This is a genomic window from Bacillus sp. Root131, from assembly GCF_001429475.1.
GTDB classification, from domain to species: domain Bacteria; phylum Bacillota; class Bacilli; order Bacillales; family Bacillaceae_G; genus Bacillus_A; species Bacillus_A thuringiensis_S.
This window is the reverse complement of sequence record NZ_LMJQ01000005.1, coordinates 57,672-113,658: the sequence shown is the minus strand read 5'-3', so window position 1 is coordinate 113,658 and position 55,987 is coordinate 57,672. Positions and strand designations below refer to the sequence as shown.

Here is a 55,987-nt window from a genome sequence, read left to right as displayed (position 1 = left end):
TCTACTTTATAATGACGTTATGTGTGTTTCATCTAGTTAATATTTGACACACTAAGAAAAATGAATGAAAGGAGATGAGATTTTTGCACGAAACAACGCAAGAACTCGCTAACTGGCAGTATTATTTTGCTATCGCAGTCTTTTTAATTACATATGCCATTATTATTTCTGAAAAAATTAATCGCGCTGTCATCGCACTTCTTGGTGCAGCACTCATGGTAATTGTGGGGGTCGTCGATTTACATAACGCCTTTACGAAACATATTGAATGGGGAACGATTACGCTACTCATCGGTATGATGATTTTGGTGAACATTACGAGTAAATCAGGTGTTTTCCAATACGTTGCCATTAAAGCAGCAAAAAGGGCACAAGGAAATCCAATTAAAATTTTAATTTCCCTTTCCCTACTTACTGCGCTTGGCTCCGCATTTTTAGATAACGTTACAACTGTACTTCTTGTTGTTCCAGTTACTTTATCTATTACGCGCATACTGCAAGTAAATCCTGTTCCTTATTTACTTTCTGAAATTATTTTTTCAAACATTGGGGGAACGGCAACATTAATTGGTGATCCACCTAACATTATGATTGGTTCTGCCAATAAACATTTAGACTTCAATGCTTTCCTATTGAATCTAGCACCAATCGTAATTATTATTATTGGAGTTACAGCAACAATACTTTACTTCATGTACCGCAAACAATTAATTGCCGATCCTGTACAAGTCAAAAAATTAATGAGCTTAGATGAAAAACAATACATTAAAGATCCAGTATTAATGAAAAAATCTTTAACGGTACTTGGACTTACAATTGTAGGTTTCATGACTCATTCTATTTTCCATATTGATGCGGCTATCATTGCCTTAACTGGTGCTACTGTACTTATGTTAATTGGTGTGAAAGAGCATGAAATTGAAGAAGTATTTGCAAGCGTAGAGTGGGTAACAATCTTCTTCTTCGCAGGGCTATTCGTACTTGTTGGAGGACTTATCGATATCGGTCTTATCAAAATGTTAGCTCAAAAAGTAATTGGTATAACAGGCGGAGATATTTCTTACGCATCCATCCTTATTTTATGGGTATCTGGTATCGCCTCTGCAACAATTGATAACATCCCATTTGTCGCAACAATGATTCCACTTATTAACGATATGGCAGTTGGGCTAGGCTTATCACCATCTGACGCACAAATCGATGTATTATGGTGGGCATTAGCACTAGGTGCTTGTCTCGGCGGAAACGGAACATTAATCGGAGCTTCTGCTAACGTAATCGTTGCAGGTATCGCGAGCCGCGAAGGACATAAATTTAGTTACATGGAATTCCTAAAAGTCGGTTTCCCAATTATGATCGTTTCATTAATCATTTCTCACATTTATATTTATTTACGCTACCTTATGTAGTAGAAAAAGCGCCCTGATAATCAGGGCGCTTTTTTACTTATATCTAAAATATATCGACTTATCAACAGAAACGAAAAATCTACTCTTTATATCTCACCGGTTCATTTCGAATAATAAATAAATGAATCGGTAAGAAAACCGAAAATGTGATTGTATGAATAATCGTAAACAATATAGAATTCGTTCCGTATCTATCTAAAATTGCGTAGATAAGATAAATAGACAGCACAATCGATACAGCTGTTGCTAATAAATATAGAATTGGTACGAAGTTAAAAATGAAACATGCGACATATATGCCGAATACTTTCCATCCCGCTTCTTCTTTTAAGAAATCCGGTAATTTGTCTTTTGCTAAATCACCCCATATCTTACTATTTAAAAAAGGAATAAACGCAAGAGCACCATCCGTTGCACCATCATTTTTCGCCATCGTATACAGTGCAAAAGCCGTTAATAAATACGCAATAATTGCCCAAATCAATACAACAAGAATAAACGCAAAACTAAGAGCAAAGAAACCTGCTAGTACGCCTTGATCCTCCATCTTATCCTCTCCTCTCTACTTTCAACATATTTCATTACATTGCAAGTTATGTTTTAAAATTTATCCAAACTCTTTGTATAATAAGAGAAGAAAGAGAATAAGAGAGGAGAAACACGTATGCATCCATTTGTAAAAGCATTACAAGAGCATTTTACAGCTCATCAAAATCCTGAAAAAGCAGAACCTATGACTCGTTATATGAAAAATCACTTCCCATTTCTAGGTATTCAAACACCGGAAAGGCGCCAATTATTAAAAGACGTCATTCAAATACATACTCTCCCAGATAAAAAAGACTTCCAAATTATTGTACGCGAGCTTTGGGACTTACCAGAACGTGAATTCCAAGCGGCCGCACTTGATATCATGCAAAAATATAAAAAGCATATAAACGAAACTCATATCCCCTTCTTAGAAGAACTTATCGTCACAAAATCTTGGTGGGACTCTGTCGATAGCATCGTCCCTACATTCTTAGGTACTATCTTTTTAAAACACCCAGAATTAATTTCTGCGTATATTCCAAAATGGATTGCATCAGATAACATATGGTTACAACGTGCCGCTATTTTATTCCAACTGAAATATAAACAAAAGATGGATGAAGAACTTCTTTTCTGGATTATTGGGCAACTACATTCTTCAAAAGAATTTTTCATTCAAAAAGCGATTGGCTGGGTCCTTCGTGAATATGCAAAAACAAATCCGGATGTAGTTTGGGAATACGTGCAAAACAATGAACTCGCTCCATTAAGTAAGCGTGAAGCAATTAAGCATATTAAACAAAATTACGGAATAAATAATGAAAAAATAGGCGAGACTCTATCATAGATAGACACGTTCCTCTATTGAGATTTAAAAAAGAACGTGTTAGAATATGTTCATTATTATTAATATAAGTAGCGATGACGGACTTATAAGTACTTGCATAAAAAGCGATTCAGGGATAGTGAAAGCCTGAAGCCGCAAGGAAACGGCAGTCCCGAGCAATACATGATAAAGTGGATGCACCTTTTGTGTATCAACTAGGGTGGAACCGCGGGCAAACGCTCGTCCCTAGGCAAATAAGCCTTGGGATGAGCGTTTTTTTATGTTCTTTTTAGCATATACTGCTCGTTTCCAAAGTATCAGAGTATATCATCGCCAATACGTTAACTTTCAAAAGGAGGATTTTCTTATGTATTCAATGGAACAAGTTGTAAACTTAGCGAAACATCGCGGTTTTGTTTTCCCTGGTTCTGAAATTTACGGTGGTCTTGCAAACACTTGGGATTACGGTCCACTTGGAATCGAATTAAAAAATAACGTTAAAAAAGCTTGGTGGAAAAAATTCATTCAAGAATCTCCACACAACGTTGGTTTAGACGCAGCTATTTTAATGAACCCTAAAACTTGGATCGCTTCTGGTCACGTTGGTAACTTCAACGATCCAATGATCGACTGTAAAAAATGTAAAGCTCGTCACCGTGCTGACAAATTAATTGAGGATGCTTTAGATGCAAAAGGCATTGAAATGGTTGTTGACGGTCTTACTTTCGACCAAATGGCTGACTTAATGAAAGAACATGAAGTAAAATGTCCTGATTGCGGTAGTGAAGAATTCACTGAAATCCGTCAGTTCAACTTAATGTTCAAAACATTCCAAGGTGTTACAGAGTCTAGCACAAACGAAATTTTCCTTCGTCCTGAAACAGCACAAGGTATTTTCGTAAACTTCAAAAACGTTCAACGCTCTATGCGTAAAAAGCTTCCATTTGGTATTGGCCAAATCGGTAAGAGTTTCCGTAACGAAATCACGCCTGGTAACTTCACATTCCGTACACGTGAATTCGAACAAATGGAACTTGAATTCTTCTGTAAGCCTGGTGAAGATTTAGAGTGGTTCGCATTCTGGCGTGAAACTTGTAAAAACTGGTTACTTTCACTTGGTATGACTGAAGAGAGCATGCGTCTTCGTGACCACGGTGAAGAAGAGTTATCTCACTACAGTAATGCAACAACTGACATTGAATTCAAATTCCCATTCGGTTGGGGCGAACTTTGGGGCGTTGCATCTCGTACAGACTTCGACTTAAAACGTCACATGGAACACTCAAACGAAGACTTTAACTATATCGATCCACAAACGAATGAGCGTTACGTACCATACTGCATCGAGCCATCTTTAGGCGCAGACCGCGTAACATTAGCATTCTTATGTGATGCATATGAAGAAGAACAATTAGAAAACGATTCTCGTACAGTTCTTCGTTTCCACCCTGCTTTAGCACCATACAAAGCAGCTATCTTACCATTATCTAAAAAGCTATCTGAAGGTGCTACTGAAGTATTTGCAGAATTAGCTAAAGACTTCATGGTAGACTTTGATGAAACTGGTTCTATCGGTAAACGTTACCGTCGTCAAGACGAAATCGGTACACCATTCTGTATCACATACGACTTCGACTCAGTTGAAGACAAAGCTGTTACAGTACGTGACCGTGACACAATGGAACAAGTTCGTATGCCAATTAGCGAACTAAAAGGTTTCTTAGAGAAGAAAATCCAGTTCTAATTATAAGAAAAAGAGGCTGCTCATAAGAGCGCCTCTTTTTTACTTTTCACGTTTTTCTTTAATTGCTACTGTACATCTTGATATACATAGTAAATCATCATTTTCATCAATAATGCGAACATCCCAAACCATTGTCGATTGTCCTCTATGTATCGGTGTCCCAATCGCTGTTACAATTCCATCTTTCTTTGAGCGAATGTGGTTTGCATTAATTTCTAATCCGAAACAAATACATTTTTCTTGATCAATTAAATTGTATGAACCAACACTTGCCACTGTTTCTGCTAATGCAACCGATGCACCACCATGTAAAAATCCAAACGGCTGATGCGTACGCTCATCAACAGGCATCGTAGCAACCACCTTTTCTTCTGTCATCTCTAACAACTCAATTCCAAGTGAATCCATTAAAGTTTTTGCCATATCGCTTCCTCCTTCTCTTACTTTAATTAAATGTATAATTTTACCTATTTATTTTCAAACTACTTATAACACTTATATAAGGAGGCTTCACCTAAATGAAACAGAAATTTTGTATATTACTGCTTATGTTCTCCTTGCTGACTATTGTACCAAATTGTGCAATAACAGCCAAAGCATCTAACCTGACAATCGATGTTAAGACTGTAACGCAAAAAGGTAAGAAACCTTATATAGAATATCAAATAAATAGGCCTTCTTTTCACAACTTTTCTGACTCTAAATTTCAAAATAAGCTCAATTTATATTACAAAAAATCCACTGACAAATTTAAAAACAAATTAGAAAAAGAAGCAAAAAAATATTATAAAGAGACAGAAGGATCTAGTACACCATTTCATCCGTACGTAGCAAATGTCGATTATAAAGTCTCATTAAACAAACCACCTTTTCTTAGCCTATATGTGAATTACTATCAATATACTGGCGGAGCACATGGTCTTTATACGTGGAAGGCAAATACATTTGATTTAAACGAAAAAAAGCTACTGCACTTAGACGATTTATTTCAACAAAAAGATAAATATAAAGATGTAATCCGTGCAGAGATTGTAAGACAAATTAAACAAAATGAAAGTATTTATTTTCCTGATGCAACTGAAAAGGTAATGAGTATGAAAAAGTTTCACTTCTTTTTAGAGCCAGACAATCTCGTCATTTATTTCCCTTTATATGAAATTGCTCCGTATTCAAGTGGAATTCCGCAATTTCGTATTCCATATACATTGCTAAGAGACTATTTAAAGCCTTCTTATCAAAATATTTTGATTGACAACAAGTAAATATTTTCGCTACGATAATGTTAACCTAAAAACAACAGGAGGTTAACATTATGAGGAGATTTCATGTTTTAGATTTAGCATTAGCTGCCATGTTCGTCGCTCTTATGGCCATTGGTGCAAATATTGTATCTTGGGCACCATTCCTGCAAGTAGCGGGCATCCCATTATCTATGCAACCATTTTTCGCAATTTTAGCAGGTCTTCTTCTTGGAAGTAGACTTGGTGCCTTATCCATGACTGTATATATGCTCGTTGGCGTAGCCGGCGCACCAATCTTTGCTAACTTCAAAGCTGGATTTGGAGCACTTTTAGATCCTACTGGTGGTTTTATTATCGCATTTATTATCGTTGCTTACGTATCGGGAAAACTAGTAGAACAAAAAGAAAGACCAACATTCATTACATTTGCTATTGCCTCTTTCACAGGAATTATTTTAACTTATATAATCGGTACTACTTACATGTACGGGGCAGTCAATCTCTTTATGGGCGGTAATATGAGTTATAAAGCTGCTTGGATGATTATGATGTGGTTCGCAGTAAAAGATATTGCATTTACAATTATCGGTGCTATTATCGCACCTCGCATATACTATGCTGTGCGTCGTTCTGCTTATCAGCATTCTCATTCGACGATTTCATAATAAAAAAAGAGTTATTTCAACAAGCTGAAATAACTCTTTTTTATATTAAGACTCTTGATTCGCTTGTTCTTCTAAAATTTTCTTCATCATCGCAACCATGTCATCACGTAATTCTGGGTGTTGCAGGGCCATTTCAATTGTCGTTTGAACGAATCCTAGCTTTTCACCTACATCGTAGCGCTTTCCTTCGAAATCGTAAGCAAATACACGTTGGATTTCATTTAAGCTTTGGATTGCATCTGTTAACTGAATTTCACCACCAGCACCGACATGTTGCTGTTCTAAGAACATAAAGATTTCAGGCGTTAAAATGTAACGGCCCATAATCGCTAAGTTTGAAGGTGCTGTACCTTGTGCTGGTTTCTCAACGAAATTGCGAACTTGGTAACGACGACCTTCTTGTTCTAATGGATCGATAATTCCGTAACGGTGTGTTTCTGTTTCTGGAACAGTTTGTACACCAATAACAGAAGAAAGTGTTTTTTCATACTCATCCATTAATTGACGTAAACATGGTTTCTCAGCTTGGACAATATCATCACCTAGTAACACTGCAAATGGCTCATCACCAATGAATTTACGTGCACACCAAACAGCATGTCCTAGTCCCTTCGGCTCTTTTTGACGGATGTAATGAATATCTACCATTTTTGAAGAAGCTTGTACTTTTTCAAGCAACTCATATTTTTTCTTCTCTAATAAGTTTTGTTCTAGTTCAAATGCGTTATCAAAATGATCTTCGATAGAGCGCTTTGTTTTACCAGTAACGATAATAATATCTTCGATTCCCGATTTCACTGCTTCTTCTACAATGTATTGAATCGTTGGTTTATCTACTATCGGTAACATTTCTTTCGGCATTGCTTTCGTTGCTGGTAAAAAACGTGTTCCTAATCCAGCTGCTGGGATTATCGCTTTTCTTACTTTTTTCATCACAAAATACCCTCTCTCCTGTCGGAATTAATAGCAATCATTTCCTACATAAAACAAAAGGGAGATTTCGCTCCCTTTTGTTCCTTACTACTTAAAATTACTTTGTATTATAAACGATTCATAATGTCTTCTTTAATAGTAAGTAACTTTTGTTCACTATTTTGTAAAGAACTATCTTGTACACCGAAGTAGAACTTAATCTTCGGTTCAGTTCCAGATGGACGTAGGCAGAACCATGAACCATCCTCTAATTGATATTTTAACACATTTGATTTCGGTAAGTGAATCTCTTCTTTATGTCCATCTTGTAAAGATGTAATGATGCTTGCTTTATAATCTTCAACTGCTACGACTGTTAAGCCTGCTACTTCTTTCGGAGGATTCTCACGGAACGTCGCCATCATCTCTTGGATTTGTTCCGCTCCATCTTTTCCTTTTAACGTTAACGATACAAGGTCTTCACGGAAGAAACCATACTTCTCAAATACTTCTAATAGACCATCATATAACGTTTTCCCTTGTGATTTGTAGTATGCAGCTACTTCACATGCAAATAGGACAGATTGTACTGCATCTTTATCACGGCAGAATGGACGGATTAAATAACCATAGCTTTCCTCATAACCGAATTGGAATTCGTATTGTCCGCTTTCTTCATACTGTCTAATTTTCTCACCGATAAATTTAAATCCAGTTAACGTATCAACTGTATCTAAACCGTATGCTTTTGCAATTGTACGGCCAATTTCAGACGTTACGATTGTTTTTAATACGACACCGTTCTCTGGAAGTATTCCGTTTTCTTTCTTTTGAGATAGTAAGTAATCAAGCATTAATGCACCTGTTTGGTTTCCTGTTAATACTTGGAACTCACCATTATGATTACGAACAGCTACACCTAGACGATCTGCGTCAGGATCAGTTGCGATTAATACATCTGCGCCTACCTTTTCACCGTCACGAATTGCATACTCAAACGCGGCGTGCTCTTCTGGGTTCGGTGATTTTACTGTAGAGAAGTTTGGATCTGGTAACTCTTGCTCTTTTACAACTGTTACATCTGTAAATCCAACTTCTTCTAAACCACGGCGTACAGAAATATTTGATGTTCCGTGTAATGGTGTAAAGACGATTTTTAAGTCTTTGCCGGCCTTTTCCACCATTTCTTTATTAATGATGACATTGTTCAATTCTGCAGCATATGCATCATCTACTTCTTGTCCAATAATATGTAATAAACCGTCAGCTTTTAATTGCTCTACATCAGCGACTTCAACTGTTAATTCATCTTCTATTGCATCTACGTAGCTAATTAACTCATCCGCTTCTTTTGGCGGCAACTGTCCACCATCTTCACCGTATACTTTGTATCCGTTATATTCAGGCGGATTATGGCTTGCCGTAAGAACGATTCCACTTACTGTATGTAAATGACGAACTGCGAAAGAAAGTACTGGCGTTGGACGTAAGCTTTCAAACACATATGTTGTGATACCACGTGCACCAAGTGTAGCAGCGACTTCCATTGCAAACTCAGGTGATTTATGACGAGAATCATAGGCTACAACAACACCTCGTTTTTTCGCTTCCTCACCTAACTTTTCAATAAAGCTTGCTAATCCTTTTGTTGCTTTACGAACTGTATATACGTTTAAACGGTTCGTACCAGCACCAAGTTCACCACGCATACCACCTGTGCCGAACTCTAGGTTTTTATAAAAGCTATCCTCGATTTTCTTCTCATCTTGGTTCATGTTTTCTAGCTGTTCTTTTAATTCTGCATCTAATTGTGCGTAAGAAAGCCAGCGACTAAATTCTTGTTTCCAATTCATTCTTCTCTCTCCTCTCGCTCGTCATACCTTTATTATATGAAAAAAACATGCCGTATCTCAATATTTTATAAAATCTAGCAGGATTTTACTAGGAATATTTGTATACACTATTGTTAAATACTCCACTAAAGGGAATGAGGATTATGCACGAATGGGGCTTGTCAGAAGAGCTCAAAATACAAACAAAGCAAATGATTGAAATTGCTGAAAGAGAACTATCGATTATGAGGAATGCAATCGATAAAGAAGATGAATGCATTTTATGCAAAATGGAAGATATTCATCATATGTTGGCAAATGTACAAACATTGGCAGCTACATACTATATTCAGGCATATTTATCACCTTATACGGAAAGTTCATCTTTTATTACAACAGCTATCCAACATTTAAGCGCCAGAAAACATGGTGCTCTTATCGTTGTGGAACGAAACGAGACGCTTGAAGCTTTCATTCAAACTGGAACGACATTAAACGCTCATTTAACTGCACCATTACTCGAATCAATATTTTATCCAGGTAACCCTCTTCATGACGGTGCCGTTCTCGTAAAAAATAATCATATTGTCTCAGCTGCTAATATTCTTCCTTTAACGAAAAGTACAGAAGTTGATCCTGAGCTGGGAACACGGCACAGAGCTGCAATTGGCTTATCAGAAAAGAGTGATGCACTTATATTAGTTGTCTCTGAAGAAACGGGCCGTACTTCTTTTGCCTTAAATGGGATTTTGTATACGATTTCTTTATAAAGTGAAACTTTAATCACCCCTCACCAATCAAGAGTTTACGAGCAGCTCGATCCACACTTAACTTCTTTGCTTCCGCTGAATTTTTGAGGTCAGGGTCTTACTGCCCGGCAAATAGCTGGATAAACAAACCTATAAAAAAGAAGACTGTTCCAAAATATTGGAACAGTCTTCACTTATACTCTTATTCTTCTCCGAAACGCTCCACAAGTGTTGCAAGTGTACGTACCATTGCACCAGTTGCTCCAGCTGGCCCTAAGTCGTGCGCGCCTTTTGTTTCTGATGTTCCAGCGATATCTAAGTGTACCCACGGTGTATCTTCAGCGAATTCGCCTAGGAATGTACCTGCCATAACCGCATGTCCTTCACGGCCTGGTGAGTTATTTAAATCAGCAAACTTACTGTTTCTCACACGTTCTTTATCACGATCAAAAATCGGTAGTTGCCAAATTGGCTCATCTGTTTCCATAGAAGCCTCTAGCACTTGCTCAAATAACTCTTCATTATTTGTCATTGCGCCTGTCGTATAGTTTCCAAGTGCAACAATTACACCGCCTGTTAATGTTGCAACATCAACAAGGTAGTTTGCACCAAGTTTTTTCGCATACGTAATACCATCAGCTAAAGCTAGACGACCTTCTGCATCCGTATTTAATACTTCAATTGTCTTTCCGCTCATAGATGTGATTACATCGTCTGGCTTAAATGCCGTACCACTTACAACGTTATCAGTTGAAGGAATAACAGCGATCACATTTTGTTCTGGGCGCAGTTCTCCGATAATTTCCATCGCACCTAATACAGCAGCTGCACCGCCCATATCACCTTTCATACCAACCATGCCTTCACGTGGTTTTAAAGAATAACCACCTGTATCGTATGTAATACCTTTTCCAACGAATCCAATGACATCCGTCCACTCTTCTTTTCCTTTATAAATAAGAGCGATCATTTTTGGTGGCTCTACACTACCTTGGTTTACTGCAAGTAATGCACCCATACCAAGATCTTCCATCTCTTCTTTCTCAAGAACTTTATAGTCCATATCATACTTCTCCGCTAACTCAACAGCATACTCAGCAAGCTTTGTCGCTGTTAATACGTTTGGCGGCATATTTACAAGTGTACGAGCCGAGTTTGTTGCACGTCCATGTACGTAGCCAACTGTTAATGCGGCTTCAATTTCTTGTGCATCTTCCGCTGTAATAGCCGTGAACTTCTCTAACTCTTCACGATCCTTTTTATCTGATTTATACGTTTGTAACTCATATGTACCAAGGCCTTGTACTTCTGCTGCAATATGAGCTACATCAATCGCATCTAATTTCTCTGTTACGAAAGAATCAAGTAAGATTGCTGCATCTTGTACTTTTGCTACTTGTAATGTTTTAAACGCTTTTCCAAGAGCCGCACGTAACGTTTCTGTCGTGTAAGACTCTTTCTTGCCTAAACCAACAAAGTAATAACGTTTCACATTTGTTTTTCCTAAGCTATGTACTTTCGAAATGGCCTTTTTCTTCGTAGATAATTCTTTCTCTTCTAGTAAAACTTGTAATTGTCCTTCAAACGCTTTGTCCAGTTCTTGTACAAAACTACTCATTTTCTCTTCTTCAAATAGAGCAACAATCACTACTTCATGACCTGCTAATTCTTTTTGTACTTGAAACATGTTCAGACCCCCTAAATTTCTCTACCACCATTATAACTTTATTTTCTATAAAATGCGACAATTCCAACTACAGTTATATGACGTGTAAAATCTCCTCTATTATGAAATAAGCCAAGAAAAAAAGTCTAGCGTAATTACAACTAGACTATCTTTGTTTTAAATATTGACCACGAAACACTTGCATCGTTTCGTCTTGATTTAACATCGTTAACTCTTCTTCTGTAAACTTACCATTTCCTACTTTTACTACATACACATTTACTTTTTTCTTACCCCATTGGCTATAAACATCTTTCACCGTATCATAATATAGATCAAGACGGTTTCCTTTTATTGCACCGCCCTTATCAGCTACTACACCATACCCGTAACCTGGCACGAAGAGAATCGTTCCAATCGGGAATACGCGTAAGTCCGCAGCAATTGTGGAATATAAATCCCTTTTCACTTTAACACCTGAATATGTAATACCATACTCTGGATGCCCTGGCCTCTTACCAGTTGACTCAATCCCCGATGTATAACCTGTTGCAGTCATTTCAATTGAACGATATTTAGACCAGTCGTTTGCCTGCTCTAAAGCATTTATCACTTCTTTACTCGGAGCAACATTTCTCTTAACTTCTGCTGCATGTACTTCTTTTGCACTCGTTCCCTCATATTTCTTTACAATCTCTAATAGAGAAACTCCTGTGAAAGCATTCCATGTTACGCATAATGCAATTGCAAGTAAACAAGTCATCATAATGCGAATACAATATCGTTTTAACATTTTTATATTCCACACTCCTTCATCGTTAATCATTCCCTATACGATGAAGGAATATGCAAAAAAAATAATCTCCAAATGAATTGGAGATTAAAACATTTGATATCCGCTTTTCCGAAGTTTCTTGATCACGACTCCTGCTAAAGCAGCCCCTACTAATCCAGTAGATAGAATAAATAAGTCTGCTTGTCCTAAGTGCGATACACTTGTCCCAAATGAAGAAAATGTTTCTTTCGGCTTTGAAAAATAATCCCACATACTCGCTTTATTAATAATAAGCATACAAACAATCGGATACACAATAACCATTACCCATGTAGCCCGCAAAATCATGTTGAGTAAAAATCCAATTCCAAAGAACAAAATAAAGAATAACATCATTGAAATAAGTAGTACCGGTATACTCACTCTTTTTCCCTCTCCTTCGCACGTGCCGTAAATACGTGATAAGCTGTATAACCAAATGATTCTCCTGGATTTAATGTTTTGTCCACTTCAAGATGTAGTTCTGATCTTCCTTCTAACAAATATTTAATAAGTACAGACGTATTCGGATCGTCCGCAATCTTATCTGGATGTAAGAACGCCACTTCAGACAATTCTTTCTCCTGTACAATAATATTTTCTCCTTCAGGCTCCAAAAGGAAAATAATCATATTATCACTAATTTCATCACGAATAACACCCGATCGAACACCAATGATCCCCTTCACATGAGCGACAATGCCTGTCTCTTCTAACACTTCGCGTTTCACAGCTTCATCAACTGTCTCACCTTCATTTACAAAACCAGCCGGTAAAGACCATTTCCCTTTTAATCCACTGTATTTCTTCTTAACGAATAGCCACCTGCCATCTTTTGTAGCTACTAGACCGCTAACAGCTAGCCATACCTTCCCTCGTTTCTCCATGATGTAATAACCTCCTCCATCATAACGGACAGAATATTCTTTCTTTTTTATATATTATACTATATTTTTAATATGAAAAAAGCAGAAACAGCGCTTAGCCGTTTCTGCTTTTTCTACTATATATTAAAAGAACTTTAATTTACCTTTTTTAAGAACTAATAAAGGTCCACCTAATAAGAACAGGTAGCGGTTATCGATTACTTTCTTCATGAAGGAAGCTTTCCAACCTGTTAACTTTTTACCCATAACAACACCCATTGCATCGTCATGACCTAAAGAACATACAGATCCTTTATTATCGAATGCGAATTTTTTCATTTCGCCCTTGCCACGAACTAATACAGTTAAGTTGTGTGCAATGTTGTAACCTTGTTGAATTGCAATTTGTGCTGTTGGTGGGTATGGACGGTTAATTTCTTCGTTAATAATTAACGCGGCATCACCAACCATGAATACCTCTTCGTATCCTGGAGCGTGCATGTACTCATCAACTTTTACACGTCCGCGCATTGCTTCAAAGCCAGACTCTTCTACAATACCATTACCACGAACACCTGCAGCCCAAACTACTGTTTCAGACTTAATTAATTCCGTATCATCGCCATTTGCAACGATAATTCCTTCTTCAGTTGCTTCTTTAATTGCTGTACCGATGCGGAATTCTACGCCTTTTTTCTCAAGTTGTTTTACAGCGTATTCTACTAATGCTGGATCGAAACCTGGAAGTGCTGTTGGAGCCGCTTCTACACAAATGATACGTGCTTTTTCACGTGGTACATTGTACTGTTTGCAAAGTTCAGGAACACGGTTTGCAAGCTCACCTATGTACTCGATACCAGTAAATCCAGCACCACCAACAACGATTGTTACTAACTCATCGCGCTTCTCATCTGCATATTTAGCGAAACTAGCTTCCATATGCTCACGAATTTCACGAGTTGCATTAATGTTAGCGATTGAGAATGCATGCTCTTTTAATCCTGTAATTCCGAATGTTTCTGATTCGAAACCAAGACCGATTACTAAGTAGTCATACTCTAACTCGCCGTCTTTTAAGATAATACGTTTTTCAGCAGCTTTAATTTCTACTACTGTGTCTTGTACAAAGTTCACTTTATTTGTATCAATAACGTCTTGAATATCTAGACAGATTTTTTCATCTTGTAATGTACCAGCTGCGCTCTCGTGTAACCAAGTCGCTTGGTAGTGATAGCTGTTGTTGTTTACTAACGTAATTTCAGCTTCATTTACAGATAATGCTTTTTGCAGACGAACAGTCGTAATCATCCCGCCATAACCTGCACCTAAAACTACGATTTTTGGAGTCTTCACCAAATCACAACCCTTTTCTTTATATAATAGTAATGAGAAATAATACCAAGTACTAAAAACTCTATTTGTCAAGAATGTGGAATTTATCACATTCTATATCATAACAAAACGCAGTCAAAAAATCGTACGAATTTTGTCATAGAAATTTAACATAATACTTCCCTATATTAGTCGGTTTTATTCCAGAATTCAAGCATCTGGCGAATTATCAATATTTTAAAATAACATAGCGTTTTCAAGGGTTTCTCAGCCTTTTTTTCATGTATTTTCCTTTCTGTATATTTTATACAATAAAAAAGAACCTATGCGAAAACTTACACACAATTCAGTCGTTTTCAGAAGTATTATGAACTCAAATATGCTATCATTTATTTGAAAGTGTCATCATTTGCAGGATTTTCGTGTACATATGAACAATATATGAAATCAATATCAAAATTCCATCTATAGGGGGAATGAAAGTGGCAGAAAATCAAAAAGTTTACGACATAACAATTATTGGTGGTGGTCCAACGGGACTGTTCACAGCATTTTATGGCGGTATGAGACAAGCAAGTGTAAAAATCATTGAAAGCTTACCTCAACTTGGAGGACAATTATCCGCACTCTACCCTGAAAAATACATTTATGATGTGGCTGGATTTCCAAAAGTGCGTGCACAAGAATTAGTCGATAACTTAAAAGAGCAAATGAAGAAATTTGATCCAACCGTTTGCTTAGAAGAAGCGGTTGATACGCTTGAAAAACAAGCTGATGGTATATTTAAACTTGTTACGAATAAACAAACTCACTATTCTAAATCAGTCATCATTACTGCCGGCAATGGTGCTTTCCAACCACGCCGCTTAGAATTAGAAGGTACAGCAAAATACGAAAAGAAAAACTTACATTATTTCGTTGATGATATGAATAAATTTGCTGGCAAGCGCGTCGTAGTATTTGGCGGTGGCGACTCCGCAGTAGACTGGACGATGATGTTAGAACCGATTGCTGAAAAAGTTACAATCGTTCATCGCCGTGATAAATTCCGTGCACATGAACATAGCGTCGAAAACTTAATGAATTCTCGTGCAGAAGTAAGTACACCGTATGTTCCAGTTGAACTCATTGGTGATGACAAAATTGAACAAGTCGTTCTTCAGCACGTAAAAACTGAAGAAAAAGTTATCATCGATGTTGATGACGTAATTGTAAACTACGGCTTCGTTTCTTCTCTTGGTCCAATTAAAAACTGGGGCTTAGATATACAAAAAAATAGCATCCTTGTGAATTCAAAAATGGAAACGAATATTCCTGGCATTTACGCTGCTGGTGACATTTGTACATATGAAGGAAAAGTAAAACTTATCGCTTGTGGATTTGGCGAAGCACCGACAGCAGTAAACAATGCAAAAGCTTACTTCGATCCAAATGCAAAACTTCAACCGATGCATAGCTCAAGTATGTTTTAATATAGCAATAAAAAGAACTCCTTTTACGCGAAGGAGTTTTTTATTATTGTGCTACCGTATCCTTCCAAAATATGTTACAATAAAACAGAACAAACGTTCTATTTAATAAGGGGGATATTTTAAAGATGAAAGAACCTATTATCGTAAAAAAAGAAGCTTTCCAAGCAATCGGCGTTTCGGTTACGACGACTAATGAAAAAGAAGCATCTACTGAAGGAAAAATTCCCGAGCTCTGGAACCGATACTTTCAAGAACAAATGATGCATCACATCCCAAATCAACAAACGAAAGAAACACTCGCTTTCTATTCAAACTACGAATCAGATGAAACTGGTACATATACATTTACAATCGGTATGCCCGTTTCTTCACTAAAAGAAGTTCCTGAAAATATGACAACTTTAACAATACCCGCCGCTACGTATGCGGTATTTACAACGAGAAAGGGACCAGTTGCTGAAGTCGTTTGCGAAGCTTGGGAATATATTTGGAAATGGTCGAAAGAAAATAAACGTGCTTTTACAACAGACTTTGAGCTTTATGATGAAAAAGCAACAGATCCAACCAACGTACAATTGGATATTTATATTGCATTAGCCTGAACGACAAAAAAGAAGATACCATTTGGTATCTTCTTTTTTGTCGTTAAATAGCCACTGTGCAAATTCATTATTATTGTCTACAATGAGAAAGTGCAGTATAGAAATATTAGAAACTGTATAAAGTGAAACTATAATCAGCGAGGGACATCTCTCATTGAGTATTAGCCCTCACCAATCGGGCGTTTACTGTTTTTTTAGTTTAAATTTGTCACATAGAAAGGAAGCAATATGGAGGAACTACAACAAAATAAAACTGCTTTAGAAGGAAGCGGAAAACCGTTATTAAAAAATACGAATTTCCTTTTTCTTTGGGCAGCTACTCTTTTTTCAAGCTTTGCTTTAGCCTTTTTTACTTTTTCACAAACGTGGTACATAGCAAAAACATTAAACCTTGAAGCTTCACTCGGTGTTGTTTTCGTAGCTCTTAGTGTTCCAAGGCTTATTTTTATGATTATCGGCGGCGCTGTAGCTGATAAATTCCCGAAAAAAAACATTATGTTTTACTCCAATATTATTCGAGCGATTCTTGTTGCAACCATTCTCACATGGTTTATCGTTGGTGATGTAACACTATATACATTTGCTTTATTCGCTTTATTCTTTGGACTTGCCGATGCTTTCTTCTGGTCAGCAGATGGATCTATCTTACCGGAATTGGTAGGAAAAAGCCGGTTAACACAAGCGAATTCACTTACACAAATGACGAACCAAGCATCGGTCATCTTAGGCCCTGTACTTGGCGGAATTCTTATCAAATTCACAAACTACGAGACAATATTTTCTATTACAATTTTATTACTGATTGTCGCGGCCATACTCGTTCAAAAAATACAATTTACGATGCCAGAACTAAAAGATACGGATAAAGGTATGTTCACTTCCATTAAAGAAGGAATCTTATATGTAAAGGAATCACCATTCCTTTCAACTTTCCTTATTTGTAGCGCCTTTTTAAACTTATTTTTGATCGGCCCGATGCAAGTTGGTTTCCCGCTTTTTGTTAAAAACGTGCTGCATGGTGATTCACTCCAGTTTAGTTACTTAGAAGCATCTGTAGGCGGCGGAATGGCAATCGGTGCTGTCATTGTCGGTTTAAGAAATATTAATCGTAGGCGCGGTCTTTTTTGTATTATCATGATGCTATTGTCTGGTGTATTCTTCTTAGCCATCAACTTTAGCACCGTACTTTGGCAAGCACTATTAGCCGGCATGTTTTATGGTATTACAATTGCAATGGCTATCGTTCCGCTTATGGCGATGATTCAATCGACAGTAAAAGAGGAAATGATGGGACGCGTAATGAGCTTACTTATGCTATCATCAATGGGCTTTATCCCGCTCTCTTATGCATTCACATCAATCGCACTTGCACTGGGAATTCCAATCGTAACCGTTATGAAAAGCGGTGCAATTGCTGTTATCGTCTTCGTACTATTTGTAGCGATTCGTGTTCCAGTTGTAAGAAAGTTCGACTAGCTACTTGGAGTCATGTATTATACGCATGGCTCCTTTTTAAATGGATCAAATAACGCTATCCCCTTACTTCTTCTCAGTGCTGCTCCCCATTCTAATCCAACCTCTAAAAATAAATCTCGCACTGTACTATATAAAAGTGCCTTCACATTTTTACGGATTTCCCCGTATTTATAAGCTCTCACGACACTCTTCACTCGCCAAATGAAATTTCCATACACTTCTTCATCAGCTAATATTTGCTCTAGTAAAACACCTTGCTCTAGCAATCCGCTCTTTTTATATGCAAGTTCTACCTTACTCCAAAATATATTAATCTTCTTCGGATTACTCGTCATCGGCAGAAGTGCGTATATAAAAGGCTTCGGTATATCATGACGGCAATACGTCTCATCAAGCTCGTACGTTATTTTTCTTTTCTCTTTTATTTGTGGAATGTTTTTAGAAAGAATTGTTTCCCTCTCGTTTTTTTGTTCCTTTCCGCTACAGCCAGCTGCATAATCCTCACTTTTACAAGCGGACATTTTCATACGGTCATCCATGCGGTCAATTGCAGATATAAGAAAAATATATAAATTCGCACTATACCCGCCGCGCTTATGTCTTTCTTTTGTTGCAACACGCTTTATAATTCCTAGTCCCTCTAACTTTGCAATTGAACGGCGTACTGTACGAATACTCTTTCCAACATTCTTCGCAATCGTCTCCATTAACGGACAGGCGACTCCTACTGTTTTTTGTTTCTCATTCACCGCATACTTTCCTAAAAAATGAATAATGATAGAATCAGTTTTATTCAATTGAAATCGGTAGCACTTCAAAACTTGTTTTTGATATGTATTAAACTCTTCTTTACTTCGAAATTCACTATATGGTTTCATTAAATTATATAAGCTTCCCATTTATATCACCTCATTTATAAGTAAGAGGCAGGAAGAGAATTTGGCGTGGAATTTAATATTTTTTTAATGGAGATGAAAATATGATCGTAATTAGCGCTTGTTTAGGTGGTATCGCTTGTCGATATGACGGAAATGACAATCTCGTTTCAAAAATAGAGGAGCTTCTGCAAAAAGAAGATACCGTCCTCATTTGTCCTGAAGTATTAGGGGGACTACCAACGCCTCGTCCTTCCGCTGAAATTATTGGCGGGAATGGCGACGACGTTTTGGACGGAAAAGCGAAAGTGATGACAAAAGATGGTGAAGATGTCACAGAAGCTTTCGTAAATGGCGCTTATAAAGCATTAGAACAAATTAAAAATTTACAACCAGAATATATTATTTTAAAGGAACGTAGTCCATCTTGTGGTAGTTCTACGATTTATACTGGAGAATTTAACGGTAATAAGCAAACTGGTTACGGGGTAACTACTGCTTTATTTAAAAGATACGGATTTAAAGTCATTTCAGAAGAAGAATTTGAAAGCAAAAAAAGGAATTGACCCTGTTCGTCAATTCCTTTTCTATCTGTCTTATTTCACGCCTAATTTTTCTTTCACTTTCGCTGGAAGCTCGTCTTTCTTCACTTCTTCCCAAGCTGTTACACCTTTTTTATCTGAGTGATATACGCGTAGGAATGCTTCTTTACGAAGATTTTTTTGAGCTATGAATTCTAATTCTTTCTCTTTACCGTCTTTATCAAAGCCAGTCAGCTTATATTCATAATCTTTAAATTTCTGCCCATCACTAGCTTTACTATCAAATTCTTTTCCATCTACTGTAATTTGAACATAATACTCATCTTTACCCATACGGTTTAAATCACAACCAACTAACAGACTTGCAAATACAACTAAAATACTAAATAGTGCAATGTATCTTTTCATTTCCTTCACCTCATATGTTTTTCTTATATTCTTATCTTAAAGCGCAGAGCTTAAAGAAGAAATTCAAAAACATGACATGAACATTACACTTTTGTAAGATAATAATTATTTCTTCACTTTAGAAATCGTCATTCCATCACCAATTGGAACGAGTACAGATTCTAAATGCAAGTCGTTTTCTATTATTTCATTAAACTTCTTCATAACTTCTGTATAACGTTTTTGTTTCGCACACTCATCACCTACACTACCGCCAATAACGTCTTTCACGCCAATTTCGCCACTTATCACGTAATTTCCTTATACCGTTTATTACGCCCTCAATTATAATCTCTATTACAAGATATCTCACTAAACTAATAATAGGTTTAATTACGTATCTCCCTATGAATTCAAGAATATCCTCCATCATATTTTCCTCCTTCTTTCAAAAGGAAGCTGCTACTACGCGTCCTCTTACGTTCAGTTACAACCGCTGTCCTACTGCGATATATACCAACAAGAATAATACGACAACAACATCCACAATAACGCTATTGAATTTGGAAGAAACTTCGGTAAATACTGATACTATAGTTAACATGGCTAATACAAACACTTTCCATCTATATTCGGGTATGCTCCCAAAAACTTTATAAAATCAACGAAAACTTTACTACAACTCTTCCCGTAACTAATTTATTATCGTGGTAAACCGTCTTCCACTACATCCGTAACAGTTCCATTCGGTTCAAAGATTACACGTAATGATCCTTCTCCACCATAACCAGTATAGTCATATACTGAATAAGATTTATATTTCTCAATCACATGTGGCTGTCCAATTGCAGCTTTTACTTGATTCGCAGGCATACCTTTTTTGATTTTCAAATAGTGATTGTAACTTACTGCTGCCGGATTGTTATTTACATCTTTATACCACGGTACACGATCGTTTTTTTCTTCATATTCCTTTACAGGCTCTTCAATACGTTTCGTAGATACCCGATTCTCTTTATCTTTCTCTGTATCTTTCTCTGTATCCTTTATAGCAGTACGTTCAATATTCACAACGTAACCATATGTATTTAATTCAACCATAATTTCATATGTACCATCTGTATCTTTTTCAGTATAAAATACGCGTTTTTCATTGTTATTATAATGTTTTATGTTCTCACCACCGTAGTCAATCGTATTAAGAATATCCGTATACATCATACCTTCCTCAATCTTTTTAGATTCATCATGAGAAATGTAACGCTTCTGTGATGATGGAGCGTCCTCATTTTTAATACTTTCACGTTTACTCGTAGTCATAGGTGTTTTCTTCTGTTCTTTTAGTACGTCACCTTCCGCCTTCGCTGGTTGCTTTACTCCTACTTTTGTTAATACGTCTGTATCGCTAGAACAAGCTCCCAAAATCGATACTGTAGTCAACGCCATCCCTACTATAAGTACTCTCTTAAATGACTTCACTCTAATCCCCCCGGTATTTTTTAATATCTAGTAATCAACGTATTTTAATTAATACGGAACTATTCAGTTCTATACAATTTGCTATAGCCTTCTCCCTCATGCACCTTTTTTATATAAAGTGAAACTTTAATCAGCCCTCACCAATCGGGCTTTTATGGAATAAATCTACCTATTAGTCATAACCGATGCAGCTACAGCTAATCCAAACATGGTCACCAATCATCTTCGTTACAAATATTAACATTAAATATAATTAATAAATAGTATATTTCTCCTATTCATTTACATTTCTGTTGCATAATCTTATCTTAAAACGAACAATATGAAACTCGATTAATCATATATCCCGTATATAATAACATTTAAATTAAATTCTAAAGTAACTTTACATGCATTTTCTGTTTTAACGCCAAAATAAAAGACCTTCCTAACGATTTTATTCTATCGCTAAAAAGGTCTTTCCTATTTTGGCTAAAAACTTAGCACTCTTCTGGCTTACCAGCATTCGTCGCTGTACGGAAAGATGATCCAAATCTGCATGATGCGATTGTGTATAGATAATCAATCTTGAATTATGCGTTCAATTTAAAGCAGTTTAAAAAATAATAATTCCTTATTCAATTAACATATGCATTAGTTTAACAACCTAATGCTGCTGTACCAACTGATAGTTTAGTTTTCAATATGTGAAAAGGGATTTCTAAATGATGAATTGAATATATATTTATTGTTTACTCGTTTTTGAGAGGTTCCTTTATGGGAAGATAAGCTTTACTATATTCCTGTACTTCACACAGTTCTATAATAACTAATAGTGATGCTGTGACGTGATTTTCTATTAGTGAGATAAAGTATTTTTCAATTCATTTATTATAAATTGCGACTCTCGTCCTCAAGAATTATTTCTTTTGGGTGAAAGTTTTTTTATGATATAAGTTTCATTCTGTCATAATTTAAAGGTTTCGAGAGGAGAAATAATATGAATCCTATTTTATTAGATGTTCCGTTACAAATAGAAACAGACAGACTCATTCTTCGAGCACCACTTCAAGCAGGTGAAGGGAATGTAGTACATGAAGCTATTAAAGATTCAATTCGTGAATTAAAGCCATGGTTGTCTTTATTCCAGTCCATTCCTACTGTTGAAGAAACGGAAATTCTCCTGAGAAATGCGCATATAGATTTTTTGAAAAGAGAAAGCTTTCGCTATCTTATCTATCATAAAGAGACGAATGATTTTGTTGGAACAGCTAGCCTTCATCGAATTGATTGGAAGGTTTCTAAATGTGAAATTGGATACTGGATTAACACGCAATTTAGTGGCAGTGGATATATGACAGAAACAGTAAGTGCGTTAACAAACCTTGGATTTCAGTTATTCAAATTTAGAAGGATTGAAATACGATGTGAATGTAATAACACGAAAAGTCGTGCACTCCCTGAAAAACTAGGCTTTGAACTTGAAGGGATATTACGTAATGAAGATTTTTCAGCTGACGGCAAACAACTAACTGATACTTGCATCTATGCAAAAATAAAGTGAAATATTGATTAGCCTTGGTAATCGGGCTTTTACGGCAAAAGAAAAGACCTCCTTAACGATTTTATTCCATCGCTAAAAAGGTCTTTTTCTATTTCGGCTAAAAACTTAGCACTCTTCTGGCTTACCAGCATTCGTCGCTGTACGGAAAGATGATCCGCATCCGCATGATGCGATTGCGTTTGGATTGTCGATTGTGAATCCGCCGCCAAGCATCGATTGTTTATAATCAATTTTTACTCCTTTAACAATTGGAGCACTTTCTGTATCGATAACAAATTCAACACCGAAAAACTCAAGAACTGTGTCGTCTTCTTTTGGTTCTACTTCAAATCCTAAGCCGTAAGAAAGGCCAGTACATCCGCCGCCGTGTACAGCAAGGCGCACGTACTTCTCTCCATCTTCAGCATCTTTTAACATATCTTTAATTTGAAAAGCTGCTTGTTCTGTTACTTCAATCATGAAATACACCATCCTTTCTGTTCTCATTCTATTATACATCTTTACGCTTCTATCTTGTACTCATACACTCCGCGGCAAATTACTTCCGCAGGCCCTTTCATCAACACGTTTCCTTCTTCAGTCCAAGCAATCATTAAATCGCCGCCAGCTAAATGGACTGTAATTTCCTTACCACGTTCCATCTTTCCATTTAAAATAGCAGCGACAACTGCAGCGCACGCTCCTGTTCCGCAAGCTTGCGTTACACCAGATCCACGTTCCCAAACGCGGAAATTCATCTCTGCATCATTCAAAATCTCGATGAATTCAACATTTACTCGCTCTGGGAACATTTCATGTGTCTCCAGGACTGGACCAAGTGTTGTAAGAGGTGCTTGCTCTACATCATCAACAAAAATAACCGCATGCGGATTCCCCATTGAAACAGCTGTAAATGCATAGCGATGATTATTGTATAAGAAGTTTTCACGAATAAATGGTGTTTCACCTTCACCAAGCATCGGTATTTCTGCACGTGTTAAACGCGGTGCTCCCATATCGATTTTCGCTAATGTAACTTTCCCTTCTTCTACCGTTACTTCCGCTGTTACAATACCAGCTAACGTTTCAATTGTGAAAACTGTTTCTTCTACTAGTTTATGCTCATACGCATATTTCGCTACGCATCGTAAACCGTTACCACAACTCTTTCCTTCTGAACCATCATTATTAAACATGCGCATTTTCACCGGAGCTACGTCAGATGGACAAATTAAAATCATCCCATCTGCTCCAATACCAGTATTAATATTTGAAACCTTTTCCGCCACAAGAACTAAATCTTCTTCAGGAATTTGTTCTTCAAACATATTTACATATATATAACTATTGCCAAGACCATGCATTTTTGTAAAAGAAAATTGGCTCATTTATATTCACTCCAAAAATAATTTGTTATTTTAAGTATAGAATGCATGCTTTTAGAACACAATATGAATGTCCCCCGTTTCTCATATTTGACAACGTTTGGCGATGAGCCACTCTTACACACATTGTGTAAGAAAAAAGCCCTTCTAAAAAGGGCCTTTTTTTATTTATCTATAGTATTAAACTCCCCTACGAAATAACATTTTATCTAATGAAAAAGGTGCTGCTGATTGCAACACCTTAAAACATTGGATTTTCATCCAAATAATCATATACATTATTGACCAGTTCTTCTACTGTAGCACCTTGTACAACTTCACCATTTACAAGTGCAAACGGTCCTTCAAAACAAATGCCACAATATCCTAAACAACCATACTCCATTACATCTAAATTCGGATCTTTTTCTAATTTCTCTAAAGCTGCTTGTGAACCACTTGCAAGGTTACCTACACAAAATTCAATTAATGGTTTAATCAAAATTCTCCCCCCTGTACTACAAAACAAATTACCTTCTGACTCCATCTATAAGAAGAAAACTAAGCTGTCTCTTGTTGTTTTCGTTATACATCCTAAACTATTTAGTTACTTCACTATTTCACTTCAAAGTAGATGGTTTTATTTTATATAACATGCTACTTGCAATAAAATAGTAACTAAAAAGGCAAAACAGTTTACTTTACTTTTCTTCTTATTGTACAACAGAGTATTCATTCATGCATTGTTATTTGTTCACAAATTCGATATAATTTGATTGAGTAAAGTCAAAATATTTTATTAATATAAAATTTTATGATTAGGGGATATTTCAACAGAAAAGGGGTAATCCATCATGAAACACCTCGTAATACTAGGTGGCGGCTACGGTGGAATGAGAATTCTACAAAGGCTACTTCCAAGCAACCAACTTCCAGATGATGTACAAGTGACATTAATCGACAAAGTACCATATCATTGCTTCAAAACTGAATATTATGCATTAGTTGCGGGTACTATTTCAGAAACACATATTCGTATACCGTTTCCCGAGCACCCACGACTCAATATTCAATACGGCACAATAACAAATATTGATCTCGAAGAAAAAGCTGTTCATCTCGATGGCGGCGAAGCGATCCAATATGATGATTTAATTATCGGTCTTGGCTGTGAGGATAAATATCATAACGTTCCTGGGGCGAAAGAATATACACATAGCCTACAATCGATTGAACAAACACGTAAGACATATGAACAATTAAATAGTCTAGAACCAAATGCAACAGTAGCTGTCGTTGGCGCTGGCTTAAGTGGTGTGGAAGTTGCCAGTGAACTTCGCGAAAGCCGTTCTGATTTAAAAATCTATTTATTTGATCGAAAAGATAGAATTTTATTCCCGTATCCAGAGAAATTAAGTAGATACGTAGAAGAATGGTTCGTAAAACATAAAGTTACTATTATAAGAAACTCTAACATTACAAAAGTGGAACCAAATATTGTGTATAACCACGATGAACCACTTGAATGTGATGCAATCGTCTGGACAGCTGGTATTCAAGCAAATGAAGTTGTTCGAAACCTTCCAGTTGAACAAGATGGTAGCGGACGGGTTGTCTTAACTAAATATCATAATATTCCAAATAACGAGCACGTGTATGTTGTAGGAGATTGCGCAGCACTTCCACACGCTCCATCTGCCCAACTTGCTGAAGGTCAAGGAGAGCAAATTGTCCAAATATTATTAAAACGTTGGAACAATGAACCACTTCCTGACGAACTACCTATAATCAAATTAAAAGGTGTTCTCGGCTCTCTTGGTAAGAAGCATGGCTTCGGTTTACTTGCAAACCAACCATTAATGGGACGTGTACCAAGATTATTAAAATCCGGTCTACTTTGGATGTACAAATATCATAAGGGTTAATATCTTACAGGCTGTCTACTATGTAGACAGCCTCTTTGCATCAGTTTTTAAAAATTATCAGACACATCTTTCTCAATATGTATAATGATTTATTTTTCATTTTTATATTAAAAACTATTGATAAACAGTGTATGCTATTTGTAAGTTGTCTTATTATTTCCTTTAAGACCGAATTCATTCGGTCTTATTTTTTATGTGATAAATACTTTTGTAGGAGGCATTACATTCAACTTATGAACTTATCGAAACTAAACAATCGAATAGAAGCGAAAAAGAAAGAGTTAATCTATCTCGTTGAACGATACGGATTAACTCATAATAAAGTGATTTCTTTCAGCCAAGAATTAGATCGTTTACTTAATTTATTAATAAAACTCAAGATGAAGAAAAAACGTTGCTCTTTATAACCCTTATCCTCCCTTTTTTGATACGATATAAATAGAATCAGAAAGGAGCGATTTATGTTTATATTAAAAGACGTTATATATAAAGATATCCTACACATTCCTTATTTACAGATTCAAAATGAAAAAATCACTTGCATTATCGGTGAAAGTGGAAGTGGAAAAAGCACATTGCTTCGCATGTTAAACGATTTACAATCTCCAACATCCGGTACAATTGAATATAACGGAAAGTTAATTTCTGATTATCCGCCTATTCAATTACGTCGTGACGTAGTTATGCTTGGGCAAACTCCACCTATTTTTGATGGAACCGTTAAAGAAAACCTATTAACGGGACTTCGTCTTTCTGAAAAACCATTTCCAAATGATGATGCCCTGCGGAGTGCATTACAAACCGTTAGCTTAGACAAGCAATTAGAAGATAGCGCCTCCTCATTATCCGGCGGTGAAAAACAAAGACTTGCCTTTGCTCGTATTGTACTTATGGATCCGCCTGTCTATTTATTAGATGAACCCACTTCAGCACTAGACAATGATACAGAACGCCGCGTTATGAAACAATTTACTGAACTAGCACGAAAAAAGAAAAAAACAGTTATCTTCATCACACACTCGCAACAACTTCCAAAAGAAATTGCAGACGACATTATTGAAATTAGTAAAACAAACGGTGCAACTAGAAAGGAAGTGCTCTCTATTGAAGGGCGTTATTGAACTCCAAATTTGGCAACTGGCGGCTGCCTATATTTTTATCCTTATCTTAATTGGACTTGTAAAATTAAAAGGAATACCTCGTGAAAAACAAATCGCGCTCGCAACATTCCGTATGACGATTCAGCTCGTACTTGTTGCATATGTCCTTACATACGTATTTGAAAACAGTAATCCATTTTATACAATTGCTCTCATTACTTCTATTACTACCTTTGCAATTTTTAATATTTATAAACGAGTTAATATCCCAATGTCTAAAGAATTAAAACGAGTAGCCGCCCTTTCCATGGTCGCTGGATCAATTGGGCCACTTCTACTATTTATCTTTGTTATTATCGGTCATGACCCTTGGTATGCTCCGCAATATATCGTCCCTATTACGGGAATGTTAGTCGGTAATGCCATGACTGGTGTTTCTCTCGGCGCAAATACGTTCTTAAACAATATGAAATCGCAAAGAGGTCAAATTGAAGGTGCACTTATGCTCGGCGCAACACCGAAAGAAGCAGCTGCTCCGCTCATTCGAGACGCTTTTGATTCTGCTATTTTACCAACAATTAATTCTATGGTCGGAATGGGAATTATAAGCTTACCAGGCATGATGACTGGTCAAATATTATCCGGTGTATCACCATTCACAGCCATTCAATATCAAATCGCTATCATACTCGGTATTTCAGGAAGTACCGCTTTCGCTGTCATTATCTTTTTACAGCTTGGATATAAAACGTTCTTTAATAAGCGATGTCAGTTGAAAGAGGTTGACTATGATGCGAAGTGAATCGTAACTTTCGCTCAGTAAATGATGCCCTGTTCTCGGTGAGTGAAATTATATCAACGATTTTTTCAATATATCTATCATAACTTGCAATATATCAACGATTTTTCAAATATATCTATCATAACTTAGAATATATCAACGATTTTGCACGAAATATCGATTTACCGACAAAAAGTGACATAATAAAAAGAGGAGGCTATTCGCCCCCTCTTTTTATTGTCTTACGCCTTCTTAACGAACTGTGATTTTAACTTCATAGCTCCGAAACCGTCGATTTTACAATCGATATCGTGATCGCCATCAACTAGACGGATACTCTTTACTTTCGTACCGATCTTCACAACTGAAGAAGTTCCTTTTACTTTTAAATCTTTAATAACAGTAACAGCGTCGCCATCTTGAAGAACGTTTCCGTTCGCATCTTTTACAACTTTTGCACCATCATTATTTTCAGCTTCTGCGTCTTGGCCCCACTCATGAGCACATTCTGGACATACGAAAAGAACGCCATCCTCATACGTATATTCTGAATTACATTTTGGACAATTTGGTAAAGTAGCCATAAATTCATTTCCTCCGTTCATTATTTATACGTAAAAATCAAAATTGATGTTTACATCTCGATAAATAAAATTTGTATAGCATTTCTTTATAGTGCCATAGTCTCACGTTATTGACAACCCTACCTCAAATTCTCATTTTTTATTGTATTTTACAAAATTTCAATTCGTATGCCTTTTTTCCATTTGCTCTTCTACTAATTTTAAAAATCTTCGTTGTGCATTTTTATTTTTTACCAGCAATCGAACTCTCAGCTTACTTTGTAAATATGAGCGAACTTTGTAGTTCGTAATAAATAACTTTCGATACTTCTCGTCTTCATACATCATTCAAAACCACTCATACTGCTGCAAGTAAAGTATGTTAGCATCAATCTTTTTCGTGTGTAAACCCGTACTTAAACTAATAGATCCTATTAGAGCTTCTATTAATGCTGAAATCATTTCTCTCTCCCCTAATAAACAAAAGAAGAATCTTCACAAGATTCTTCTTTTCAAAATGAACGAGTTCCCTCTAGAAACCCCAATTATTTTCTTCAATATAAATTTGATATTCTTCTACTTCTTCTTCACTTAACTTCTTATTATTTTCATATACCTCTTGCCACTCGAAATAATCTTCATCGAAATAAACAGCAAATTTAATTTTCACATTTTTCTTCTCTGTATAATCATAACCAGTAAACTCTACTACGTCATACTCTTTTTCTTTCTTCACAAACTTCCAAGTTGGATTATCAGTCATAATCTCTAAAGTAACCCCTTCATCACTTGAACGAACAACGTTTTTAATATTCGGCTCAGTTGGTAAAAAGGACAGCCCTAACGCAGCTAAACCAAACACAATCCCGACTATAATCTGTAAACCAATCATACCAGCTACACTAACGCCGCCCTTTGATTGTAAGAAATACGCCTTCTCATGATCAGACGCATCTTCTCCCTTACGAAAAACACGAACAGCATGCTTATAATATAAACGGTTTCCTTGCCATCCAGTAAATATCATCATTCCTAATTGAAGAGCTAAACTAAATGTTACATAAATCCCATCTGGAATATCTATAAAAGGGGGTATAACTATACTAGGTATAGCCAATAACGCAAATATAATAAATAACTTATACATTTTACGATAAGCTAACCAAAAGGTTGGGAAGAAAAAGGCTACCCAATTCCATGTATTCCCTTGCGCAGGATTTTCTATTTTACCCCACTTAAAATCATAATAAGCTGTATTTTTTTGAACAACTTTATGTAATTCTTGCTGAGAAATTGTTTCTTGTAAAACAGTGTCCTTCACGTACATCATCCTTTTCTTATTTCTATATACATTTATTGTATATGTACAAAATAAAGGAATCTAACAAAAAGTACACATATTTCATAAAAATGAACGGAAATCGAATATATTCCGACAATTATCTGTTTCTTATTTCATTTTACTTTTAAATATATTAAAATAATCATGTATCATACCTTTAATACACCAAGTTAATTATTTTATATATTCACTAAAAAGGATGCATCAAAATCATTTTTATACATCTTTTTTAGTGAATATATACTACTATTTTAAAACAAACATCTCGACTTAAGAAAACTCACAAATTAGCCTTCTACTATTTCAAACATATTTCCACTTACACAACTAATGAATAGTCCATTATTAACTTCCTCAATTGATACAATAAAATCTATTACAACAACATTTTTAGGGAGTTTAATTATATCTTTCACTTCGCCACATTCAGCATCAAGTATGATTAATTCTAAATTTGAAGTAGCAATGTAAATTTCTCCATCTTTATATAACAGAACCTTTGTAACATCATGTAGAGTCGTATTGTTCCAAATCACTTTACCTGTTTGAATATTAATACCGCAAATTCTGCCTTCTCCTAAGGACAATACCATCATCTCTCCAGTAAGAAATGGAGGTAATTCAATTTCAAAAGGCATATTTACTTCATATAATTTTTGACCGCTCTTATGGTCATAACATTGTATTTGTCTACTTACATCTTCATATTCATACTCAGTTCTTGTTAATAGTATTTTTGATTCCATTGATGCAATGTAAGAGTACTGTACCTCATCAAAGGCTTTTTCAAAAATTAAGTTACAACCTTCTTTTCCATATTCCCACTTTTGTAATGAATCTATTGCTACACATATAAAATGTTCATTAGTTAAAGTAACTGGTTCATTTGGATTACAATCTTCCATCATTTGTTTCCATAGTGTAGAAGCGTCTAATAATTGAATGGCAATTGCAACGTTACTATATACATCAGCTTCCCCATCTTCATCAAAAGAATTTCCTGCTAACACATAGTAATCTGAGCCAAGATGACACTGCGCCATTTCTCCCCCGACTCGGACATTCTTTTCCCATAATTTCACTCCACTTTCAAGCTCTAATAAAACATTGTAGCCTTCTTGTGTAATAACTAGTAAACGTGGTAACTCTTCTCCCGTAGTTTTTACATCTTGTATAATATGCCCTTCTATTTCTAAATCCCATAGAAGCTCCCCACAACTTGATGAAATAGCGTACAATTTCGCCATACTTTCTCCAAATCGATTCGCATACCAAATAATTGTGACACCATTCACAGTTATGCAATTACAATCTTCTACTATTGGAATATGGCACTGCCAAATTTCTTCTTTCGTTTCACTATCGAGTTTACGAATTCTGTGGTTATTTCCCTCTACATAAAAGATACTCTTCTTATCATGAGATAGTACCGGAGTAAATATCGGGTCAACCTCTCTCCCTTTTAAATACTTCCATTTTAATTCATACTTGTCACTTGTAGAATGATAAGTTCGATACATAATTTCATCATTTCCATTTACAAGTTTAGGAACAAATGGATCAATTCCTAACATTCTATGGTAAGCATCTTTGATTCGAAAAGAATCAACTCCACTCATGTAAATCTGCCCTATCTCCTTTTTAAGAAACGAAAAGAGTACTCGTAAAAATTGCTCGCTATCAACACTAGCTAACTTCTTGCCTCTCTGATTAATAATGAGAAACTCCCCATCTTTCTTCTTAAATTCCATCTTTTTTTCATATTCATTTAAGAAAATTGTAGCGTCATCATATTTAAAAACCTCGATACAAGCATCAAACAACTGACAAATCGGGTCTATTATGTCCGTCTTTTCTTGAAATACAATACTCTCATCTATACTAAGTACTATTTCTCCGACATTTTCTGTTGGCAGTTTATTTAGTTCGATTTGAAACTTTTTCATTATTTTCTCCCTCTATTGCGCGTTATCTAAACTAACTATAATATATGACATAAGATTCTTAAAACTATTATTTGAGGTGACCGAATATGAAGAGTACAATTTGGGCAGAAGATGACTATTTAAAACTAGCACCCATTAACGACGAACTAATCAAAAAAGCAGAAGAGGTACTGAACGTAAAGCTTCCAGAATCATACATAAACCTTCTAAAAGAACAAAATGGGGGAACTCTTCGTCTTGATACTCACCCTACTTCAAAGCCAAATTCTTGGGCAGACGATCACGTTAATGTATCTGGTTTATATGGTATTTCTTTTGATGAAAATGAATCTAGTATTTTAGAGAGTCGCTATTTAATTCGAGAATGGGAAATGCCTGATAATATCGTACTTTTATCTGGTGATGGACATACATGGATTGCATTAGACTATCGAAATGTAGCTGAAAATCCTCCAGTTATATTTATCGATAATGAGTTTGAGGAAATTATTGAATTAGCACCTAACTTTGAAAGTTTCTTACAAAACTTAACTACGTATGAATATGACGAGGAATAAGTCTCGCTCTAAAAAGGATCAAGATTTCATTACAAATTTACACGCCACTTTAAAACCACTCGGCTTTAAGAAAAAAAGACATACATTTTTCAAAGCTGAAAACGGATTTTATAAGCTCATTAACATACAAAAAAGCCAGTTTGGAGATGAATTCTATATAAATATAGGAGTCCACCCTATCGGTCTCCCGCAGCTTATTACGGACCAATTACAATTAAAAGAAAACATTTCAATATTCGATTGCATTCTACAAACGAGAATAGAGCCTATGCATATCAAACAGAACCAGTTATTGCATAATGTTTCACATGAAACTATCGCTATTCCGAATTACCTTTCTACTATTTTCGACTGGTTTCAAACGTGAGCGTCTTATGAAAATCTAGTGGAAATGAATATACATTCCATTACTCCGGTACTAGCTGTCGTTTCAATATTACGAGAAAAAGCGTTTCTGCTTCTTACTTGTTTTTCTTTCTCCAAATTAAAACAGTACGAACAAGCTAATCGCTATTTACAGCAATATTTACATTGCTCCGTGCATCTGAATACCGAGGAAAAAGAGCTCGTATTCTTTCATGAAATTGATATGTATATAAAAAAACTAGTAGAAAGTGCAATATGATTTCACATTTTGCTTTATCACAATTTTATATCCTATCCTACAACTCCCAAGTAATATTCATTTCTTCAAATGACTCCTTACTAACTTCCAATCCTTCGCTATCTTCCGTTCCAATCATTGCTATTTCTTCTTTAGACAACTTAATTTCCTCATTTGGACTTTGGATTTTTTTCTTATACACGAGTTGTAAAAGCTCTATTTGTTCCTCTGTCAGTTCATACTCTTCTTCCAGTCTTTCTATTGCTGATTCTGTATCAAGTAATGGAATTTCTAATAAGAATCCGCCGTGCTCTTCCATCTCTTCAAATGAATCAATTGAATACGCACCGCTATCCTCAATCCAAAATGCAGTTGTAATAAAAGGAACTGTTTCGCCTTCTACTTCTTCTAATACGTATTGAAGTGCTTCTTCTTTCGCAATATCTATTACTTCCGAAGGTGCCCCTTCAAAATAATCTTTCGCATCAATCCACTCATCAATTCTCTCGCTATTCACATCTTGAAGACATACGATCGTGTAATTCGGATGAAACGTAATTGTCCCTTGTCCGCCTTGAGTATTTTGCATACTATAGTTAAATCCATCCCATGAACTTTCATGTGAGAAATCTGGACAATGCGCTACATTAATTGCATGGGCAATCGAATTTAAAACCCAGCCTTTCCATAGTTGTTCTTTATCTATATGTAATTTATATTTACTCATCCGCTTCCCCGCCTACATATTTTTTTATATTATCTGTCGAATTCTCATTCCTTGTAAAGTACTTTTACGGTATGTAACAACATGAAATAACAGTAAACGATTTTTTTAAGGTGAAATTTCAAATGAAATTCCGATGCTTTATTACTTCTATAAATTGTATTGATTATAATCTCATTCAAATAAAAAAAGCGGTCATATCCCTATGACCGCTTTTTTTATTCTATTGTAATGCTCCAATCTCCGTCAGCTTTAACACCAAAGCTATACATTCCTGTGTCTTGGAATACTTGAGAAGCTGAGCCCTCATAACTTCCAATTTTGTTAACAAGCAAGTTTTTATCATTCACTTTAATAATAAAGTTTCTTGAGCCCGTATGTTTAAGTTTAATTATGTGGTTACCACTTGGTACTTCGATAAATACCACATCGTCCCCATGACCGCTAACTGTGCCTGGTGCTTTTTCTCTATTTGGAGAAGCCTTTTGGGTTACCGAGCTACTCCAACCTCCACTTGATTTCACTTCTAAATAGTACTCTCCAGATGAAGGAACCGTTGTTTGGACTGTTCCTTTATAGCTCCCAATAGTATTTACTAATAATTGAGTAGCTGTACCCGAAGAATCTTTTAGATGAACGATGAAGTTTCTTGAACCTTGATTGGTAAACTCAAAGAATGCTAAACCTGAATTCAAATTAATTTTACTTGTAACAGAATCTCCAGATCCTTCTAGTTTTTGTTTACTATTATTGTATGATTCTTCAAGTTTTTTCTTTAACTCTTCCTGCTCTTTTTCTTTAATAATCCTTTGCTCTTCTTTAATTCTAACTTCTTCCTCTTTAATAAAGTTTGCAATAGAATCCTCATTATCAAAAACTTCAATCTTTGTAACAGCAGTCTTATTTAAAACAACAGCCGCTATTTTACCTTCAGAGGAATTGAAAGTGTATACAGAATATCCTTCGTAATCTTCAAAGGAGCGATTATTAAGACTTGCTTCTTCTTTTTTATTAGAAAAATCTTCTTTAGTCATTCCGACTGTAAACATCGATTTTATTTCTTCGATACCATATTTCTTGTATGTAACCTTTTCTTTCTTTTCTTCTTTCTTTTCTTCTTGTTTTGCATTTGCAACTTTTTCAGCAGGCTTATTGTAAGTTGCATTTAATAAAAAAGAACTATCAAAAATAGAGTATCCTACAAATCCTATGACCATAAGAATAGCAAATTTCTTTTTACCATCTTTCTTTTTAACCAATAGTTGAATGATTTTAGCTAAACCATATAAGCCCATAAAGAAAAATATTACCGCTATTCCACCTAAAAATGAGACATTAAATCCTAATACTACCATTGCTAATACAAATGAAATAATAGCTCTTTTTATCCATATTTTTGCTGGTTTTTTTCTAATTTTACTTACTAATGAAATTACTAATAAAACAAGTGATGCAAAAAATAACAAACTCCCTACGACTTCTAAAAATCCCATAACATGTCTCCTTCTGTCTTGTTCAATACTAAATGTATTATATAGATATATTAATAGTAACTCATTATTCGCAAGGAAGTAAGGTGTTTAGGGGATGATTTAATTTTTAGATTTGTTAAATAAAAACAGGGGGTTACAATTTGTTATTTCATAACTTTAATTCCACATTTCGTTAATCTATTTTTAATTTTTCAAAAAATAGGACTTATTATAAGTCCTACCTCAACTATATAGGACATTTTTGCAAATGAAATTATGCAAAATAAAAAGCTACTACCATTTCTCTCTACACGTCTCAATTAAATGCAGTAAGTACCTCTTCGTCATATCTGCCCTTCTCCACCTTGAGAGCATTCGCTTTTCTTTTGGATTGTGCCGTATTCGCTCTACTTCTTTTAATAAAAGCTCCCATTCTTCCGCTGAACTTTCTAACAAGTATTGCAATCCTCTATCTTTTGAAACGATTGTTTTATAATCTAGTGTATATAAAATACGTCCCATCGTAACGACAGCTGATTCTATCCAATCTTCTATAAAAAATAAATATGGCTTCTTCGCCTTTTCACTCCAGTACTGTTCTACGTTATATTTCATCGTATTTACTACATCATTCCATTGTATTTGCAACGGAAGATCTTCTGCTTCTTTTCCGGTAACTGTAATGCCTTGATTTTTCAACGTCCACCATGTGACCGCATTAATGTCCCAATGACCAACATTAGCTTTACCATCTGCACAATACACATACTCGTTTATTTCATCATTGTATTTCCCTAAATCAACAAGCGGAATATACATACCATCCATTCTTTTACCTAGTGTATTATCACTAAGCTTCTTATGTAGTTCCACAATCTGCTGTTTTTCAGCTTCATTCACGGAATCATTTATCACTGTAACAAAATCAACATCACTCGTTTCCTTATGAAATGCACCTAGTGCGATGGATCCGTAAATATATACCCCGACTATTTTTTCATCTAAAAAAATTTCTTTTAATTCTACTGTGTACCGCTCCATTAACTGTTGTACTTCCGTTGGTAACGCATGCTTCACTCCATTTTTCACATCTATCCCTCCAATAAAAAAAGCCTTTGCAAATTCGCAAAGACTTCTTGTTTTATAAATATTTCTCGATTTCTTCGTAAACATCCTTCAAGCGAGGATTTCCTTCTCCAACAATTTCTCCATTTATAAGAACGACCGGATAAAATAAATCTTCTTCCACTACGCGCTCAGCGAATGCTTTCTTATCTTCATCTTCTTGTTCTTCTTGAAAATCAATATACTCGAAATTAAATTTATTTTCTTGTCCTTCATATTTACGACCAATTGCCGCTTGTAACCATTCAAACGTTTCTGTTGAAGATGGCATTCCGACGCAGCTCGCACAAATTACTTTCGTCCCATACACTTGCACATTAACCATTTCTTCTCCCCCACTTCTTGTTCCAACAGTATATTCAGATGTCTTATTACATAAGCACATCATTTTACAAACTTATTCCATACCCCTATACTGAAAAAACATGATACAATATTTCGACAATAAAACAAGAAGAGAAAAAATAGATTTTCCCCTCTATCTTGATTATAATAAAACTGATGAAAGGAGTCGATAAAAATGGAAAACCCACATATGCAAGAACAAGTATTAGAAGTATTAGATAAATTACGTCCATTCTTACTTCGCGATGGCGGAGACGTTGAATTAGTAGACATTGAAGAAGGTATCGTAAAACTACGCCTTATGGGTGCATGCGGAAGCTGCCCAAGTTCTACAATCACACTAAAAGCTGGTATCGAGCGCGCGTTACTTGAAGAAGTACCAGGCGTTATCGAAGTAGAACAAGTATTTTAATCTAAAAGCGGAAGCGGCTCGTTCAGAACAGGAGGTCATTGGAGCTCCTGACGAAGAGGCGCTTTTTGCCTCACAGGAAGGCGCGAAATGGCCGACTGTTCTAGCCGCTGGAGCTGGATAATTAAAAGCAGAAGCGGCTCGTTCAAAATGTGAGGAGGATGGAGCTTCTGACATAGAGGCGCTTTTTGCCTCGGCGGAAGAAGCGAAGCCACCGAACATTTTAGCCGCTGGAGCTGGATATTAATCTAAAAGCAGAAGCGGCTCGTTCAGAATCGCCTTCTAAAAGGAGACCAAATTTGGTCTCCTTTTTTTATTCAAATCACATTTATCCGTTAACATCATAAAACAAAATTGGAAATCCTTCTCAAAAAATGCGATAATTAATACTATATAGTGAATCGTTCACACATATACAGTAAGAAAACATAGGGGGATGACACATGCCAAAAATGGGGAACACTTTTTTAACAATTCAAGAACTAGAAAAGAAAAAAGAGTATTTATTAGGCCTTTCATCCGTTATACCAACATGGAATACAAGCTATCAATTTTTATTTAAAGAAATCCAGCAAGAATTATTGGGTAAAGTAAATGAAAAACTCGAAAAACATCAATTCGTTTTAAATATATGTACAGATCAACAGGTAGGGGCATAATGTATTACATAAAATTGTGGTATAAAAAAGAGACCTCCAGCGGTCTCTTTTTTATACGTTTAAGATAGCCAATCTAATTTTCTAATCCCAAGCTTATCTACTGGTAAACGAAGTGAGCCATAAAAATGCTTCATAAATTGCTCTGAGCGGTTCACATCGTGTAAAATGGCTTCTAAGCGATCTCTATATATGCTTTTTTGTTCTTCGTTTCCAGTTTGGTAATATCGTTCGACCGTTTCAAAATAGTGCAGCGGGAACAAGAGCCTTGCAAATAATAAGCGCCAGCCAAATGAGGATAGCGAATAATTACGTTCATAATCTGTAACAAATTGAATTATTGTTTGCTCCCAGTCTTTCTTTTTTTCTATCATCATATAGCGAATTAATTCTGCCATATCTCGAGTTGGGTGATCATACACCCAATCAAAAGGAAGTTTGAGCCGCTTCGTTTGATGCCATAATAAAGGTGTGAATCGTTCTTGGCAAATTGTTGCTGCATCCGTTAGTTGCGGCGTATCATCCATTTCTGTATCGACAACATATTGAATTGCATTTTCTGCAACTCCTAAGTAATACGGGAAGGATTCAATAAACAATTGATCGAATACATCTGAAGGGTGGTTCATCACTTGTGATTGCCAAAACTTTTCTAATTGATCGAGCCTTTTTTCCCATAACGCTTTCCATTCACCAATACGGCTTAATTGCTCAATTTCTTCTGGAAAGAATGCACCTCGTTTATGGAATATAGAAAGCTCACTTCCTAATGACATAGCATGTCGTTCTAACGTGCGCATACCTTTTAATAAGCAGTAATTTTGTTCTTCTATCTCACTTACATAGTAGCCGTGTATAGTCGGAACGAAAGTCGCTACAGTTATATCCCCTTGCTGGTTCATATAATCACTGAGCTTTTTCATCTCTACAAGTACTTCTTCCTCCATTTCTCCAATTGGAACAAGTACATAAATTTTGTTGCGAATCCAAAAGCTTTTATAGGGGCCAAGGGGGATTAATTCTTTAACATGCATGTGATAATGCTCATAAATATGCTGAATCATCGCAGTCGCCACCTATGGTTTTTCTTTATATATATGAGCTTGTGCTCGCCTTTCATTCCTATGCACATGATAAAGCAACGAAACGTATACAAATACTAAAAAGAAAAAAAGGTGATAAACATGAAAGAATCAAATCAACTACAAGAAAGAGCATTACAACTATTACAAGAACGCGGTGTAACAATTGACGATATTGCTGAACTTGTTCATTTTCTTCAAAAAAAATATCATCCAAATTTAGAGATGTCAGAATGCCGTTATAATGTAGAACGTGTACTATCAAAACGTGAAGTACAAAACGCACTGATTACAGGTATCGAACTCGATGTTCTTGCTGAAAAAGGAATGCTAAGTGAGCCGTTACAAGATATCGTAAAACGTGATGAAGGCTTATACGGAATTGATGAAGTTATCGCACTTTCTATCGTGAATGTATACGGATCTATCGGTTTCACGAACTTTGGATATATCGATAAATTAAAACCTGGTATTTTAGAATACTTAAATGATAAATCAACTGGAAAAGTGCACACGTTCCTTGACGATATCGTTGGCGGAATTGCTGCCGCTGCCTCAAGCCGTTTAGCGCACCGAGCTGATCACTCGGAATAATAATGTTTTCTAGACCGTCAGTTTCATGCTGACGGTCTTTCGTATTCCATAAGCATAAATTCTCTTCCACGACTCAAAAAAATAGACCCTTGCTTAAATCCGATATTTTTATATAACGTAATCGCTCTTGTATTAAATGTTGCTACACTTAATCGAAACATCTTCGAATTAAATTCCTTAGCAGCAAACGCTATTCCAGCTTGAAAAAACATTTCTCCCATTCCCTTCCCTGTTAAATCTGGCTTCATGCCAAGTCCGATATCAATCACATCTTCTCCACCATATAAATTAGCATCTCTTCCACCTGGTACTTGTGCATTTTCTCCAAAACAAAAATAGCCGATGAACTCTTCTTGATCGTTACAACAGCCATAATAAGTTCCATCTAATAATTCTCTTATTACTTCTTTCTCGCCTGAAAAACTATATAAATTATATGGTTCCTCGTACGCCCACGTATTTATCTCATTTGCTTCTTCCTCTGTTAACTTATGTATATCCACTTTCTCTTTCCCCCTATTATATTTCTATTAACAATATTCGATATTCATCTTATAATTCATCTTTCTCAATATATTTTTTTAATTTCTCGCTTCATTTTATGGAAGATTTTTCTTATTATGTTACGATTAAACAGAATCATTACAAATAAGGTGGTGACAATTTGAATTACTTTTCTTATCTCTCCTCAGAAGAACGGCAAAATTTTTTCTATAAAGAACCTCTTAGTTTTTCAAAAAATATAGGAAAAGAACAACTAGCTTACGCACTAGGCGCTACACTATATACTCCTGGCACGAAAGAAACGATTGCGGAAGATATAATTAGAAAGAAACATGTGGATGCTACCTCAATTATTCTTTGTCTAGAGGACGCTATCAGCGATGAAGAAGTAAAACTTGCAGAGCAAAACATCGTCGTTCAAATACAGCAAATAGCCAACTTAGTCAGTGCCAACATACTAAATCAAGCAGACATCCCACTTCTTTTTATTAGAGTTCGACAGCCAAGTCAAATGAAGACAATTGTTACTGAATTAGGTAGTGCTGTTCATTGTTTATGTGGTTTTGTCTTTCCAAAATTCACACCGATTAACGGAAAGACTTATATCGATCAGCTTGCATGTATAAACGAGTTATACTCATTATCGCTATATGGCATGCCGATTTTAGAATCACCAGAAATTATGTATAAGGAAACACGGGCAGAATCATTATTACAAATAAAAGATTTACTAGATTCTTATCACGATTACATCTTAAATGTACGTATTGGTGCTACTGATTTTTCAAGTATATTTAGTATTCGGCGCAATAAATACACACCTATCTATCATATTACTGTTGTCCGTGATTGTATTTCAGACATTATTAACGTTTTCTCAAGGGCAACAAATGAATATATTATTTCAGGATGTGTATGGGAATATTTTTCTAATGATCATGAAGAAGGGCTCATTCAAGAGGTATCACTTGACCATGCAAATGGCTTAATCGGAAAGACAGTTATTCACCCATCTCATATTAAAGTTGTACAGGCAATGCACATTGTCACAATGGAAGATTATTTAGATGCGAGGTCAATTTTACAAAATGCAGATACGTATAATGGAGTGCTAAAAAGCAGTTTTTCTAACAAAATGAATGAAGTAAAGCCGCATTATGGCTGGGCTCGCAAAACCATTTTAAAATCTAATATTTATGGGGTGCTACATGAAAACAAACAATTCACCGATCTCCTTATTACAAACGCAAAGCAACACGTATAACGTTTTAAATAATATACAAGTTCATGTAGAAGTACGTGATAATCCATATAACTTAGCGCTAGACAATCTTTTTCAAATGGCTGCTAGAATAAATAAGAAACGTAGTTTTTTATTTGTGAGTACAATCCTTGGAAAGCATCTTCCTATTAAACCTGCAGTCTCTCTATCAAGTGGATTTGCTCTCGCTACAAGATATATGGAAATGCTACATAATACTTCTCATCCATTTCAAAAAGAAATTTTAAATCTCATTTCATTAGAAATTCATGAAATCCCAGAGGAAGTATTTCGTTATCAATATCCTCTGCAAGAAGAAGTTTTGTTCATCGGATTCGCTGAGACAGCGACAGCACTTGGTCATTCTATGTTTCAATGCTTTCAAAATGCAAAGTATGTACATACAACTAGGGAATCGATACCCCACCTAGAATCTGTCATTACATTTGAGGAAGAACATTCTCATGCAACATCGCACCGTTGTTATGTGGATGAAAGCTTTTTTCAAAACAGCAATCCTATTGTTCTCGTAGATGATGAGATGACAACAGGAAAAACAGCATTAAATATTATTAGATCGATTCAAAATAAATTCCCACGAGAAGAATATATTATTGCTTCTTTATTAGACTGGCGTTCTCATACTAATAGAAGACAATTTAAACAATTAGAAGACGAACTTCAAATTAAGATTCATGTTATTTCTTTATTAGAAGGCATTATTCATACAACTGGCCAACCATTGAATATTGCCAAAACAGATATTCAAATTGAAGAAACAAAACCTGATTTCAAAAAACATACCCTTACCTGCCCAAAATTACCCTATACATCAAATTATATAAAATATACTGGGCGATTTGGCATTTCAGCATATGAACAACAGCACATTCATTCTTTCGCTCAAGAAGCAGGAAAAACTTTAAAAAGAGAAAGAATTGGAAAACGAACACTCTGCCTCGGAACGGGTGAATTTATGTATATCCCAATGAAAATTGCTGCTGAAATGGGTGAAAATATTTTATATCAATCTACAACAAGAAGCCCTATCCATCCTGTTTCAAATGATGTGAACTACGCCATTCATAATCATTTCTCATATCCAAGTCCTGAAGATTCTACTATTACAAATTACTTTTATAATATTTCACCTCATGATTACGATGAAGTATTTGTTTTTATTGAACGTGATTTAGGAGAAGAAGCCCTATCTCCTCTTCTACAGCAGTTACAAACAGTTATTCCTTTTATTCATATCGTCTCATTTTCAAATAGCATAGAAAAGGAAGGTTGATAATTATGGTAAAAGTAAATTCTCACATTAGTAGTTATGATCCAAATGATGCTATTTTTCTATTAAAAGATATTAGTGATTTAATGAAAGAAAGTTCCACAGAAACTAGAGAACAAGCAATTCAAGCTGGCACACATTATTCTGAAATGTTACCAATGGAATATAAACCATCTAAAGCGTATATGGATTTATTCTTTTCTTCTCTGCAACAATACAAACACAAACTAGCCATCGCTGTTGGAGTTGTCGCCGAACAAATTATACAGACTAAAGGAACTAACCTTGTCCTCGTTTCATTAGCTCGTGCTGGTACACCTATTGGCATTCTTATAAAACGCTACATACGCTATCAATACAACCTTGATGTACCTCACTATTGTATTTCTATTGTTCGCGGACGCGGTATTGATGAAAATGCACTCCATTATATTTTGGAACATCACCCTAAAGAAACAATTCAATTCATTGATGGATGGACTGGGAAAGGTGCAATAAAAAAAGAATTAGAATATGCAGTACACACATTTAACGAACGAAATAATACACACATTTCTCATTGTATGGCTGTGCTTGCTGATCCCGGTTACTGTACTTCAATTTACGGTACACGTGAAGATTTTCTTATTCCTAGCGCTTGCTTAAATGCAACCGTCTCTGGACTCATTAGCCGCACTGTACTAAATGATACCTACATTGGTCCATATGATTTTCATGGTGTTAAATATTATAAAGAGCTAGAACAAGAAGACTTATCAAATTTCTTCATTGATGAGGTGACAGATTTATTCCCTTCTGTTCATTCTCATATAGATAATCAATTACGTTATATTACTTCAACTTACACTGATCCCTCTTGGCAAGGATTAAAAGATATACAGTCTATCCAAAGTCACTTTGAAATTGACGATATTAACTTAATCAAACCAGGAGTCGGTGAAACAACTCGCGTATTACTCCGGAGAATACCGTGGAAAATTTTAATATGTAAGCAAAACAATCCCGATTTAAAGCATATTTTACTTCTCGCTAAAGAAAAGAATGTCCCTATTGAAATCTATGAGAATATGACTTATTCATGTTGCGGGCTCATTAAGCCTCTTAGGAGGGAAACGTTATGATTTTCGCCAGTGATCTTGATCAAACGCTTATTTATTCCCGGAAATCGTTTCGTGCCCCTATAGAAGATGAATCAATTCAACTCATTGAAACTTTAGATGGGAAAGAAATTTCTTTCATATCACATAAAACCATTTCACTACTAAAAAAATTACAACTGCACTCACATTTCATCCCAGTTACAACAAGAACTATTGAGCAGTTTCAGCGTATTACTTTATTCCAAAACGAAATCATTCCCGAATACGCCATTACAAGTAACGGCGGTAATATCCTTCATAACGGTAAACAAGATGGTACTTGGAACAGGACAGTAAAAGAAAGACTATCGGTTGAATGTATAGAGAGAAACGACATACTAAAGGAATTTGGACAAATTGCTCATAAAGATTGGGTTATATCACAAAAAACAGCCGATGATCTATTCCATTATTGCATCATTAAACGGGAGAACATTCCTTATGATGAATTATCATCCTTCACTTCCTGGTTAGACAAACAAGGCTGGAATCATTCACTTCAAGGTAGGAAGCTATACTTTGTACCAAAACCAATTAACAAATGGGATGCCGTGCAATATATAAAAGAAATTTTGCAAATAGATACGATTATTACAGCTGGGGATTCTTTACTTGATTTATGCATGCTTGAAAAGGCGAACCATGCCTTCGCACCACTTCATGGTGAGTTAGGAGCAATGCATGATAACTTACAATCCTATATTTTAAAAACAGACGCAATCGGCATATATGCCGCAGAAGAAATCGTAAATAAATCACTTCAAATTATTCACAGTTCATTACCTACCTCATGATTAAAATATGCACAATTGCATACGCACCACAATTAAACAAATGGTACAATTTATTTGAATCGCTGTTGCTACACTTCTTGATTAAAGAAAAGGCGCTAACACGGAAATTAGCGTCTTATCAACCTCAAGCAATTGGCACATTTTGTCATCTTAAAAGACACTCGAAAGAGTGTCTTTTTTTCTATATCCCACAAGGACTTACTCATTTCAAAGTATAAATACATAAAATAATGTAAATCATTACAAGCATGAATCACTTTCTAAAAGTTATAAAGTAGATTCAAAATAAAAAAGCACTCTTAACTAGAGTGCTTTTTACTTTCAAACAAGGAGGCTACATATATGGATAGCACTCTCGTATTTAACTTCGGCATTGGTCTTGTCATTATTTTATTTGTCTTCTTTGTACTTTGTATGAGCGGGGTATAAAAAGGCGATTTTTGAGCGTCTTTTTATACATATGTATTACTTGACTTCCATAAAAGGAGTAACCATAATGGTTACATATATACAAATAACTATTCACATATCCACAAAATAGGAGGAAGAACAATGAAACATGTAATCGTTTATGCACACCCAAATACAGAAAGCTTCAACCATGCAATTTTAGAAACGGTAAAAAGTGAATTAGAAGAAAAAGGTCATGAAGTACGCGTTCGCGATCTATACGAATTAAACTTCAATCCAGTATTAAGCGCTTCCGATTTCATCTCATTTTCTCAAGGAAACACACCAGAAGATATTAAAGAAGAGCAAGAGCATATCTCTTGGGCTGATAGCATTACATTCATTTATCCAGTTTGGTGGGCGGGACTTCCTGCTATTTTAAAAGGATACGTTGACCGTGTATTTAGCCATGGATTCGCTTATGCTTACGGTGAAAACGGCATTGAAAAGTTATTAAGCGGTAAAAAAGGATTGTTATTATCTACAATGGGCAATACGAAAGAAGCATACACAGCAGGCGGGATGTTTGACGCAATGAAGAAAACAGTGGATGTTGGTATTTTTGAATTTACAGGCATTGAAACAATTGAGCACACATTCTATACTAGTGTTCCTTCTGTGGATGATGGTGTGCGTAAACAATATCTTGAAGAAGTTAAAGATGTTGTGAATCGTGCGTTTTAATAAAAAAAACAGGTAACCTCTTCGGTTACCTGTTTTTCATTACATCTTCTCAATCCACTCCGTCAAGTTATGCACAACTTGCGTTGGTTGTACTTCATATTCTGTTAACTTCTCCACAGTTGTGACTCCAGTGTGGACAAGAAGGGTATGCATACCAGCATTTATTCCTGCTAAAATGTCTGTATCATAGTTATCCCCAACCATTAATGCTTCATTTTTTTCTATGCCAAGAACTTTTAAAGCTTGTTCCATAATGATTGATTCTGGTTTTCCGATAAAGATTGGATCCACACCTGTTGATACTGCTACAACTGATGTTAATGAGCCGTTACCTGGTAACAATCCGCGCTCAGTCGGAATGGCAATGTCTCCATTTGTAGAAATAAACGTCGCGCCGTTACGCACAGCAAGACACGCTTTTGCTAATTTTTCATATGTGATGTCACGATCTAAACCAACAACAACGAAATCAGGATTTTCATCCACAAGTTCAAATCCTTTTTCCACAAGTGCATCGTGTAAGCCTTCTTCACCAATCATATATACAGTTGCATCTTGTTTACGTTCATAAATGAAGTTCGCAGTCGCCATACTCGTTGTGAATACTTGCTCCGCTTTCGCTGGAATATCGAAACGAACAAGCTTTTCTGCCACTTGTTCTGGTTTGCGAGTTGAGTTATTCGTAACGAATAAATATGGAATGCCGCGCTCTCCTAATGCTTTGACGAAGTCGCTTGCTTCTTCAATTTGTTCTTCCCCGCGATACATCGTACCGTCTAAGTCAATTAAGTAACCTTTATACATCGATTATGTCTCTCCTTTTATGCTAACGTTCTCACCTTATCATACCACTCTTATATTACCCGCTTTTTACAAAGAAAAAAACGCTTTACCTTAAAGCGCCCCATAACGTTCATTTTTTCTCTTTTATTTGGTAAGAACAACTACAATCGCCCTCGCACATGTTTGCTAGCGTTTTCACATCTGCGTTCGTAAATAAACGCTTATACATCTCTTTTTCATCTTTACATACTTGCGGAAATCTCTCTGCAATTTCTTTTAACGGACAGTTTTGTTTTTCAATTACGAAAGATTTCTCTCCATCTCTCTTTATTTGAACCATATAACCATTTTTCTCTTGCATAGCTGCTATCTCTTGCACTTTATATGCTAAATTCTTTTGATTACTCACTCGCTTTTGCAACTGTTCTTCCATACGCTTCGTTCTTTCTTTTAAAACATATTGAAGTATTTTTTCATCGCCCATCCGAGCTAAATCTTCTAGCATATCAATCGCAAATTGCTTATACTCTTTCGGGAATGTATCTTCTCCCTTTTCACTTAATCCATACAAATAAGTTGGTCTTCCGACATGTTGCCTTACCATCTTAGAATAAATGAGTCCATCTTTCTCAAGATTACTTAAATGTCTTCTGATTGCCATTTCTGTAATCTCTAAAACGTCAGCTAGTTCCGCTACTGTGTGCTCTCCCTTTACTTTCAACAATTGTACAATCTCGTCTTTCGTAGTACGTGCTTCCCCCATACTTCACCCTTCTCCCTTTTCTTTCTCACATACAATATAAGATCCCCAAAAGGCATTCTCTGGGGATCTTATAAGCATAATTATTCTGGTACAAATGCAGATACAGGTCCTAATTCCTTTTCTAAATAACTGCGAATATTTGCTGGGTATTTTTCTACCACTGCAATATGTTTTTGAATCGTCTTATATAATTCATCATGATTCATTTGAATATAATCTTGCGTAAGCATTTTTCGAAGAAGGATAATTTCTTTCATCCCTTGTCCATCTTCTTCACTTATCACTCGCTCATCCATTAAAATATCAATAATATCTTCATAGCTTCCTGGATCGCGCATAATAAATCCATCAATCATCGCATTTCCTACATCTAATACAGTATCAATAATAAGATGGGCTATGCGCTCTAATGCGTAAAATTCAAACTCGGTTTCATATATCTTTTTCTCTTGAAATGTACTTGTTGCTCGTTCTAAACATACTAGCATTTGTTCTATTTTCTTTCTGTCTACAAAATACATGAATGTCACCTACCTGGAAATTAAAGCATTTACATTTTAATTGTAACGCTTTCTTCTGAAAAAATCGACAATTTTTCGAATTCACCTTTTCTCCGTTATTTGTTATAGTTATATTTGTATGATTTTTGAAATTGGAGGAATGAAATCTTGGAACGTGAACTCGCACTAGAAATTGTCCGTGTAACAGAAGCAGCAGCATTAGCATCCGCACAGTGGATGGGCCGCGGAAAGAAGAACGAAGCAGATGATGCAGCAACTACAGCAATGCGTGATATGTTTGATTCAGTAAACATGGCAGGTACAGTTGTAATCGGTGAAGGAGAACTTGATGAAGCACCGATGTTGTATATTGGTGAAGAACTAGGAACAGGTAACGGTCCAGAAGTAGACATCGCCGTTGACCCATTAGAAGGTACAAACATCGTTGCAAAAGGTCTTGCAAATGCAATGGCAGTTATTGCAATCGCAGACAAAGGGAACCTTCTTCATGCTCCTGATATGTACATGGAAAAAATCGCGGTTGGTCCAAAAGCAGCTGGTAAAATTAGCTTAGATGATCCAATTGAAAAAACAATTGAAATTGTAGCAGAAGCTAACAATAAAAAGATTCGTGATCTAACAGTTATCGTTCAAGAACGTGAGCGTCATCAAGATATTATTGACCGTGTTCGTGCAAAAGGTGCACGCGTAAAATTATTTGGTGACGGTGATGTTGGTGCGTCAATCGCAACAGCACTACCTGGAACGGGTATCGACTTATTCGTAGGTATTGGCGGAGCTCCAGAAGGTGTTATTTCTGCAGCAGCATTAAAGTGCCTTGAAGGTGAAATGCAAGCTCGCTTAGTTCCAATGAACGAAGAAGAAGAAGCTCGTTGTCGTGAAATGGGATTAGAAGATCCTCGTCAACTTCTTATGTTAGACGATTTAGTATCTGGTGATGATGCAATCTTCTCAGCAACAGGTGTATCTGCTGGTGAGTTATTAGACGGCGTGAAATTCCTAGGCGGAGATTTAGCTGAAACATACTCTATCGTAATGCGTTACAAAACAAGAACAGTACGATTCATTAAAACGCATCACCATTTAGATCATAAACCACACTTAAACTTAGATATTTAATAAAGGAGCCATGTGTATGGAAGAACGTTTCTTTCTGTACGACGACACTGTCGCTACAAAAACTCGTTTCGTTAGCTTTATGGGAGAAAATGAGCGTCATGATTTAGCGCTTTTATATTCCGATCGTCATTACGGTAAAACAATTGTACTTGATATGCAAAGTAATAAATTTGCAATTATCGGTGCTGACGATTTAAACGAACCAGGCTACTTAGAGCACGCATTTTCTATGACTGAAGAAATTGCAGAAGAGTTACGCTCATTTTTATTTGAACTTATATAATTTATCGTATGCACCAGCTATTTTAGCTGGTGTTTTTCTGTTATAAGAGTTTCGAATTTTCAATTTTTTATGTTATAATTAAGAATAAATCTATTTGGATAGAAAGGACGTTATCTACGTATGCCAACATTTACTTTGTAATGGACCAGCAATTGGATAGCATTACTCTCAAAAAAGCACCACGCTTTTTCAAGGGAGTAGTCTGCCCATTCCCATTACAAAGGAACGTATTGCATCTGTAGTATGATGTTTACGGAGGTTCCTCTTTGGGGAACCTCCTTTTATTTTTGTCTTTTTCTCATGTCTTCATACTACAAGACATCCAAATAGCTGTATTACGTTTCTTTGCCACTACTATAAGAGGTGAAGGAAAATGCAGAAAGTACAACTTTCTTGGAGTTTATATGAAAATCAGCAACACACAATCGAAAAATATTGTAAAAATTGCGGACGTACTACCCTATTTACTGATACGAATATTCGTAGGCATAACGCCAATGGAAAAAACATATACCGCTTTGCTATTTATAAATGTCCGAAAGATCATACGTGGAATCAAAAACTGCGTATTTATAAATCATTTACTGATCACGTTGAAACGATCGATATGACCCAGCAAGATCAAACGGAAACAAGTACTACTATTTCCATTATGCAACATAAAGAAAACGGCATAGCCGAAATCACGATTGTATTAGACCTCATTTTTGGTTCTCACCGAATGGATAAGGCCTTATCCACATATATCTCTGATTGGAGCCGTACACTCATTGTGGATAAAATTAAAAATGGGGATATTCAATTGAACGGACAACAAATGAAGCCAAATACAATACTTTCTGAAGGCGATCATATCTCGATTTGTTTATAAGCGAGAATATGTAAAAAATCCTCTTACAATTGTAAGAGGATTTTTTTATTTCTTCACTTTTCGTAATACGAAGTGTGCACAACCGAAGTTACAGTACTCGTATAAATACTCCGTTAACGTACTAATTTTCGTATCATATGTCGCACGTTGGTTACTATCATCAAAGAATCCTCGCAGTCTAAGTTGCTCATATCCCCAGTCTCCAACGATATAATCATATTTATTTAAAATTTCTGCATAGCGCTCTTTAAATGCTTCTTCACTAAAACCGTCACGAAAGTTTTTAATTACTTCGTACTGAACATTATTAATGCTCACCGTAGCATGAATCTCTTGCTCTTGCTTTTGCTCCATCATTAACTTCCTCTCTAAGCATTCTTCTTTTTATCGTATCACAAAGCATACCAACCAACAATTTCAAATACAAAAAATTGAAAATTAGTGCATGCTATGGAGAAGGAGGTGATACATCGTGAAAAAACAAATTTTACTTTCCCTTCTCACTATTTCCTTATTTGCAGGGTGCCAATCAGCGAACAAAGCTGAAATGGAACGTGAAGAAGGAAGCCGTGTTCTTGTTTCCAATAAAAACGACATGTATCATACGGAAAATACAAATACAAGACTCACAAGAGTCGGTTATTCTTCTAAACAAAAGCATGAAGTATCTAACAAACAAGTAGGGGCCATTAATCGCGAGAAAGTCGCTGAAATGATTACAAGCATGACAGTCAAACTTCCTGACGTTACAAACGCTGCTACACTCGTTACTGATGATGAAGTGTTCGTTGTATACCGTGCAAACACAACGGATCCGAAACTTGTAGCGGATCAAGTATATAGAGCTGCCTTGTCCATCGTCCCTCGCTATTATAAAGCATATGTATCAACAGACCAAAAGTTGATTTCCCAAATTCAAGGCCTTCAATCTGGCGCATTAAATGATACAGAATATACGCAAAGCCTCGATATGTTAAAACGTGAAATAAGTAAAAATCCTCATTTGAACAATACGGGGGATCAGACCTTGAATGATATGATTAAAAAGTAAAACAGGTGGAGAAAATCTCCACCTGTTTTACTTTTTATTACGATCCGCATAAACTTCCATCGCATCACACATAAACTGCGCTAACCCCTCGCCAAACTTATCGATATTTTTCGTGAAGCGCTCATCAGCGACATACATTTGACCGAGTCCCTTAAAAGCGTCTAATGAATAGTGACTAAAGTTTTGCAAGTAATCGTACCATACTTTGATTGCTCCCTGCGCCTCTTTAGAATCTGGTGCACCGTGTCTCAGTACCGCTAAATTTCTATAAATAGTATTAAACTCTTCTTGGTTCTCTTTTGACATACCTTTTGCATATTCGTTCGCTTTATCTACAGCTGCGTCTCCCCATTTTTCACGTGCTTCTTCTTCATATGGGTTATGGCTGAAATCGAATCCTTCAAATTTCTCTTTGTTCGTCATTTCAATCTCTCCTTTTGTATGCTGAATTGTTTTATCAATCGTCGCAATCACCTTATCTAATCTGGCACGCTTTTCAATAAGCATTTTCTTATGAAGCTGTAGTGCCTCTTCGCGATCAAATGATGGACTCATGATAATTTCTTTAATTTTCTTCAAAGGGAAGCCAAGCTCTTTAAAAAACAAAATTTGCTGCAATGTCTCTAGATTTTCATTGGAATACAGACGATATCCAGACTCTGTCGTCTCGTCTGGGGTTAACAACCCAATTTCATCGTAATGATGCAGTGTGCGCACACTAATTCCAACTAAATCAGCTACTTCTTTTACCTTCATTGTCATGTGTATCTCCCCCTTAGTACATACGATAAAGTATGACGCAACGTTAGAGTCAATAAGTAAATTCATTTTCTTTCTAAAAGTTTCATCTCTCCCGTATTTCATGCATAATAGATATGTACATATATTAGAAAGCGGTGAAAGTATGGTTTCAAATACTGTAATTGCCAGCATCATCTTTCAACTCATTGTCTCGATTCTGGTCCCAATTATCGTACTCGTTTATTTCCGTAAAAAATATAATATTAATTGGAAAGTGGTCGGCATTGGTGTTCTTATCTTTATCGGATTTACCCAAATTCTTGAAACACCATTCCACCTATTTATGCGCGGTAATCCAACAATCGCTCCATTTTTAGAAAATCCGTTTGCCTTCGCAATTTATGGCGGATTGACTGCTGGTATTTTTGAAGAATTAGGACGCTTCGTTGCCTTCTTCTTCTTACTAAAAAAATATCTAGAATATAAAGATGGCTTCGCTTATGGAATTGGTCACGGCGGAATTGAATCTATTTTAATTGGCGGTTTTTCTGCATTACAAGCATTAATCTTTGCTAATTCTATTAACGATGGTAGCTTCGCTCAACTGATTGAACAAAAACCCGAACTCAGCATTTTACAAGACATGTTAATTCAGCAACCTGCCTACTTATACTTCCTTGGTAGCGTAGAAAGAATTATGGCACTCGTGCTTCAAATCGCCTTTACAATGCTTGTTTTATACGCAGTAAAACAGAAGAAATATATCTTCCTAGTATACGCTATACTATTCCACGCATTTGTAGACTTCTTTGCGGCACTTTACCAAACAAAGACAATCAATATCTTTGTTGCCGAAGGAATTACACTTCTGTGTACAATTGGTGCTGTCGTTCTTATTCGCAAAATGAAAGAGAAATTAATGAGTGTACCAGAGTAAAAAAATAACCCACCGGTTGGTGGGTTATTTTTTATAAGGACTATCACAATGATGATAACTTTTACCCTCCTTTAGCTCCCTCTTTGTTTCTGCATCTATAACGATGTACTTATGAAACTCTTCTACTTCATTTTGAGTAAAAGAAGCGAAAAAATAAACTTGGCGATCAGGGTGAACAAAAAAATCTTGAAGCACCACTCTACTTCGACAACCGACAGCTGTTTTTTTTAGGAAAGAAAATTCTTCATCAGGCACTTCTTTAAATAAGATTTTTTTCCGAACACTATATGCTGCATTTTTATATTCTTTATAGATTTTCTTATCTAACTGTTTATAAAAAACATCCTCACTCACAAATGACTTATTTCGATTGCTTGGATAATTTAGTTTTTGGTTGGATTCTGCATATGTTGTGGACAATTGCGTAAGAAAACAAATAATGAATATGATACATATCATTTTTTTCATCATTGCACCTCAATTTTTTATTATCCACATTACTTTTCCACATATTTAAATCCATATGCCGTTTCCAATAAAAAGGAATTATTTCCACATTTGTCGAAGTATATAGCGTCAACTTGAAAGATGGGGATGAATTATGAAGAAAATTATTGTAATACGACATTGTTCAGCAACTGGGCAAAAACGTGATGCTGAATTAACGACCGATGGGAAAGATCAAGCAAATAACCTTGCTACATTCCTCTTAGAAAATCATCTACAAATCGATCATATTATTTCAAGCCCATTTGTCCGAGCTATCGATTCCATTCGGCCCTATGCGCTCCAAGCTAGCTTATCTATCCAAGAAGATGAACGATTAACTGAACGCATATTGAGCAACGTTCCAATGGATGATTGGATGCAAAAACTAGAATCCACTTTTACGAACATAGATATTGCCTTTTCAGGCGGAGAGTCAACAAAACAAGCAACAGACCGTGCCATATCGCTTATTCAAGATGTTTTACAATTAAACCATACGACAACACTACTTGTTACACACGGCAATTTACTTACACTCATTTTAAAGCATTTTGATCATACGATTGGCTTTAATGAATGGAGAGCTTTAACGAATCCTGATATTTACGAAATTACAATCGACGAACAATGTATCATAACACGCTTATGGAAAGCATCGTCCAAGTAATATCCCTTTCAAAAACATTCAGTTGACGCCACGAGAAGAGACTGTTCTAACAATAGAAAGGGGTATTATTTCATATGTACGAAGACGTACTTGCTCTACTACATAAAACAAATGTTTCTTATGAAAAGTTCGAACACGAACCGGTACTCGATTATGAGACAGATCGGATTGTACGTGAGAGACTTGGCTTACAAGGTACTCCAAGTAAAAGCTTATTTTTAAAATCAACATCTGGAAATTTTTACGTGTTTTTTACGTTAGAAGGAACTCGGCTTAACCGAGGAGAGATGAAAGAAATAACTGGAGAACGCTTATCGCTCTGTTCTCCTGATGAACTAAGAATGGAAACTGGCTGTACTCCAGGATGTGTAGCTCCTTTTGGTTATTCACAAGATGTAACAATTATTGTGGACAGTTCCGTTTATACGTACGATAAAATTTTAATTACACCTGGTGTTCCTGAATTTACAATTGAATTATCCACAGAAGAATTAAAAAAGATTTTATTAACATGTCCAAATACCGTTTTAGAGTACAAACAAAAAGAGAGCTAATCGTTAGCTCTCTTTTTTCATTATTTAGCTTCTGCTGTTTTTTCTTTTGCAGAACGTACTTGCTCGTCCGCATGGTAAGAAGAACGCACAAGTGGGCCAGCTTCACAGTGGCTAAATCCTTTGCTAAGTGCAATTTCTTTAAGCTCTGCAAATTCTGCTGGTGGATAATATTTAATAACTGGTAAATGCTTCTTAGATGGTTGTAGATATTGTCCAAGAGTTAAAATATCCACATTGTTTGCACGTAAGTCATCCATTGCTTCAATTAAATCTTCTCTTGTTTCACCTAAGCCGACCATAATGCTCGATTTAGTTGGAATATCAGGCTGCATTTCTTTTGCTCGACGTAAAAACTCTAATGAACGGTCATATTTTGCTCTAGCGCGAACTCGGTTAGATAATCGACGTACTGTTTCAATGTTATGGTTTAAAATATCTGGTTTTGCATCCATTAACATTTTTAAGTTTTCTTCTACCCCAGCCATATCAGATGGTAATACTTCGATAGACGTGAATGGGTTTTTACGACGTACTGCTCGTACTGTTTCAGCAAAAACAGCTGCTCCGCCGTCCTTTAAATCATCACGTGCAACCGCTGTTATAACAACGTGCTTTAAGCCCATTTGTACTACTGAATCTGCTACGCGTTCTGGTTCTTGTAAATCAAGCTCAGTTGGTAAGCCTGTTTTAACCGCACAAAAACGACAAGCGCGTGTACAAACCGCACCTAAAATCATAAATGTTGCTGTTTTTCTTACAGCCCAGCATTCATGAATATTCGGACATTTTGCCTCTTCACAAACGGTATGAAGATTCTTAGAACGCATCATTTTCTTTAAGCCTGTATAGTTTTCATTCGTGTTTAACTTAATTTTCAACCATTCGGGCTTGCGCTTATATTCTGTTTGTTTTGTCATGGTTATCAACTCCGCACAATATGAAATAGTTTACCGTGTTCGCTTCTTTCAATGTAACATATCTATTCTAACGTATGAAAGCGATTTGCTCAAATGAAGATTCTAAGATTTTTTCCAATCGTTCCCTATAATGAAATACTCCGTATATCCCACACTAAAAAGAGTGATGTTGTGAAAGGAGTCTATTTCATGCTTCGAAAAATTTCTCTTTTGCTTTCTATTTGTTTTCTTCTCCACCAAAACATCGCCTACGGTGAAGATAATCAGCAAAGCATATACGAAAAGCGCATGGTACTATATAAAGAAACCGAGCAGTCTTCAGGCATTCCATGGTATTACTTAGCTGCAATGGATCAATATGAAAGAAATATACGGAGCGTAAGAAAAGATATTCCAAAAAAACCAGATGCCATCATTTCCCTTTATTTCAAACCAGAAATATGGGCTGGACCTGTTAATAGTAACGACACTCTCCCCCATACAATTTCTCTATTTGGCGGAATAGGTTTAGATGGTGACAAAGATGGATTTGCAAATGCAAATAGCGACCGTGATCTTCTGCATACCGCAGCGACTATTTTAAGGAAACAAGGAACGTCAGAAGACCGTATTAAAATTGTGCTTTGGGAATATTATA

At 35.9% G+C, this 55,987-nt stretch carries 64 protein-coding genes and 4 pseudogenes (1 of these 68 running past the window's edge); 33 read left to right on the top strand and 35 right to left on the bottom strand.

Annotated features, from left to right (window positions below):
* The first annotated feature begins 83 nt into the window (after positions 1-83).
* The gene (locus ASE54_RS17335; protein ID WP_000545235.1) at positions 84-1,409 is read left to right on the top strand and encodes an ArsB/NhaD family transporter; all 1,326 of its coding nucleotides are present in this window, start codon (positions 84-86) and stop codon (positions 1,407-1,409) included.
* A gap of 79 nt (positions 1,410-1,488) precedes the next feature.
* Here ASE54_RS17335 and ASE54_RS17330 read toward each other — a convergent pair whose 3' ends face one another.
* Positions 1,489-1,956 (bottom strand): hypothetical protein, encoded by a 468-nt coding sequence (locus tag ASE54_RS17330; protein WP_000390065.1) that lies wholly within the window; start codon positions 1,954-1,956, stop codon positions 1,489-1,491.
* A 117-nt stretch (positions 1,957-2,073) separates the two neighbouring features.
* Here ASE54_RS17330 and ASE54_RS17325 point away from each other — a divergent pair, with 117 nt between their 5' ends.
* Positions 2,074-2,787, top strand: coding sequence for a DNA alkylation repair protein (locus ASE54_RS17325; protein WP_000553316.1), 714 nt, complete (start codon positions 2,074-2,076; stop codon positions 2,785-2,787).
* Positions 2,788-3,133: 346 nt separating this feature from the next.
* Positions 3,134-4,510 carry a glycine--tRNA ligase gene (locus tag ASE54_RS17320; RefSeq protein ID WP_000287148.1) on the top strand — a complete coding sequence of 459 codons (1,377 nt, stop codon included), beginning with the start codon at positions 3,134-3,136 and terminating at the stop codon, positions 4,508-4,510.
* 39 nt (positions 4,511-4,549) lie between these two features.
* On the opposite strand, the gene ASE54_RS17315 is transcribed toward ASE54_RS17320, so the two are convergent.
* Entirely contained in the window at positions 4,550-4,933 is a 384-nt protein-coding gene (locus tag ASE54_RS17315; RefSeq protein ID WP_001140616.1) for a hotdog fold thioesterase, read from the bottom strand.
* Between the two features lie 95 nt (positions 4,934-5,028).
* Between ASE54_RS17315 and ASE54_RS17310 the strand changes: the two genes are divergently transcribed.
* A complete protein-coding gene (locus ASE54_RS17310; protein ID WP_000810328.1) occupies positions 5,029-5,772 on the top strand; it encodes a DUF3298 and DUF4163 domain-containing protein in 744 nt (247 codons plus the stop codon).
* Between the two features lie 50 nt (positions 5,773-5,822).
* On the top strand, positions 5,823-6,416 hold the full coding sequence (locus ASE54_RS17305) for a biotin transporter BioY (RefSeq protein WP_001252163.1): 594 nt from the start codon (positions 5,823-5,825) through the stop codon (positions 6,414-6,416).
* Positions 6,417-6,461: 45 nt separating this feature from the next.
* Here ASE54_RS17305 and galU read toward each other — a convergent pair whose 3' ends face one another.
* Both galU and ASE54_RS17295 read right to left on the bottom strand, forming a co-directional pair.
* Positions 6,462-7,349: a UTP--glucose-1-phosphate uridylyltransferase GalU gene (galU, locus tag ASE54_RS17300; RefSeq protein WP_000757823.1), complete on the bottom strand. Its 888-nt coding sequence runs from the start codon at positions 7,347-7,349 to the stop codon at positions 6,462-6,464.
* Positions 7,350-7,456: 107 nt separating this feature from the next.
* Complete coding sequence (locus ASE54_RS17295) at positions 7,457-9,181, bottom strand: phospho-sugar mutase (RefSeq protein WP_001104230.1); 1,725 nt, start codon at positions 9,179-9,181, stop codon at positions 7,457-7,459.
* A gap of 143 nt (positions 9,182-9,324) precedes the next feature.
* Here ASE54_RS17295 and cdaS point away from each other — a divergent pair, with 143 nt between their 5' ends.
* On the top strand, positions 9,325-9,930 hold the full coding sequence (cdaS, locus tag ASE54_RS17290) for a sporulation-specific diadenylate cyclase CdaS (protein WP_000545255.1): 606 nt from the start codon (positions 9,325-9,327) through the stop codon (positions 9,928-9,930).
* A 181-nt stretch (positions 9,931-10,111) separates the two neighbouring features.
* On the opposite strand, the gene pepA is transcribed toward cdaS, so the two are convergent.
* The 5 genes from pepA to ASE54_RS17265 all read right to left on the bottom strand — a co-directional run bounded on the left by pepA (position 10,112) and on the right by ASE54_RS17265 (position 14,608).
* Complete coding sequence (gene pepA, locus ASE54_RS17285; protein ID WP_000487966.1) at positions 10,112-11,596, bottom strand: cytosol aminopeptidase; 1,485 nt, start codon at positions 11,594-11,596, stop codon at positions 10,112-10,114.
* Between the two features lie 145 nt (positions 11,597-11,741).
* A complete protein-coding gene (locus tag ASE54_RS17280; RefSeq protein ID WP_000920103.1) occupies positions 11,742-12,368 on the bottom strand; it encodes a 3D domain-containing protein in 627 nt (208 codons plus the stop codon).
* A gap of 87 nt (positions 12,369-12,455) precedes the next feature.
* A complete protein-coding gene (locus ASE54_RS17275) occupies positions 12,456-12,773 on the bottom strand; it encodes a YuiB family protein (RefSeq protein WP_000027012.1) in 318 nt (105 codons plus the stop codon).
* Positions 12,770-13,276, bottom strand: coding sequence for an NUDIX domain-containing protein (locus ASE54_RS17270; protein ID WP_000415307.1), 507 nt, complete (start codon positions 13,274-13,276; stop codon positions 12,770-12,772). The genes ASE54_RS17275 and ASE54_RS17270 overlap by 4 nt, the downstream gene beginning before the upstream one ends.
* A gap of 123 nt (positions 13,277-13,399) precedes the next feature.
* Positions 13,400-14,608 (bottom strand): NAD(P)/FAD-dependent oxidoreductase, encoded by a 1,209-nt coding sequence (locus tag ASE54_RS17265; RefSeq protein ID WP_000856600.1) that lies wholly within the window; start codon positions 14,606-14,608, stop codon positions 13,400-13,402.
* A gap of 461 nt (positions 14,609-15,069) precedes the next feature.
* Here ASE54_RS17265 and ASE54_RS17260 point away from each other — a divergent pair, with 461 nt between their 5' ends.
* The 3 genes from ASE54_RS17260 (at position 15,070) to ASE54_RS17250 (ending at position 18,137) form a co-directional block, all read left to right on the top strand.
* Entirely contained in the window at positions 15,070-16,059 is a 990-nt protein-coding gene (locus tag ASE54_RS17260) for an NAD(P)/FAD-dependent oxidoreductase (protein ID WP_000829785.1), read from the top strand.
* A gap of 125 nt (positions 16,060-16,184) precedes the next feature.
* Complete coding sequence (locus tag ASE54_RS17255) at positions 16,185-16,661, top strand: GyrI-like domain-containing protein (RefSeq protein ID WP_000662574.1); 477 nt, start codon at positions 16,185-16,187, stop codon at positions 16,659-16,661.
* A gap of 228 nt (positions 16,662-16,889) precedes the next feature.
* Positions 16,890-18,137: an MFS transporter gene (locus ASE54_RS17250; protein WP_000391934.1), complete on the top strand. Its 1,248-nt coding sequence runs from the start codon at positions 16,890-16,892 to the stop codon at positions 18,135-18,137.
* A gap of 17 nt (positions 18,138-18,154) precedes the next feature.
* Here the strand turns inward: ASE54_RS17250 and ASE54_RS17245 are convergent, their stop codons facing one another.
* On the bottom strand, positions 18,155-19,036 hold the full coding sequence (locus ASE54_RS17245) for a helix-turn-helix domain-containing protein (RefSeq protein WP_000535257.1): 882 nt from the start codon (positions 19,034-19,036) through the stop codon (positions 18,155-18,157).
* Positions 19,037-19,116: 80 nt separating this feature from the next.
* Here ASE54_RS17245 and ASE54_RS17240 point away from each other — a divergent pair, with 80 nt between their 5' ends.
* Positions 19,117-19,578: a DUF523 domain-containing protein gene (locus tag ASE54_RS17240; protein WP_000635493.1), complete on the top strand. Its 462-nt coding sequence runs from the start codon at positions 19,117-19,119 to the stop codon at positions 19,576-19,578.
* A 30-nt stretch (positions 19,579-19,608) separates the two neighbouring features.
* Here the strand turns inward: ASE54_RS17240 and ASE54_RS17235 are convergent, their stop codons facing one another.
* The 5 genes and pseudogenes from ASE54_RS17235 to ASE54_RS35845 form a co-directional block, all read right to left on the bottom strand.
* On the bottom strand, positions 19,609-19,962 hold the full coding sequence (locus ASE54_RS17235; RefSeq protein ID WP_000833143.1) for a YxeA family protein: 354 nt from the start codon (positions 19,960-19,962) through the stop codon (positions 19,609-19,611).
* A gap of 105 nt (positions 19,963-20,067) precedes the next feature.
* The gene (locus ASE54_RS17230) at positions 20,068-20,253 is read right to left on the bottom strand and encodes a methyltransferase (RefSeq protein WP_002083726.1); all 186 of its coding nucleotides are present in this window, start codon (positions 20,251-20,253) and stop codon (positions 20,068-20,070) included.
* Positions 20,254-20,354: 101 nt separating this feature from the next.
* Positions 20,355-20,545: pseudogene (locus tag ASE54_RS37110) on the bottom strand (hypothetical protein).
* A gap of 98 nt (positions 20,546-20,643) precedes the next feature.
* Positions 20,644-21,420, bottom strand: coding sequence for a hypothetical protein (locus tag ASE54_RS17225; protein ID WP_000834608.1), 777 nt, complete (start codon positions 21,418-21,420; stop codon positions 20,644-20,646).
* A 479-nt stretch (positions 21,421-21,899) separates the two neighbouring features.
* A pseudogene (locus tag ASE54_RS35845) lies at positions 21,900-21,968 on the bottom strand (iron-sulfur cluster assembly accessory protein); the annotation flags it as partial.
* Between the two features lie 431 nt (positions 21,969-22,399).
* Between ASE54_RS35845 and ASE54_RS17220 the strand changes: the two are divergent.
* Complete coding sequence (locus ASE54_RS17220; RefSeq protein ID WP_001068197.1) at positions 22,400-22,963, top strand: GNAT family N-acetyltransferase; 564 nt, start codon at positions 22,400-22,402, stop codon at positions 22,961-22,963.
* Positions 22,964-23,068: 105 nt separating this feature from the next.
* Here ASE54_RS17220 and ASE54_RS17215 read toward each other — a convergent pair whose 3' ends face one another.
* The 3 genes from ASE54_RS17215 to ASE54_RS17205 form a co-directional block, all read right to left on the bottom strand.
* Positions 23,069-23,422: an iron-sulfur cluster assembly accessory protein gene (locus ASE54_RS17215; RefSeq protein ID WP_000573830.1), complete on the bottom strand. Its 354-nt coding sequence runs from the start codon at positions 23,420-23,422 to the stop codon at positions 23,069-23,071.
* 41 nt (positions 23,423-23,463) lie between these two features.
* Entirely contained in the window at positions 23,464-24,330 is an 867-nt protein-coding gene (dapF, locus tag ASE54_RS17210; protein ID WP_000077409.1) for a diaminopimelate epimerase, read from the bottom strand.
* Positions 24,331-24,568: 238 nt separating this feature from the next.
* Positions 24,569-24,808, bottom strand: coding sequence for a YuzB family protein (locus tag ASE54_RS17205; RefSeq protein ID WP_000595025.1), 240 nt, complete (start codon positions 24,806-24,808; stop codon positions 24,569-24,571).
* 352 nt (positions 24,809-25,160) lie between these two features.
* On the opposite strand from ASE54_RS17205, the gene ASE54_RS17200 reads away from it, so the two are divergent.
* The 4 genes from ASE54_RS17200 (at position 25,161) to fetB (ending at position 28,133) form a co-directional block, all read left to right on the top strand.
* Positions 25,161-26,231 (top strand): NAD(P)/FAD-dependent oxidoreductase, encoded by a 1,071-nt coding sequence (locus ASE54_RS17200; protein WP_000682066.1) that lies wholly within the window; start codon positions 25,161-25,163, stop codon positions 26,229-26,231.
* Between the two features lie 233 nt (positions 26,232-26,464).
* Positions 26,465-26,638, top strand: coding sequence for an aspartyl-phosphate phosphatase Spo0E family protein (locus tag ASE54_RS35840; protein ID WP_001054092.1), 174 nt, complete (start codon positions 26,465-26,467; stop codon positions 26,636-26,638).
* Between the two features lie 54 nt (positions 26,639-26,692).
* Entirely contained in the window at positions 26,693-27,352 is a 660-nt protein-coding gene (locus ASE54_RS17190; RefSeq protein WP_000470267.1) for an ABC transporter ATP-binding protein, read from the top strand.
* On the top strand, positions 27,336-28,133 hold the full coding sequence (fetB, locus tag ASE54_RS17185) for an iron export ABC transporter permease subunit FetB (protein WP_000679259.1): 798 nt from the start codon (positions 27,336-27,338) through the stop codon (positions 28,131-28,133). Before ASE54_RS17190 ends, fetB begins: the two co-directional genes overlap by 17 nt.
* Before the next feature lie 221 nt (positions 28,134-28,354).
* Here the strand turns inward: fetB and phnA are convergent, their stop codons facing one another.
* From phnA to ASE54_RS17165, 4 genes and pseudogenes are all read right to left on the bottom strand, one after another.
* Positions 28,355-28,696: an alkylphosphonate utilization operon protein PhnA gene (gene phnA, locus ASE54_RS17180; RefSeq protein WP_000212735.1), complete on the bottom strand. Its 342-nt coding sequence runs from the start codon at positions 28,694-28,696 to the stop codon at positions 28,355-28,357.
* Positions 28,697-28,855: 159 nt separating this feature from the next.
* Positions 28,856-29,137 (bottom strand): annotated as a pseudogene (locus ASE54_RS37585) (hypothetical protein).
* A 70-nt stretch (positions 29,138-29,207) separates the two neighbouring features.
* The gene (locus tag ASE54_RS17170; RefSeq protein WP_003255092.1) at positions 29,208-30,005 is read right to left on the bottom strand and encodes a DUF2628 domain-containing protein; all 798 of its coding nucleotides are present in this window, start codon (positions 30,003-30,005) and stop codon (positions 29,208-29,210) included.
* A 299-nt stretch (positions 30,006-30,304) separates the two neighbouring features.
* A complete protein-coding gene (locus ASE54_RS17165; RefSeq protein ID WP_000714474.1) occupies positions 30,305-31,963 on the bottom strand; it encodes a PQQ-binding-like beta-propeller repeat protein in 1,659 nt (552 codons plus the stop codon).
* Between the two features lie 86 nt (positions 31,964-32,049).
* On the opposite strand from ASE54_RS17165, the gene ASE54_RS17160 reads away from it, so the two are divergent.
* Together ASE54_RS17160 and ASE54_RS35835 are read left to right on the top strand one after the other, a co-directional pair.
* On the top strand, positions 32,050-32,520 hold the full coding sequence (locus ASE54_RS17160; RefSeq protein WP_000843111.1) for an SMI1/KNR4 family protein: 471 nt from the start codon (positions 32,050-32,052) through the stop codon (positions 32,518-32,520).
* Positions 32,507-33,145, top strand: a pseudogene (locus tag ASE54_RS35835) (DUF4304 domain-containing protein). The gene ASE54_RS17160 and the pseudogene ASE54_RS35835 overlap by 14 nt, the downstream one beginning before the upstream one ends.
* A 37-nt stretch (positions 33,146-33,182) precedes the next feature.
* On the opposite strand, the gene ASE54_RS17150 reads toward ASE54_RS35835, so the two are convergent.
* The 4 genes from ASE54_RS17150 to ASE54_RS17135 form a co-directional block, all read right to left on the bottom strand.
* Complete coding sequence (locus tag ASE54_RS17150) at positions 33,183-33,851, bottom strand: hypothetical protein (protein WP_000049693.1); 669 nt, start codon at positions 33,849-33,851, stop codon at positions 33,183-33,185.
* Between the two features lie 215 nt (positions 33,852-34,066).
* A complete protein-coding gene (locus ASE54_RS17145) occupies positions 34,067-35,341 on the bottom strand; it encodes a tripartite tricarboxylate transporter TctB family protein (RefSeq protein ID WP_000506011.1) in 1,275 nt (424 codons plus the stop codon).
* Positions 35,342-35,614: 273 nt separating this feature from the next.
* Positions 35,615-36,409: a nucleotidyltransferase domain-containing protein gene (locus ASE54_RS17140; protein ID WP_003310048.1), complete on the bottom strand. Its 795-nt coding sequence runs from the start codon at positions 36,407-36,409 to the stop codon at positions 35,615-35,617.
* A 52-nt stretch (positions 36,410-36,461) separates the two neighbouring features.
* Positions 36,462-36,770 (bottom strand): YuzD family protein, encoded by a 309-nt coding sequence (locus ASE54_RS17135; protein WP_000248589.1) that lies wholly within the window; start codon positions 36,768-36,770, stop codon positions 36,462-36,464.
* 195 nt (positions 36,771-36,965) lie between these two features.
* On the opposite strand from ASE54_RS17135, the gene ASE54_RS17130 reads away from it, so the two are divergent.
* Entirely contained in the window at positions 36,966-37,202 is a 237-nt protein-coding gene (locus tag ASE54_RS17130) for a NifU family protein (RefSeq protein WP_000431159.1), read from the top strand.
* A 440-nt stretch (positions 37,203-37,642) separates the two neighbouring features.
* Positions 37,643-37,858 (top strand): hypothetical protein, encoded by a 216-nt coding sequence (locus tag ASE54_RS17125; protein WP_001125497.1) that lies wholly within the window; start codon positions 37,643-37,645, stop codon positions 37,856-37,858.
* A 59-nt stretch (positions 37,859-37,917) separates the two neighbouring features.
* Here ASE54_RS17125 and yutH read toward each other — a convergent pair whose 3' ends face one another.
* Positions 37,918-38,919, bottom strand: coding sequence for a spore coat putative kinase YutH (gene yutH / locus ASE54_RS17120; RefSeq protein ID WP_000614219.1), 1,002 nt, complete (start codon positions 38,917-38,919; stop codon positions 37,918-37,920).
* Between the two features lie 120 nt (positions 38,920-39,039).
* Here yutH and ASE54_RS17115 point away from each other — a divergent pair, with 120 nt between their 5' ends.
* Complete coding sequence (locus tag ASE54_RS17115) at positions 39,040-39,531, top strand: phosphatidylglycerophosphatase A (protein WP_000665102.1); 492 nt, start codon at positions 39,040-39,042, stop codon at positions 39,529-39,531.
* A gap of 23 nt (positions 39,532-39,554) precedes the next feature.
* On the opposite strand, the gene ASE54_RS17110 is transcribed toward ASE54_RS17115, so the two are convergent.
* A complete protein-coding gene (locus ASE54_RS17110) occupies positions 39,555-40,034 on the bottom strand; it encodes a GNAT family protein (RefSeq protein ID WP_000351144.1) in 480 nt (159 codons plus the stop codon).
* Positions 40,035-40,195: 161 nt separating this feature from the next.
* Between ASE54_RS17110 and ASE54_RS17105 the strand changes: the two genes are divergently transcribed.
* The 5 genes from ASE54_RS17105 (at position 40,196) to ASE54_RS17085 (ending at position 45,654) form a co-directional block, all read left to right on the top strand.
* A complete protein-coding gene (locus ASE54_RS17105) occupies positions 40,196-41,299 on the top strand; it encodes an HpcH/HpaI aldolase/citrate lyase family protein (RefSeq protein WP_001106085.1) in 1,104 nt (367 codons plus the stop codon).
* Complete coding sequence (locus tag ASE54_RS17100; protein ID WP_000856293.1) at positions 41,244-42,590, top strand: phosphoribosyltransferase family protein; 1,347 nt, start codon at positions 41,244-41,246, stop codon at positions 42,588-42,590. The genes ASE54_RS17105 and ASE54_RS17100 overlap by 56 nt, the downstream gene beginning before the upstream one ends.
* 5 nt (positions 42,591-42,595) lie before the next feature.
* Positions 42,596-43,708 carry a cysteine protease StiP family protein gene (locus ASE54_RS17095; protein WP_000241495.1) on the top strand — a complete coding sequence of 371 codons (1,113 nt, stop codon included), beginning with the start codon at positions 42,596-42,598 and terminating at the stop codon, positions 43,706-43,708.
* Complete coding sequence (locus ASE54_RS17090) at positions 43,705-44,520, top strand: HAD hydrolase family protein (protein WP_000575387.1); 816 nt, start codon at positions 43,705-43,707, stop codon at positions 44,518-44,520. The genes ASE54_RS17095 and ASE54_RS17090 overlap by 4 nt, the downstream gene beginning before the upstream one ends.
* Positions 44,521-45,072: 552 nt before the next feature.
* Positions 45,073-45,654, top strand: a complete 582-nt coding sequence (locus ASE54_RS17085; protein WP_000683435.1) for an NAD(P)H-dependent oxidoreductase — start codon at positions 45,073-45,075, stop codon at positions 45,652-45,654.
* A gap of 39 nt (positions 45,655-45,693) precedes the next feature.
* Here the strand turns inward: ASE54_RS17085 and ASE54_RS17080 are convergent, their stop codons facing one another.
* From ASE54_RS17080 to ASE54_RS17070, 3 genes are all read right to left on the bottom strand, one after another.
* On the bottom strand, positions 45,694-46,458 hold the full coding sequence (locus ASE54_RS17080; RefSeq protein WP_000276467.1) for a TIGR01457 family HAD-type hydrolase: 765 nt from the start codon (positions 46,456-46,458) through the stop codon (positions 45,694-45,696).
* Between the two features lie 109 nt (positions 46,459-46,567).
* Entirely contained in the window at positions 46,568-47,200 is a 633-nt protein-coding gene (locus ASE54_RS17075) for a metalloregulator ArsR/SmtB family transcription factor (protein ID WP_000503340.1), read from the bottom strand.
* A gap of 80 nt (positions 47,201-47,280) precedes the next feature.
* Positions 47,281-47,721 (bottom strand): DUF86 domain-containing protein, encoded by a 441-nt coding sequence (locus ASE54_RS17070; RefSeq protein ID WP_000274010.1) that lies wholly within the window; start codon positions 47,719-47,721, stop codon positions 47,281-47,283.
* Positions 47,722-47,868: 147 nt separating this feature from the next.
* On the opposite strand from ASE54_RS17070, the gene glpX reads away from it, so the two are divergent.
* The 3 genes from glpX (at position 47,869) to ASE54_RS17055 (ending at position 49,994) form a co-directional block, all read left to right on the top strand.
* The gene (gene glpX, locus ASE54_RS17065) at positions 47,869-48,840 is read left to right on the top strand and encodes a class II fructose-bisphosphatase (protein ID WP_000439090.1); all 972 of its coding nucleotides are present in this window, start codon (positions 47,869-47,871) and stop codon (positions 48,838-48,840) included.
* A gap of 16 nt (positions 48,841-48,856) precedes the next feature.
* Positions 48,857-49,123 (top strand): DUF3055 domain-containing protein, encoded by a 267-nt coding sequence (locus ASE54_RS17060; RefSeq protein WP_000392611.1) that lies wholly within the window; start codon positions 48,857-48,859, stop codon positions 49,121-49,123.
* Between the two features lie 373 nt (positions 49,124-49,496).
* Complete coding sequence (locus ASE54_RS17055) at positions 49,497-49,994, top strand: hypothetical protein (RefSeq protein WP_001174585.1); 498 nt, start codon at positions 49,497-49,499, stop codon at positions 49,992-49,994.
* Between the two features lie 45 nt (positions 49,995-50,039).
* On the opposite strand, the gene ASE54_RS17050 is transcribed toward ASE54_RS17055, so the two are convergent.
* A complete protein-coding gene (locus ASE54_RS17050) occupies positions 50,040-50,348 on the bottom strand; it encodes a YutD family protein (RefSeq protein WP_000435946.1) in 309 nt (102 codons plus the stop codon).
* Between the two features lie 118 nt (positions 50,349-50,466).
* Between ASE54_RS17050 and ASE54_RS17045 the strand changes: the two genes are divergently transcribed.
* A complete protein-coding gene (locus ASE54_RS17045; protein WP_000744126.1) occupies positions 50,467-51,045 on the top strand; it encodes a YhcN/YlaJ family sporulation lipoprotein in 579 nt (192 codons plus the stop codon).
* Positions 51,046-51,072: 27 nt separating this feature from the next.
* Here ASE54_RS17045 and ASE54_RS17040 read toward each other — a convergent pair whose 3' ends face one another.
* Positions 51,073-51,807, bottom strand: coding sequence for a MerR family transcriptional regulator (locus ASE54_RS17040; RefSeq protein ID WP_000178111.1), 735 nt, complete (start codon positions 51,805-51,807; stop codon positions 51,073-51,075).
* A gap of 100 nt (positions 51,808-51,907) precedes the next feature.
* Here ASE54_RS17040 and ASE54_RS17035 point away from each other — a divergent pair, with 100 nt between their 5' ends.
* Positions 51,908-52,723: a YhfC family intramembrane metalloprotease gene (locus ASE54_RS17035; RefSeq protein WP_002083707.1), complete on the top strand. Its 816-nt coding sequence runs from the start codon at positions 51,908-51,910 to the stop codon at positions 52,721-52,723.
* Between the two features lie 24 nt (positions 52,724-52,747).
* Here the strand turns inward: ASE54_RS17035 and ASE54_RS17030 are convergent, their stop codons facing one another.
* Positions 52,748-53,182, bottom strand: coding sequence for a hypothetical protein (locus tag ASE54_RS17030; RefSeq protein WP_057096754.1), 435 nt, complete (start codon positions 53,180-53,182; stop codon positions 52,748-52,750).
* A gap of 142 nt (positions 53,183-53,324) precedes the next feature.
* Between ASE54_RS17030 and ASE54_RS17025 the strand changes: the two genes are divergently transcribed.
* Together ASE54_RS17025 and ASE54_RS17020 are read left to right on the top strand one after the other, a co-directional pair.
* Positions 53,325-53,879: a histidine phosphatase family protein gene (locus ASE54_RS17025; RefSeq protein ID WP_000721045.1), complete on the top strand. Its 555-nt coding sequence runs from the start codon at positions 53,325-53,327 to the stop codon at positions 53,877-53,879.
* A gap of 74 nt (positions 53,880-53,953) precedes the next feature.
* Complete coding sequence (locus ASE54_RS17020; protein ID WP_000272753.1) at positions 53,954-54,433, top strand: YbaK/EbsC family protein; 480 nt, start codon at positions 53,954-53,956, stop codon at positions 54,431-54,433.
* Positions 54,434-54,453: 20 nt separating this feature from the next.
* On the opposite strand, the gene lipA is transcribed toward ASE54_RS17020, so the two are convergent.
* Positions 54,454-55,350, bottom strand: a complete 897-nt coding sequence (gene lipA / locus ASE54_RS17015; RefSeq protein ID WP_000166367.1) for a lipoyl synthase — start codon at positions 55,348-55,350, stop codon at positions 54,454-54,456.
* Positions 55,351-55,539: 189 nt separating this feature from the next.
* Here lipA and ASE54_RS17010 point away from each other — a divergent pair, with 189 nt between their 5' ends.
* A protein-coding gene (locus ASE54_RS17010; RefSeq protein ID WP_000944694.1) for a M23 family metallopeptidase crosses the window boundary here: on the top strand, positions 55,540-55,987 show its 5' portion. Its footprint extends 536 nt past the window's final position; the window shows 448 of its 984 coding nt (coding positions 1-448); the start codon lies at positions 55,540-55,542; its stop codon lies off the right edge, out of view.

Excerpts from the sequence above, each read along its gene's own strand:
- ASE54_RS17330 (WP_000390065.1), bottom strand. The coding sequence starts at position 1,956 with ATGGAGGATCAAGGCGTACTAGCAGGTTTCTTTGCTCTTAGTTTTGCG.
- ASE54_RS17325 (WP_000553316.1), top strand. The coding sequence starts at position 2,074 with ATGCATCCATTTGTAAAAGCATTACAAGAGCATTTTACAGCTCATCAA.
- ASE54_RS17320 (WP_000287148.1), top strand. The coding sequence starts at position 3,134 with ATGTATTCAATGGAACAAGTTGTAAACTTAGCGAAACATCGCGGTTTT.
- ASE54_RS17315 (WP_001140616.1), bottom strand. The coding sequence starts at position 4,933 with ATGGCAAAAACTTTAATGGATTCACTTGGAATTGAGTTGTTAGAGATG.
- ASE54_RS17310 (WP_000810328.1), top strand. The coding sequence starts at position 5,029 with ATGAAACAGAAATTTTGTATATTACTGCTTATGTTCTCCTTGCTGACT.
- ASE54_RS17305 (WP_001252163.1), top strand. The coding sequence starts at position 5,823 with ATGAGGAGATTTCATGTTTTAGATTTAGCATTAGCTGCCATGTTCGTC.
- galU (WP_000757823.1), bottom strand. The coding sequence starts at position 7,349 with ATGAAAAAAGTAAGAAAAGCGATAATCCCAGCAGCTGGATTAGGAACA.
- ASE54_RS17295 (WP_001104230.1), bottom strand. The coding sequence starts at position 9,181 with ATGAATTGGAAACAAGAATTTAGTCGCTGGCTTTCTTACGCACAATTA.
- cdaS (WP_000545255.1), top strand. The coding sequence starts at position 9,325 with ATGCACGAATGGGGCTTGTCAGAAGAGCTCAAAATACAAACAAAGCAA.
- pepA (WP_000487966.1), bottom strand. The coding sequence starts at position 11,596 with ATGTTTCAAGTACAAAAAGAATTAGCAGGTCATGAAGTAGTGATTGTT.
- ASE54_RS17280 (WP_000920103.1), bottom strand. The coding sequence starts at position 12,368 with ATGTTAAAACGATATTGTATTCGCATTATGATGACTTGTTTACTTGCA.
- ASE54_RS17270 (WP_000415307.1), bottom strand. The coding sequence starts at position 13,276 with ATGGAGAAACGAGGGAAGGTATGGCTAGCTGTTAGCGGTCTAGTAGCT.
- ASE54_RS17255 (WP_000662574.1), top strand. The coding sequence starts at position 16,185 with ATGAAAGAACCTATTATCGTAAAAAAAGAAGCTTTCCAAGCAATCGGC.
- ASE54_RS17250 (WP_000391934.1), top strand. The coding sequence starts at position 16,890 with ATGGAGGAACTACAACAAAATAAAACTGCTTTAGAAGGAAGCGGAAAA.
- ASE54_RS17245 (WP_000535257.1), bottom strand. The coding sequence starts at position 19,036 with ATGGGAAGCTTATATAATTTAATGAAACCATATAGTGAATTTCGAAGT.
- ASE54_RS17240 (WP_000635493.1), top strand. The coding sequence starts at position 19,117 with ATGATCGTAATTAGCGCTTGTTTAGGTGGTATCGCTTGTCGATATGAC.
- ASE54_RS17235 (WP_000833143.1), bottom strand. The coding sequence starts at position 19,962 with ATGAAAAGATACATTGCACTATTTAGTATTTTAGTTGTATTTGCAAGT.
- ASE54_RS17220 (WP_001068197.1), top strand. The coding sequence starts at position 22,400 with ATGAATCCTATTTTATTAGATGTTCCGTTACAAATAGAAACAGACAGA.
- ASE54_RS17215 (WP_000573830.1), bottom strand. The coding sequence starts at position 23,422 with ATGATTGAAGTAACAGAACAAGCAGCTTTTCAAATTAAAGATATGTTA.
- dapF (WP_000077409.1), bottom strand. The coding sequence starts at position 24,330 with ATGAGCCAATTTTCTTTTACAAAAATGCATGGTCTTGGCAATAGTTAT.
- ASE54_RS17200 (WP_000682066.1), top strand. The coding sequence starts at position 25,161 with ATGAAACACCTCGTAATACTAGGTGGCGGCTACGGTGGAATGAGAATT.
- ASE54_RS35840 (WP_001054092.1), top strand. The coding sequence starts at position 26,465 with ATGAACTTATCGAAACTAAACAATCGAATAGAAGCGAAAAAGAAAGAG.
- ASE54_RS17190 (WP_000470267.1), top strand. The coding sequence starts at position 26,693 with ATGTTTATATTAAAAGACGTTATATATAAAGATATCCTACACATTCCT.
- phnA (WP_000212735.1), bottom strand. The coding sequence starts at position 28,696 with ATGGCTACTTTACCAAATTGTCCAAAATGTAATTCAGAATATACGTAT.
- ASE54_RS17170 (WP_003255092.1), bottom strand. The coding sequence starts at position 30,005 with ATGATGTACGTGAAGGACACTGTTTTACAAGAAACAATTTCTCAGCAA.
- ASE54_RS17165 (WP_000714474.1), bottom strand. The coding sequence starts at position 31,963 with ATGAAAAAGTTTCAAATCGAACTAAATAAACTGCCAACAGAAAATGTC.
- ASE54_RS17160 (WP_000843111.1), top strand. The coding sequence starts at position 32,050 with ATGAAGAGTACAATTTGGGCAGAAGATGACTATTTAAAACTAGCACCC.
- ASE54_RS17150 (WP_000049693.1), bottom strand. The coding sequence starts at position 33,851 with ATGAGTAAATATAAATTACATATAGATAAAGAACAACTATGGAAAGGC.
- ASE54_RS17145 (WP_000506011.1), bottom strand. The coding sequence starts at position 35,341 with ATGGGATTTTTAGAAGTCGTAGGGAGTTTGTTATTTTTTGCATCACTT.
- ASE54_RS17135 (WP_000248589.1), bottom strand. The coding sequence starts at position 36,770 with ATGGTTAATGTGCAAGTGTATGGGACGAAAGTAATTTGTGCGAGCTGC.
- ASE54_RS17130 (WP_000431159.1), top strand. The coding sequence starts at position 36,966 with ATGGAAAACCCACATATGCAAGAACAAGTATTAGAAGTATTAGATAAA.
- ASE54_RS17125 (WP_001125497.1), top strand. The coding sequence starts at position 37,643 with ATGCCAAAAATGGGGAACACTTTTTTAACAATTCAAGAACTAGAAAAG.
- yutH (WP_000614219.1), bottom strand. The coding sequence starts at position 38,919 with ATGATTCAGCATATTTATGAGCATTATCACATGCATGTTAAAGAATTA.
- ASE54_RS17115 (WP_000665102.1), top strand. The coding sequence starts at position 39,040 with ATGAAAGAATCAAATCAACTACAAGAAAGAGCATTACAACTATTACAA.
- ASE54_RS17100 (WP_000856293.1), top strand. The coding sequence starts at position 41,244 with ATGAAAACAAACAATTCACCGATCTCCTTATTACAAACGCAAAGCAAC.
- ASE54_RS17095 (WP_000241495.1), top strand. The coding sequence starts at position 42,596 with ATGGTAAAAGTAAATTCTCACATTAGTAGTTATGATCCAAATGATGCT.
- ASE54_RS17090 (WP_000575387.1), top strand. The coding sequence starts at position 43,705 with ATGATTTTCGCCAGTGATCTTGATCAAACGCTTATTTATTCCCGGAAA.
- ASE54_RS17085 (WP_000683435.1), top strand. The coding sequence starts at position 45,073 with ATGAAACATGTAATCGTTTATGCACACCCAAATACAGAAAGCTTCAAC.
- ASE54_RS17080 (WP_000276467.1), bottom strand. The coding sequence starts at position 46,458 with ATGTATAAAGGTTACTTAATTGACTTAGACGGTACGATGTATCGCGGG.
- ASE54_RS17075 (WP_000503340.1), bottom strand. The coding sequence starts at position 47,200 with ATGGGGGAAGCACGTACTACGAAAGACGAGATTGTACAATTGTTGAAA.
- ASE54_RS17070 (WP_000274010.1), bottom strand. The coding sequence starts at position 47,721 with ATGTATTTTGTAGACAGAAAGAAAATAGAACAAATGCTAGTATGTTTA.
- ASE54_RS17060 (WP_000392611.1), top strand. The coding sequence starts at position 48,857 with ATGGAAGAACGTTTCTTTCTGTACGACGACACTGTCGCTACAAAAACT.
- ASE54_RS17055 (WP_001174585.1), top strand. The coding sequence starts at position 49,497 with ATGCAGAAAGTACAACTTTCTTGGAGTTTATATGAAAATCAGCAACAC.
- ASE54_RS17050 (WP_000435946.1), bottom strand. The coding sequence starts at position 50,348 with ATGGAGCAAAAGCAAGAGCAAGAGATTCATGCTACGGTGAGCATTAAT.
- ASE54_RS17040 (WP_000178111.1), bottom strand. The coding sequence starts at position 51,807 with ATGACAATGAAGGTAAAAGAAGTAGCTGATTTAGTTGGAATTAGTGTG.
- ASE54_RS17035 (WP_002083707.1), top strand. The coding sequence starts at position 51,908 with ATGCATAATAGATATGTACATATATTAGAAAGCGGTGAAAGTATGGTT.
- ASE54_RS17030 (WP_057096754.1), bottom strand. The coding sequence starts at position 53,182 with ATGATATGTATCATATTCATTATTTGTTTTCTTACGCAATTGTCCACA.
- ASE54_RS17025 (WP_000721045.1), top strand. The coding sequence starts at position 53,325 with ATGAAGAAAATTATTGTAATACGACATTGTTCAGCAACTGGGCAAAAA.
- ASE54_RS17020 (WP_000272753.1), top strand. The coding sequence starts at position 53,954 with ATGTACGAAGACGTACTTGCTCTACTACATAAAACAAATGTTTCTTAT.
- lipA (WP_000166367.1), bottom strand. The coding sequence starts at position 55,350 with ATGACAAAACAAACAGAATATAAGCGCAAGCCCGAATGGTTGAAAATT.